Below are 57,325 nucleotides of genomic sequence, written 5' to 3'. Positions count from 1 at the left end.
GCGGGCCGAGGTGGAGGAGCACACCGACCGGATGGACGCCGCCCCCTACGAGCACCTGGGAGCGGCCGGCGTCGAGCGGCTGGCCGAGCTGGGGCGCGGCTTCCTGGAGGCGGCGGTGATGGCGGGGGCCTTCCCGGAGGGCCTGGTCGCCAGGGGCTGAGGCGGCGGGGGCCGGAGGCGCGAGGTCCGGAGGGCCGGGCTTCCGGGGACCCGGCATCCGGGGACGGGCCGGAGGGCCGGACAGGCGGGCTCCCAGCGGGCCTCCCGGAGCGTGGGGACGTTTGGCGGGGGCGGTGCGGGCAACGCGGAGGGACCACACCCCGATGTCACCGGAGGTACCCCATGCGTACGATCGCGGACTTCTTCCGCATGATCGGCTCGGCCGTCGCCACCGTGGTCACCCTGCCGTTCCGGCTGCTCGCCCGGCTCTTCGGCGGGGCCTCGCGGGGCGGCGGCCGCGCCCGCCGGGCCTGAGGACGGCGCGGCCCGGCCCCGTACCGGATCACCCGCTCAACGGAGCCGGAAATCCACCCAGGGGACGGTCTCGCCCGGCAGTACATAGCGCTCCGTCTCGGCGAAGCCGTGCTTCCGGGCGAACCGCAGCCCGTCCTCGTTGCTCGACAGCACCACCGTCTCCACCGTCTCCGCGCCGAGCCGCCGCGCCCGGTCCAGACCCCGGGCGTAGAGCCGCCCGCCGAAGCCCCGGCCGCGGTGACCGGGGAGCACCCGGGCGATCACCGTCGCCGTGCGCGTACCGTCGGCCGGCGGCCGCACGGTGCTGGAGCCCACCGCGGTGTCCCCGAGGTAGGCGACCTCCAGCCGGTGCCGCCCGGCCCGGTCCCACGCCTCGTCCAGCGTCAGCCGATGGGTGGGGATGACCGTGTTGTGGACGTGCAGCCAGTCCCGGAGGGCGGTCTCGTCCTCGGGAGTCAGGATGCGGAGTCCCGCCGTACCGGTGTCCTCTGATCCGACCATGGGGACATCCGATCGTGCCCCACCCCCCGCGTCAAACGCCTTTCGGCCGGGCCCGGTCACGGAGGCCTCCCCCCTCCTGTCGTACCGCTGCGGCAGAATGCAAAGGCAAGCTGGAGGCACGAGGAAGCGGGTCGGACATCGTGACGACGTCCATCGAAGGCAGGATCGCCGAGGAACTCGGCGTACGGGAGCGGCAGGTGAAGGCGGCCGTGGAGCTGCTGGACGGCGGCTCGACCGTGCCGTTCATCGCGCGCTACCGCAAGGAAGCCACCGAGATGCTGGACGACGCGCAGCTGCGCTCCCTGGAGGAGCGGCTGCGCTATCTGCGGGAGCTGGAGGAGCGGCGGACCGCGGTCCTGGAGTCCGTACGCGAGCAGGGCAGGCTCACCGCGGAGGTGGAGGCGAGCATCCGCGCCGCCGACACCAAGGCGCGGTTGGAGGACGTGTATCTGCCGTTCAAGCCCAAGCGGCGCACCAAGGCGCAGATCGCCCGGGAGGCGGGCCTGGAGCCGCTGGCGCAGGGGCTGCTCAGCGACCCCTCGGTCGAACCGCTCGCCGCGGCGGCCGCGTTCGCCGACCCGGACAAGGGCGTCGCCGATCCGGCGGCCGCGCTGGAGGGCGCCCGGGCGATCCTGACCGAGCGGTTCTCCGAGGACGCCGACCTGATCGGCGAGCTGCGCGAGACCATGTGGGGCAAGGGCCGGCTGGTGGCCAGGGTCCGGGACGGCAAGGAGGAGGCGGGCGCCAAGTTCGCCGACTACTTCGACTTCGCGGAGGGCTTCACCGAGCTGCCCTCGCACCGGATCCTGGCGATGCTGCGCGGCGAGAAGGAGGACGTCCTCGACCTGGTGCTGGAGCCGGAGGAGCCGCGCGAGGGCCCGTCGAGCTACGAGGGCGCGGTGGCCCACCGGTTCGGCATCGCCCAGGCGGGGCGGCCGGGTGACGCCTGGCTGGCCGAGACGGTCCGCTGGGCGTGGCGCACCCGCATCCTGGTGCACCTGGGCATCGATCTGCGCACCCGGCTGCGCACCGCGGCGGAGGACGAGGCGGTACGGGTCTTCGCCGCGAACCTGCGCGATCTGCTGCTGGCCGCCCCGGCCGGCACCCGCGCCACCCTCGGGCTCGACCCCGGTTTCCGCACCGGGGTGAAGGTCGCCGTGGTCGACGCCACCGGCAAGGTCGTCGCCACCGAGGTCATCCACCCGCACGTCCCCGCCAACCGCTGGGACGAGGCGCTGGCCAAGCTGGCCCGGCTGGCGAAGGAGCACGCGGTCGAGCTGGTCGCCATCGGCAACGGCACCGCCTCCCGCGAGACCGACAAGCTGGCCGGCGAACTGATCGCCAGGCACCCGGAGTTGGACCTCACCAAGGTGATGGTCTCGGAGGCGGGCGCCTCGGTGTACTCGGCCTCGGCGTTCGCCTCCCAGGAACTGCCGGACATGGACGTGTCGCTGCGCGGCGCGGTCTCCATCGCCCGCCGCCTGCAGGACCCGCTGGCCGAGCTGGTGAAGATCGACCCCAAGTCGATCGGCGTGGGGCAGTACCAGCACGACCTGTCCGAGGTGAAGCTGTCGCGTTCGCTGGACGCGGTGGTCGAGGACTGCGTCAACGGCGTGGGCGTGGACGTCAACACCGCCTCCGCGCCCCTGCTGTCCCGGGTCTCCGGCATCAGCTCCGGGCTCGCCGAGAACATCGTGTCCCACCGGGACGCCAACGGCCCGTTCCGCTCCCGCCGCGCCCTGAAGGACGTGGCGCGCCTCGGCCCGAAGGCGTACGAGCAGTGCGCCGGCTTCCTGCGGATCCGCGGCGGCGACGACCCGCTGGACGCGTCCAGTGTGCACCCCGAGGCGTACCCGGTGGTGCGGGCGATGGGGAAGAAGGCGGGCGGTGAGGTGGCCGCGCTGATCGGCAACACCTCGGTGCTGCGGTCGCTGCGGCCGGACGAGTTCGTGGACGAGAAGTTCGGTCTGCCGACCGTCACCGACATCCTGCGCGAGCTGGAGAAGCCGGGCCGCGACCCGCGTCCGGCGTTCCGCACGGCCACCTTCAAGGAGGGCGTGGAGAAGATCGGCGACCTGGCCTCCGGGATGGTGCTGGAGGGCGTGGTCACCAATGTCGCCGCCTTCGGCGCCTTTGTGGACGTCGGTGTCCACCAGGACGGGCTGGTCCATGTGTCGGCGATGTCCCGCACCTTCGTCAAGGACCCGCGCGAGGTGGTGAAGCCGGGTGACGTGGTCAAGGTGAAAGTCCTGGACGTGGACATCCCGCGCAAGCGGATCTCGCTGACGTTCCGGCTGGACGACGAGGCGGCGGCCGGTGCCTCCGGCGGCCAGGGCGGCGGCGCGCGCCGCGAGCGCGGCGGCCGACCGCCGCAGCAGCGCCAGGGCGGCGGCGGTGGTGGTGCGGACCGCGGCGGACGCGGTGGAGCCGGTGGCCGGGACCGCCGCGGCGGTACGGGCGGTGGCGCCGGTACGGCCGGGGGCGGCCGCCCGTCGGGAGCCCCCGCCCCGGCCAACAGCGCCATGGCCGACGCCCTGCGCAAGGCGGGCCTGCTCGAAGGCGGCGGCAGCGGTTCCGGCGGCGGCCGGGGCAAGGGCCGCCGCTGACCGGCAGGCGGTGACCGGCAGGCGGTGACCGGCCGGCGGTGACCGGCAGGCGATGTCCGGCTGATGGCCGGGGCGGGCGCATGGGTGCCGGCCCCGGCCATCGGTGCGTGCCGGGGGGCCGTCAGGTGAGTTCGGTGGCCTTGCCTCCGGCGACCTCGATGCGGCGGGTGGTGCGGACGGCTTCGAGCATCCGGCGGTCGTGGGTGACCAGCAGCAGGGTGCCGGAGTAGGCGTCCAGGGCGGACTCCAGCTGCTCGATGGCGGGCAGGTCCAGGTGGTTGGTGGGCTCGTCGAGGACGAGCAGGTTGACGCCGCGGCCCTGGAGGAGGGCGAGCGCGGCGCGGGTGCGCTCGCCCGGGGAGAGGGTGGTGGCCGGACGCAGCACATGGTCCGCCTTGAGGCCGAACTTGGCCAGCAGGGTGCGCACCTCGGCGGGCTCGGTCTCGGGGACGGCGGCCCGGAAGGCGTCGAGCAGGGTCTCCAGGCCGTGGAAGAGCGCGCGGGCCTGGTCGACCTCGCCGACCACCACCCCGGGGCCGAGCGCCGCGTGCCCGGCCTCCAGCGGCAGCCGGCCGAGGAGCGCGGCCAGCAGGGTGGACTTGCCGGCCCCGTTGGCGCCGGTGACGGCGACCCGGTCGGCCCAGTCGATCTGGAGGGTGACCGGGCCGAAGCGGAAGCCGCCGCGGACCGCCTCGGCCTCGCGCAGCACCGCCACCACGGAGGCGGAGCGCGGGGCGGGGGCGATCTCCATCCGCAGCTCCCACTCCTTGCGGGGCTCCTCCACCACCTCCAGGCGCTCGATCATGCGCTGGGTCTGGCGGGCCTTGGCGGCCTGCTTCTCGCTGGCCTCGCTGCGGAACTTGCGGCCGATCTTGTCGTTGTCACCGGCCTTGCGGCGGGCGTTCTTCACGCCCTTGTCCATCCAGGACCGCTGGGTCTGCGCCCGGTCCTCCAGGGCGGACCGGCGGTCGGCGTACTCCTCGTAGTCCTCGCGGGCGTGCCGGCGGGCCGTCTCACGCTCCTCCAGATAGGCGTCGTAGCCGCCGCCGTAGAGGGTGATCCTCTGCTGGGCCAGGTCGAGTTCCAGGACCTTGGTGACGGTACGGGCCAGGAACTCGCGGTCGTGGCTGATGACGACGGTCCCGGCGCGCAGCCCCTGGACGAACCGCTCCAGCCGCTCCAGGCCGTCCAGATCGAGGTCGTTGGTGGGCTCGTCCAGCAGGAAGACGTCATAGCGGGAGAGCAGCAGCGAGGCGAGCCCGGCGCGGGCCGCCTGGCCGCCGGAGAGGGAGGTCATCGGCGCGTCGAGGCCGACGGTGAGCCCGAGGGAGTCGGCGGTCTCCTCGGCCCGCTCGTCCAGGTCGGCGCCGCCGAGGTGCAGCCAGCGCTCCAGACTCGCCGCGTAGGCGTCGTCCGCGCCGGGCTCCCCCGCGACCAGCGCCTCGGTGGCCGTGTCCATGGCGGCCTGGGCCTCGGCGACCCCGGTGCGCCGGGCGAGGAACGCCCGTACCGTCTCCCCCGCCCGGCGCTCCGGCTCCTGCGGGAGGTGGCCGACGGCGGCGGTGGCCGGGGACAGCCTCAGCTCCCCGTGCTCGGGGGCGTCCAGCCCGGCGAGCAGCCGGAGCAGGGTGGACTTGCCGGCGCCGTTGACGCCGACGAGGCCGATCACGTCGCCGGGTGCGACGACGAGGTCGAGTCCGGAGAAGAGGGTGCGCTCACCGTGCGCGGCGGCGAGGTCCTTGGCTACGAGGGTGGCAGTCATCAGGGAGCCGATCCTAGTCAGCGGGCCCGGAGCGACTCGTGGGGGTCGGTCGGCGTCGACCGGCATCGGCCGTAGGAGATGAGACGGCGGCGGGGTGGTCGGGCTGAGCACGGCGGCGGTCCTCGCCGGGTCGGGCCGCCGGGTGCGGGCGCGGGAGGCGGGCCGGTCTGGGGCCGTACGTGTGCAGGGGCCCCGTCCGGGAGTCGGACGGGGCCGCTGCGCGTACCGGCGGCTCGGGAGCCTCAGGAGGCGCCCGGGTCGTCCTTGCGGGGCTCCTCGACCTGCTTCGGCGCGGGGGCGGCACCGCTGGCGGGGGCGTCGTCGCCCGGACCGATGCGGATCTCGAAGTCGCCGGAGTACTTCTCGTGGCCCGCGATGACGGCCTCCTCGACCGCCTCCTCGGCGATCTCGCCGCGCACGATCAGCGGGTCGCGGCGCAGGTCGCGCATGAGCGCCCAGCACATCCCGATCATGACCAGCACAAAGGGCGCGGCCACCAGGATGGTGAGTTGCTGGAGTCCGGCGAGCGCGTCGCCCTGGCCCTGGCCGACCAGCAGCATGATGGCGGCCACGGCGCCGGTGACCACACCCCAGAAGACGACCACGAACCGGGCCGGTTCGAAGCTGCCCTTCTGGGAGAGGGTGCCCATGACGATGGAGGCGGCGTCGGCGCCGGAGACGAAGAAGATGCCGACCAGGATCATCACCACCAGGCTGGTGACCCCGGCGATCGGGTACTCCTTCAGCACACCGAAGAGCTGGGCCTCCTGCGACATGTCGCCGCTCAGCCGGCCCTCGTCCGCCAGGTGCATCGAGGTCCCGCCGAAGATGGCGAACCAGATCAGGCTGACGGTGCTGGGGACGAGGATCACACCGCCGACGAACTGGCGGATGGTGCGGCCCCGGCTGATCCGGGCGATGAACATGCCGACGAACGGCGTCCAGGAGATCCACCAGGCCCAGTAGAAGACCGTCCAGCTGCTCAGCCAGTCGGCCACGTCACCGCCGCCGGTGGAGGCCTCGGTGCGGCCCGCGAGCTGCGGCAGCTCCTCCAGGTAGGCGGCGAGCGAGGTCGGCACCAGGTCCAGGATCATGATGGTCGGTCCGGCGATGAAGACGAACAGCGCCAGCAGCAGCGCGAGCACCATGTTGGTGTTCGACAGCCACTGGATGCCCTTCTCCACCCCGGAGACCGCGGAGAGCACGAAGCAGACGGTGAGCACCGCGATCACGGCGACCAGCAGCCCGGTGCCGGCCTTGCTGAGCCAGCCGACCTCCTGCATACCGCTGCCGATCTGGAGCGCGCCCAGGCCGAGCGAGGTCGCGGAGCCGAACAGGGTGGCGAAGATGGCGAGGATGTCGATGACCCGGCCGGGCGCGCCCTCGGCGTGCTTCTTGCCGATCAGCGGGGTGAAGACGGCGCTGATGTTCTGCCGCCGGCGCCGCCGGAAGGTGCTGTAGGCGATGGCCAGGCCGACCACCGCGTAGATCGCCCAGGGGTGCAGGGTCCAGTGGAAGAGGGTGGTGGCGAGCGCGGTCTGCATGGCGTCGGCCGCGTCGGCGGGGTCGGTGCCCGGCGGCGGGTCGGTGAAGTGCGCGAGCGGCTCGCTGACGCCGTAGAACATCAGGCCGATGCCCATGCCGGCGCTGAACATCATGGCGACCCAGGAGATCGTGGAGAACTCGGGCTTCTCGTGCTCCTGGCCCAGCTCGATGCGGCCGTAGCGGCTGACGGCCAGCCAGAGCGCGAAGACCACGAAACCCGAGGCGGCCAGGACGAACGCCCAGCCGCCGTTGTGCATCAGCCCGTCGAGCAGGGTGGACGACACGCTCTCCAGCGCGTCGGTGGCGGTGGCGCCCCACACCACGAAGGCGAGGGTGAGCACCGCGGTCACCCCGAAGACGATCCGGTCGGTGACCGGAGGCTTGTCCTCGTGCGGATGGCGTCCCGGTAGGGCCGCCTTCACCGGCAGCCGCATCCGCTGCGCCGGTTTGCGTTCATCCTGCTGCACGGGCGGCACCTTTCGCGATCATGGCCTGATTTCGCTGCTGCTACCCCTTACTCCACAGTTCACACATTTTTTATCTCCGCAAGCGGGGCGGGGCCGACGGGGGTGCTGGAGGCGCCCGATGGACCCGTTCGGGTGACAGTGCTTTCGGCCTCGCGGTCGGCCGGTCCCGTCGTCCCCGGCCGGTGCGGAAGGGCACCGGCCGGGGGCGGGGGCTGTCAGCGGCCGGCGTCCGGGATCGCCGGGCCGTCGCGGCGCGGCGCCGCCGGAAGCCCGGGCGGCGGGGTGGACGACGGTGCCGAGCGGTGCGCGTCCGGCGGGGGCGGTACGGCGGTGGCGCGCAGGAAGGCGGCGGGGCCGCCGACCAGCGGCAGCCGGGCCGAGGTGCGGGCCAGGTCCAGGGTGAGGGACGGGGTGGTGTCGGGCGGGTCGATCAGCCCCCGGTCGGTGCCGGCCACGATCAGGGCGAGCCGGTGGCCGGCCGGGACGACATGGTCGGCGTGGGCCAGGTCGATGGTGATCCGGCGGGCCTTGCCGGGGGTGAGGGGGCGGCCCCTGTCCGGGTCGGCCCAGGTGCCGAGGTCGGCCCAGCCGCGGCTGAAGACGGTGTGGCCGACCTCGGCGGTCTTCGGCTCGGTCTCCTTGTAGCAGGCGCTGTCCCCCGGGGTGCTCGCGCCCCAGCAGGTGCGGTGCGCCAGGGTGGTGATGCCCTCGCCGGCGGCGGTGTAGTCCCGGATGGTGGCGGGGCCGAGGTCCACCAGGACGGCGCTCAGATGGGCGCTGGTGGTGCTGGGCGCGGCGGTGACGGTGACGCTGCCGGATCCGGCCAGCCGCAGGTCCCGGCCGAGCGGGCGGGAGACGAAGGCGGCCTTCTCCGGGGTGGCGGCGTCCACGTGGGCGGCCCAGTCGGCCTCGCTCAGCGCAGGGTCGTCGGTGAAGGCGGCGGTGGCGCCGGGGCGGGCCGGGAGCAGTCCGAGGCCGCCGGGGCCCTGGCCGGTCGCGGGCCGGGGGCGCAGGGTGGTGGTGGCGGTGGTGCGGGGCGGCCACACCTTGTCGGTGGACCACCGGCCCGGGGCGCGTTCGACGTCGGCCATGGGTTCGCGGTCGACGCCGTTGTCGTAGCCGAGGAGGTAGTGGTCGAACCAGCGGTGCAGGGTGGGCACCCAGTCGGCGCGGCGGAAGTCGAAGGGGTCGACATGGCCGGTCTGGGACAGCCACAGCTTGCGCTCGACGCCCGCCTCGGCGAGCGCGTTCCACCAGGGGCCGAGGTGGTTGGTGCGGACGTTCAGGTCCTGCTGGCCGTGGACGGCGAAGACGCTGGCCCGGACCTTGCGGGCGTCGGGCACGTAGTCGCGCTCGTCCCACAGCGGGGTGCGGTCGCCGCTGCGCGGGGCGCCGTCCACCAGGGCCTGCTGGACATGGCCGCAACGGGCCCGGGCGGCCGGGCTGTTGACGTAGTCGGACAGCCACTCGGGGCCGGAGTCGTAGAGCGGGGCGCCCTGCGAGAAGTAGTAGTCGTACCAGGAGGAGATGGCCCCGATCGGGACGATGGTCTTCAGTCCGCGGACGCCGGTGGCGGCGACGCCGTTGGCGACGGTGCCGTCCCAGCTCTTGCCGATCATGCCGGTGGCCCCGGTGGACCAGCCGGTGGCGCGGGCGGGGGTGGAGCCGGTACGGGTGGTGTAGCCGCGGGCGCGTCCGTTCAGCCAGTCGACGACGGCCTTGGCGGAGAGGACGTCGGAGCGGCCGCCGACGTCCACACAGCCGTCGGAACGACTGGTTCCGGCCAGGTCCACGGCGGCGAAGGCGTAGCCGCGGGGCACGAAGTAGTTGTCGTAGTAGAGCGGCAGGCCGACCGGGGCGCCGTTGGCGTCATAGGTCTTCTTCTGGCTCTCGTTGCCCCGTCCGCAGCAGGAGTAGTACGGACTGGCGTCCATGATCACGGGGACCTTGCGGCCGGCCGCCGCGGGTTCGCGGGGCCGCACGATGTCCACGGCCACCCGGTCGGCGCGGCCGTCGCGGTCGCCGTCCAGCCCGGTGTCCACCCACACCGACTCCCGGACGGCACCGGCGTAGTCGTACACCGGCTGGGACACCTTCGGCGGGGCGGGGCGCGCCGTGGCGCCGGCGGCGGGGAGGAGGACGGAGAGCAGGGCGGCCGCGGCGGTCAGCGCGAGGGTTCTCCCCGGCCTCGGCCAACGGGCTCTTCCCGGGGTCTTGTTGACGTGCACATGTGGGCGCATGGGAGGGCAAGCTACCGGGGCGCGGGCGGCCGCGACAGGGGGGCGCGCCCCCGGGCCGGAGCCGCACCGGCCCCTGCGCGGACCCATGCCGACGTGCGCCGGTCGCGGTGCCCGCGCCCGCCGGCGGGATCGCTCAGCCCACCACCGCCCGGGTGAAGCGGCGCAGGGCGAGGCGGCCGAGGGCGCCGTACCGGCGGTCAGGGCCGTGAGCTCCGGACCCCGGCGGCAGACCACATGTCGGCCGGATGGCGATCTTGTGTCGAGGGTGGCCATGTGCATGACTGGGCCATCAAATCCCGCATAGCCTGCGGATGTTCCTCACCGAACACGACCTTCGTTCCACCCGACCCTCCGTCCCCACGACTTGGAGAGTTTGACGTGCACCGCAGACTGATCGTCCCGAGCGCACTCGCTGCGTCGCTGCTGCTGGCGATCCCGGCATCGGCGGCCGACTACGTTCCCGGCGCGGCGGGCATCGGCGATGCCTACTACCCGGCGAGCGGCAACGGCGGCTACGACGTGTCGCACTACGACCTGCGACTCACCTACCAGCCGAAGACCGACCTGCTGGAGGGCACGGCGACCATCGTCGCCACCACCACGCAGAAGCTGTCCCGCTTCAACCTCGACCTCGGCCTGAAGGTCAGCGAGGTCCGGGTCAACGGCCGCAAGGCCGCCTTCGCCACCTCCGGCGACCACGAGCTGGAGGTCACCCCGGCCGCCCCGCTGGACAAGGGCAAGGAGATCTCGGTCGTCGTCCGGTACGCGGGCAAGCCCTCCGAGCTGAAGATCGGCGGCTGGAGCGCCTGGCACCGCACCCCCGACGGCGGCGTGGCCGCGCAGGAGCCGGACTCCGCGGTGTGGTGGTTCCCGTCCAACGACCACCCGCTCGACAAGGCGACCTACGACGTCTCGATCTCCGTGCCGGACGGCACCCAGGCGATCAGCAACGGCGTGCTCCAGTCGCAGTCCTCCAAGCTGGGCTGGACCCGCTACAACTGGCGCTCCAACAAGCCGCAGGCCTCCTACCTGGCCACCCTCGCCATCGGCAAGTTCGACATCACCACCGACAAGACGGCCAAGGGCCTGCCGGTCCTCAACGCCTACAGCAGGGACCTCGGCGACAACGCGGGCGCCGCCCGGGCCAGCATCGAGCGCACCACCGAGGTCGCCGAGTGGCTGGAGGAGGTCTTCGGCCCCTACCCGTTCAACGCGCTGGGCGGCTACGTCCCCAACGTCACCAGCGGCTACGCCCTGGAGACCCAGACCCGCCCGTTCTACAGCCCGCGCCAGTTCGCAGGCGGCTCCAACGTCTCCGTGGTGGTGCACGAGCTGGCCCACCAGTGGTACGGCGACAGCGTCTCGGTCAAGGGCTGGAAGGACATCTGGGTCAACGAGGGCTTCGCCCGCTACAGCCAGTGGCTGTGGTCGGAGAAGGAGGGTGAGGGCACCGCGCAGGAACTGGCGGACTACGTCTACGCGCTCCACCCGGCCGACGACCCGTTCTGGACCGTCAAGCCGGGCGACCCGGGCCCGGACAACCAGTTCGACATCGCGGTCTACGACCGGGGCGCGCTCGCCCTGCAGGCGCTGCGCAACGCTGTCGGGGACCAGCACTTCTTCGCCATTCTCCAGGGCTGGCCGCAGAAGTTCGCGCACGGCAACGCCTCGGTGGGCGACTTCGTGAAGTACGCCGAGCAGGTCTCCGGCAAGCCGCTGGCCGGCCTCTTCGACACCTGGTTGTACCAGCCGTCCAAGCCGGCCGCCTCCGCGGCGGCCGGGAAGCGCTCGGCCCGCAAGGCGGTCGTCGGCGCGCCCGGCCAGGCCCGTACGAAGTCCCAGGCCACCCCGGCCAAGCCGGCCCAGCCGAAGTCCTGGAAGAAGATCGCCGCCACCAACTCGGTCCACGACCACGACCACTGAGGAGTACGGGGGTCCGGCACCCCCGCGCCTCGCTCCGCCCCGGCCCGAATCGGCCGGGGCGGCCACCGTCCGGATCTCGCAATCCCGCCGCCCCACTGACCGAGAGAGCGCTCTCAGCTGTCTGTGCGACCGGCTACCCTGCTGGGGTAGCCGTTCCGCCCGCCCCGCAGCCGAGGAGCCGTCCCGTGTCCACCATGTCCGACCCGACCGCAGCCGGCGCCCGCCCCACCCTGGAGGCCGTCGCCGCGCACGCGGGCGTCTCCCGGGCGACGGTGTCCCGCGTGGTCAACGGCGGGGCGGGGGTGCGCCAGCCGCTGGCGGAGAAGGTGCGCCGGGCGGTCGAGGAGCTGGGCTACGTCCCCAACCACGCGGCCCGCACCCTGGTGACCCGGCGCAACGGGGCGGTGGCGGTGATCATCGCCGAGCCGGAGTTCCGTATCTTCTCCGACCCCTTCTTCGAGCAGCAGGTGCGCGGCATCAGCCGGGAGCTGACCGCGCACGACTCCCAGCTGGTGCTGCTCTGGGTGGAGGGCCCGGGCGACTACGACCGGATCGCCCGGTACCTGGGCGGCGGGCATGTGGACGGGGCGCTAGCCTTCTCGGTGCACAACGACGACGAGCTGCCCTCGATCATCCGGCGCACCGGGGTGCCGGCGGTCTTCGGCGGGCGGCCGGGCTGGCCGGGCGCCACGGCCGACCAGGCGGTGCCGTATGTGGACTGCGACAACCGGGGCGGGGGGCGGCTGGCCGTACGCCATCTGCTGGACCTCGGCCGCGAGCGGATCGCGCATATCGCCGGGCCGCGCGATCAAACCTCGGCCCTGGACCGGGGCGACGGCTACCGGGACGTGCTGCTGGGCGCCGATCCCGGGCTGACCGCCCAGGGCGACTTCACCGCGGCCAGCGGGGCCCGGGCGATGGCGGAGCTGCTGGAGCGGCGGCCGCGGCTGGACGCGGTGTTCGCGGCGAACGACCTGATGGCCTCCGGCGCGCTCGGGGTGCTGCGGGAGCGCGGTCTGCGGGTGCCGGAGGACGTGGCGCTGGTCGGCTTCGACGACGTGGTGTCGGTCGCCGAGTCCACCGACCCGCCGCTGACCACGGTGCGGCAGGACATCGAGGGCATGGGGCGGCTGATGGTCCGGCTGCTGATGCGGGTGCTCCACCAGGTCGAGCCCGAGCCCGGGGCGGACACCCCGGGCTCGGTGATCATGCCGGTGGAGCTGGTGCGGAGGGCCTCCGCCTGAGCCGGGCCGGGGTGCCCGGGTTCGCCGTCCGCCGCCACCGTCTCCCCGTGGACCGTTGGGCCGGTCCACGGAGGCGGGCCCCCGGCGGTACTCCTACTGGTAGGGGATGACGAGCACCGAGCGGTCGGTGCCGGTCTGCACCCGGGCGGTGCCGTTGCCGATGGCGCTCCACACCTCCAGCCGGACGGTGCCCCCGCGCAGGTCGCCGAGGGTTCCGGTGGCCGACTTCAGCCCGCGGGCCTGGCCGTACTCCTCCCAGCCGGCCACCGGGTCGGTGGCGAAGTAGTGGTACGTCTCACTGCGCTCGAAGGTGCCGTCGCCGGTCAGGTCGTAGCTGACCCGGGCCTGCTGGCCCAGCCCGACCGCGGTGCCGGCGTCCACCTGGAGGCGGAAGGCGGTGGTGGCGCCGGACCGCAGGGTGCCGTTGACCCCGCGGGCCTCGTAGACCAGCGGCTGGTGCGGGGTGCCGTCGTGGTTGCCGCCGCCCGCCGAGGCGAGGGTGTCGCTGCCGGCGGTGCCTCCGGTGGCGGTGGTCAGCGCCCCGCCGGTGCGCAGCTGGAAGGTGTTGCCGGTCGGCGGGTCGGGATCCGGGTCCGGGTCGCCGCCGGTGCCGGTCCCGGTGGCGGTGGAGCGGGCCGGGACGGTCAGCGTGGCGCCGTCGGAGAAGGTGACGGTACGGGCGGTCGAACCGTAATTGTGGGCGGCGTAGGTGCGGGTGGTGCCCTTGCTGAAGACCGCCGAGGTCGGCAGGTCACCGGTGACCGCGGTGTCCGGGGCGCCGAGCGAGTCCAGGGTGGTCAGCCAGTGGTACGTATGGGCCCTGGACTCCCCCGCCTCCGGGGTGTAGCCGCCGCCCGAGGCGTCCCACTTCGCCTTGGCCGCGGCCGGGTCGGCGAGTGACTGGAACTCCCAGAGGATGTCCCGCCATTCGACCGCCGGGCCGCCGTTCTCCCGTTCCATCTCGGCGATGTTGCGGCGGACGGCCGCCTTGTCGCCGGCCAGGTGGAGCGAACCGCCCGTCACCGGCAGGACGTTGATCCCGTGGATCTCTTCCGGGTTGGCGGTCCACCAGGTGGCGTAGGCGCCGCCGCTGCCCCAGACCATGCCGACCGTGTCATGGCCGAAGGAGCCGGGGAAGACCTGCTGGTCGGCGTCGAACCAGTACTGGGCGACGGCCTCGGACTCGGTGGTCAGCAGATAGACGCCGAGGTCGCGCAGCGCGGTGTCACCGGTGGCGGCGCCGTACAGCACCAGCCCGGCGCTGAGGTTGGTGGACTCCGAGGAGGACTCCTGGTTGTTGCCGGCGGCGAAGCCCTGGTGGCCGGAGGCCCAGCTGTGCCCGGCGTAGACGTCGAAGCCGCGCAGGAAGGGGAAGGCGGAGTCGGTGCGGCTGGGGTTGGCCGCGTCGCGCACCAGGGTCCTCACCATGCCGCCCCAGGCGGAGTCGGCGGCCCAGCCCGGGTCGTACTGGGCGACGATCGCCGCCGCGTAGACGTAGTACGAGTAGTGGAAGTGGTGGTCGTTGAGCTCGGTGTCGCTGCCGTACGAGGCCGGGTAGCCGATCAGCGTCTTCCAGTCCCGGTCGTAGGCGAAGCCACTGGCGCCCCCGGCCGTGAACCACTCTTGCAGCCGCCCCTTGAGCAGCCCGAGCAGCTTGTCCCGGGTGGCCGTCTCACCGATCTGCTCGGCGATCGGCACCAGTTGGGCGAGCCGGCCGAGCGCCTTGCCGGTCCAGTAGGTGTCCACCGCGCCGGAGAACGGGTCGGCCGCGTTCGCCGCCTCGTTCAGATAGCCGCGCAGCCGGGCCGCGTCGGTGCCGCCCGCCTTGGGCAGCGCGGGCAGGGCGCTCGCCGCGCGCTGGCTGGTGGTGAAGGAGGCGGCCTCGCGGACCTTCATGGTGCCCCGGGGCGAGACATAGGTGTACGGGGTCAGCGGGTCGGCCGTGTGCAGCCACTGGTGGCGGTAGAGGGCCTGGAGGGTGCCGCGCTCGGTGCCCTCCTGCGGCTGGGTGGTGACGCCGTAGGTGGCCCGGACCGTGCCGCCGCCGTAGCTCCAGGTCGCCTTGGAGTCGGTGACGAAGCTGAACGCGTACTTCCGGTAGGTGGCCAGCGCGTCGGTGGACGGCAGTACGGCGAGCGAGAAGTAGTCCTTGCCGGCCAGGCCCGCGGTGATCTCGGTGCCGGAGACGTTCCAGTCGGCACCCGTGGGGGCGAACAGCGCGTAGTGGTGGCCGCCGACGGTGATGCCGAGGACGTTGCCCTGGTCGGCGAAGACGGTGGGCGCGGAGGCGGTGCTGATCCGCGCGTTGCCGCCGCCGCCCTTGGCGTAGACGTACGGGGAGCCGTGGCCGATCGTGGTGCGCAGGGTGCGGGCGCCGTCCGACCAGTACGGCGTCACCGTCCAGTCCGACCAGGCGTCGGCCCTGGTGTCGGGGGAGTTGAGGCCGGTGAGCCCCAGGGTGAGGTCGCGCTTGTGGGCGTACTCGTACTGCCGTCCGTCGCCGACGATCGCGGGCGAGGTCGGGTAGCCGATGTCCAGCCCGGCGGAGGTGGCCTGGTAGGTCAGCGGATGCCCGTACATGGGCGCGCCCCAGGGGTTGTCGCCGTAGCGCTGGAAGGCCAGCGAGGACCACCAGTCGTTGGTGGGCACCGGCTTGCCCTGGGCGCTGGGGCCGAGCTTGGGGGTGACCGGGGCGCCGGTGTCGGTGGTGGGCCCCGAGGTGCCGGCGGGCCGGGTGTCGGAGTAACTCCCCGCCCCCACCGGGATGGTGGCCGCGGCGGCGGGGGACGCGGTGACGGCGGTGAGACCGGAGGCCGCGAGCGCGGCGGCCAGCAGCATGGCGGAGGGTCTGGAGAGGAGTGCGGCTCGGCTGCGGGGGGATGGCATGGGCAGCACCTCGGGGGTGGCGGGAGAGCGTTTCGAGAGCGCTCTCAGGTGCCCAGGAACGTAAAACTCCTGAAACAGGACTGTCAATACATCGGAAACACAGCACACTTGTTGACGTGTCACAGCCGTTACGCGTTCGAGGCTTGACGGAGGCGGGCCCTGCGCGGGACGCTCCAGACGCAGATTCTGAGAGCGCTCTCAGGCTGTGCTGCTCGCAGCATGCCGTTCCGAGCGTCCCCGTGCCTAGGAGGCCCGCCCATGCCCATCCCCCGAGCCACCGTGCGCAGGACGGCCGCCCGTCTCGGCGCGGTCGCCCTCACCGGCGCCCTGCTCGCCGCCTGCGGATCCGGCGGCTCCGACAACGCGGGCGGCGACGGCAGGACCACCCTGACCGTCGACCTGTTCGGGTCGTTCGGCTACAAGGAGGCCGGGCTCTACGCCGAGTACCAGAAGCTCCATCCGAACATCACGATCAAGCAGACCGACACCCAGGACGAGCAGGACTACTGGAAGTCCCTCCAGACCAGGCTCGCCGGGGGCGGCGGCCTCGCCGACGTCCAGGGCATCGAGGTGGGCCGGATCGCCTCCGTCACCCAGCAGCAGTCCGACAAGTTCGAGGACCTCGGCCGGTTCGGGGCGGGCGACCTGAAGAAGGAGTTCGCCGACTTCAAGTGGTCCGCGGCGACCACCAAGGACGGCAAGGTCCTGGGCCTCGGCACCGACACCGGCCCCGAGGCGATGTGCTACCGCACCGACCTCTTCCAGCAGGCCGGGCTGCCCACCGACCGCGAGGAGCTCGCCGCCAAGTGGTCCAGCTGGGACGGCTACCTCGACCTCGGCAAGCAGTACAAGGCCAAGGCCCCGAAGAACAGCGCCTGGCTGGACAGCGTCGGCAGCCTCTTCACCATCATGATCGGCCAGGAGGAGGAGCGGTACTACAACGCCTCCGGTGAGCTGGTCTACGAGGACAACCCGGCCGTCCAGACCGCCTGGGACGCCGCCACCAAGGCCGCCGACGCCGGGCTGAGCGCCAAGCTCGACCAGTGGTCGCCCCAGTGGAACCAGGCCTTCTCCGCGGGCTCCTTCGCCACGATCCCCTGCCCGGCGTGGATGCTCGGCTACATCAAGGGCCAGGCCGGGGACGCCGGCAAGGGCAAGTGGGACATCGCCAAGCTGCCGGGTGGCGCGGGGAACTGGGGCGGCTCCTATCTGAGCGTCCCGCGCGCCGCCAAGCACAAGAAGGAGGCGTACGAGCTGGTCAAGTGGCTCACCGCGCCCGAGCAGCAGGCCAAGCTGTTCCGCAAGGTCGGCAACTTCCCGTCCTCCACGGGCGCCATCGCCAAGGTCGCCGACGCGAGTGACCCCTACTTCTCGGGGGCCCCGATCGGCCGCATCTTCGGCGACGCGGCCAAGGCGGCCCCAGTGCAGGTGCTGGGCGTGCACGACAAGAACGTGGCCGACCAGATCACCAACGCGCTGAGCGAGGTCGAGCGCAAGGGGACGGCGCCGGAGAAGGCGTGGTCCAACGCCAGGAAGGGCGTCGCCAACGTCACGGGGTGACGGTGGGGCTGGGTGGGAGGTGGAGGGTTCCGTGGGGAGGTGCCCCGCCCCTTCCCACACCCCTCCCCGGCCCGCCAACGGGCCGCCACGCTGTGCAGATCCACCCGCGGCAGCGCGGCCACCGGCCCGCAGCCGAAGACCCGACCAACGAAGGACCGCACCGTGTCCATAGTCGCCCCCGAAGAGCCCCCGGCCACCACCGCGGTGGCCGGCGCCGTGAGACGGCCGCCGCGTGCGCCCGCCGTGCGGCGGTTCGCCAAGAGCGCCGGGCCGTACGCCTACATCGCCCCGTTCTTCACGCTGTTCGCCGCCTTCGGGCTGTTCCCGCTGGTGTACACCGCGTTCGTCTCGCTGTACCGGGTGGAGTTGCAGACGCCCGGGCAGATGGAGTGGCGCGGGTTCGGGAACTACGCCGCGCTGTTCACGGACGAGTTCTTCTGGCTCTCGCTGCGGAACACGTTCACCATCGGGGTGCTCTCGACGGTGCCGCAGCTGGTGATGGCGCTGGGGCTGGCGCATCTGCTCAACTACAAGCTGCGCGGGCGGACGTTCTTCCGGACGGCGATGCTGCTGCCGTACGCCACCTCGGTGGCCGCGGCCACGCTGGTGTTCGCGCAGCTCTTCGGGCGGGACTTCGGGCTGATCAACTACGTGCTCAGGCTGGTCGGTTTCGGGCCGGTGGACTGGCAGACCGGGACGGTCGCCTCGCAGATCGCGGTGTCGACCATCGTGATCTGGCGGTGGACGGGGTACAACGCGCTGATCTACCTGGCCGGCATGCAGTCGATCCCGACCGAGCTGTACGAGGCCGCGGAGATGGACGGGGCCTCGCGCTGGCGGCAGTTCCTGCATGTGACGCTGCCGGGGCTGCGGCCGACAATCGTGTTCACGGCAGTCGTGTCGACCATCGGGGCCACGCAGTTGTTCGGTGAGCCGCTGCTGTTCGAGGGCAGCGTCTCCGGCGGTATCTCGCACCAGTACCAGACGCTCGGGCTGTACATGTACGAGCAGGGCTGGGGCTTCTTCCACCTGGGGCGCGCCGCGGCGATCGCCTGGGTGATGTTCCTGCTCATCGTGGTGCTGGTCGGGGCCAATGCCCTGGTCGCGCGCCGCCGTCTGCGTAAGGAGGCCGGGCGATGACCACGCTGGTCGAGCCGCCGGTCAAGGAGGCACCGGTGGAGAAGCCGCCGCGACGGCGGCCCTCGCGGGGGGCCGGGAAGACCATGCGGGCGGGGTGGCTGACGTACGCGATCATGGTCGTCGCGGTGCTGGTGTCCGCGTTCCCGTTCTACTGGACGATCGTCGCGGCGAGCCGGTCCAACGCCGATCTGGCGCAGGTGCCGCCGTCGTTGCTGCCCGGGCCGAATCTGATGGCCAACTTCGAGGCGGTGATGGAGGAGGCCGACATCGGGCTGGCGCTGCTGAACTCGCTGATCGTGTCGGGTTCGATCACCGTGGGGACGGTGCTGTGCTGCACGCTGGCCGGGTTCGCCTTCGCCAAGCTGCGGTTCCGGGGGCGGGGCGCGCTGCTGGCGCTGACGGTGGGGACCATGATGATCCCGCCGCAGCTGGGGGTGATCCCGCTGTTCATGGTGATCGCGAAGCTGGAGTGGGTGAACCAGCTCCAGTCGGTGATCCTGCCGGGGCTGGTGTCGGCGTTCGGGGTGTTCTTCATGCGGCAGTTCCTGGTGCAGACGCTGCCGGACGAGCTGATCGAGGCGGCGCGGGTGGACGGGGCATCCTCGGCGCGGATCTTCTGGTCGATCGTGGTGCCGATCGCCCGGCCGGGGATGGCGGTGCTGGGGCTGCTGACCTTCATGGCCGCCTGGAACGACTTCTTCTGGCCGATCGTGGCGCTCTCCTCGCAGAACCCGACGGTGCAGGTGGCCCTGCGCCAGTTGGGCGGCGGGTACGTCCAGGACCAGTCCGTGATCATGGCCGGCACGCTGCTGGGCACGCTGCCGGTGCTGCTGGTGTTCGGGCTGCTGGGACGGCAGATCGTCGGCGGCATCATGCAGGGCGCCGTCAAGGGCTGAGTGCGTTTTCCTTCCTCTTCTTACGACCGTTGGGAGCCATGTACCGATGACCGCCGTCGACGCACGCCCGCAGGGCCAGGTGGAGTCCGGGCTGCTGTTTCCCGCCGGGTTCCGGTGGGGTACCGCCACCGCCGCGTACCAGATCGAGGGGGCGGCGGCCGAGGACGGCCGTACGCCGTCGATCTGGGACGTCTTCAGCCGTACGCCGGGCAAGGTCCGCAACGGCGACACCGGGGACATCGCGGCCGACCACTACCACCGGATGCGCGAGGACGTGGCGCTGATGCGGGAGCTGGGGGTGAGCGACTACCGGTTCTCGGTGTCCTGGTCGCGGGTGCAGCCGACCGGGCGGGGGCCGGCCGTGCGGAAGGGGCTGGACTTCTACCGGCGGCTCACCGACGAGTTGCGGGAGGCGGGGATCCGGCCGGTGGCGACGCTGTACCACTGGGATCTGCCGCAGGAGCTGGAGGCGGCGGGCGGCTGGCCGCACCGGGAGACGGCGGAGCGGTTCGCCGAGTACGCGGGGCTGGTGGCGGGGGCGCTGGGTGACCGGGTGGCCACCTGGACGACCCTGAACGAGCCGTGGTGCGCGGCGTTCCTGGGCTACGGGTCCGGGGTGCACGCCCCGGGTCGTACGGAGCCGGCGGCGGCGCTGCGGGCGGCGCACCACTTCAATCTGGGGCACGGGCTGGCGGTGCGGGCGCTGCGGGCGGCGCTGCCCGGGGCGGCGGAGGTGTCGCTGACGCTGAACCTGCACGCGATCCGGCCGCTGAGCGGGGCGGAGGCGGACCGGGACGCGGCGCGGCGGATCGACGCGCTGGGGAACCGGGTGTTCCTGGACCCGGTGTTCCACGGCCGGCTGCCGAAGGACCTGGTGGCGGACACGGCGGGGCTGACGGACTGGTCGTTCGTCCGGGACGGGGACCTGGCGGTGGCTTCGGAGCCGATCGACTCGCTGGGCATCAACTACTACTCCCCCACGGTGGTGGGGGCGGGGACGTCGGAGTCGCCGTCGCCGTGGCCGGGTGCGGAGGACCGGGTGCGGTTCGTGCCGGCGCCGGGGCCGCGTACCGCGATGGACTGGCCGGTGGACGCGGACGGGCTGTACGAGCTGCTGACCCGGCTGCGGGACGAGCTGCCCGAGGTGCCGCTGGTGATCACCGAGAACGGGGCGGCGTACGACGACTACGCGGACCCGTCGGGCGCGGTGCACGATCCGGAGCGGGTGGCCTATCTGCACGCCCATCTGGCGGCGGTGCACCGGGCGTTGGTGGACGGGGTGGACGTACGCGGGTACTTCCTCTGGTCGTTGCTGGACAACTTCGAGTGGGCGTACGGCTACGGGAAGCGGTTCGGCATCGTGCACGTGGACTTCGCCACCCAGCGGCGTACGCCGAAGGACAGTGCCCGGTGGTACGCGGAGGTGGTGGCCCGGGGCGGGCTGGCCGGGCCGTCGGAGGGGTGAGCGGGCGGGTCAGCGGCCGGGGGCCGGGGGGCTGCGCCGGGCCTCCTGCCGGGCCTCGTCCCGGGCCTGGCGCCTGGCTTCGCGGGCCATCGGGAGGTAGCGGAGCCGCTCGGGGAGGGCGGGGACGGTGAGGCGGACGATCCGGCAGAAGCGGCGCAGCCGCCGTTCCTGGGCGTCGGTCCAGTCGAGGCCGAGCGCGGCGCGGGCCTCGGGCGGCATCAGCCCGGCGGTGAGGAAGGCCCGGCCGCGGACCAGGGGTGGGGACAGGACCGGCCAGAGGGCACGCAGGGCGAGGCGGAGCGCCCGGGGGCCGCGGTCGGGCGGCGGGACGCGGGCGCCGGGGTCGAGGAGTTCGCGGACGACGGGGGTGGCCTCGATCTCCTCGGCGAGCATGCGGTGGAAGTAGGGGCGGAACTCCTCGATGGTCCGCGGCATGTCCCGGTCGTGGATGCCGAGGATCCGGCCGACCTGGAGCCACTCGGCGTACAGCGCCCGCTGCTGGGCGCCGGTGAGCGGGCGGAAGAGGTAGCGGAAGGCGTGCTCCTGGACCGGGAAACCCGTGGCGTGCACCCAGGCGTAGGTGCCGGGGCGCAGGGCGTGGTAGCGGCGGCCGCGGGTGTCGGTGCCCTGGATGGCGCGGTGCAGTACGCGCAGCCGGCGGCCCTCGCGCGCGGCCTCGGCTCCGCCGTAGACCCACAGCTGGAGTGAGCGCAGGGAGCGTTCGCCGCGGCCCCAGGGGTCGGTGCGGAAGACCGAGTGGGTGTCCACTCCGGCGCCGACGGCGGGGTGGGCCACCTGGAGGGTGAGGGCGGCGGGGAGCATCAGCAGGCTGCGGATGTCGCCGACCAGGCTCCAGAGCACCCCGCCCGAAGGCGGCGGCTCGGGGTCGGGGTGCCGGTCCGCGCGGGGTGTGGCCGGGTGCGGTGAGGAGGCTTCCGGGGTGGTGGTCATCTGCGCCGCTCCGCGCCTTCCGGTGCTGGTGGGGTGGGTGGTGTCCCGCTGTCCAGTATGCGCCGGTGGTGCGGGGTGTTGGCGGAGTGGACCGGTGGGCGCAAGGTCGGGGGCACCGGATGGCTACCGGAAGGTAACCGCGGCTGCTTGGATATGGCCCGCCAGGTCCGACATCCCGCTCCCGTCTGGAGTCTCCGTGCCGCGATCCGTCCAGCCCCGCTCCGTCCGCCGCGCCTTCGGGGCGGTGCTCGCCGCCGCGCTCACCGCCGCCGCCGTGGCGTCCGCACCGGCGGCGAGTGCCGCGCCCGCCGCTCCCCCGGCGGTGGACGTCCTCACGTACAACACCTTCCTGTTCAGCCGGACGCTCTACCCGAACTGGGGCCAGGAGCACCGGGCGAAGGCGATTCCGGCGGCGCCGTTCTTCCAGGGGCACGATGTGGTGGTGCTCCAGGAGGCCTTCGACAACGGCACCTCGGACGCGCTGCTGCGCAACGCGGCCGGCAGGTACCCGTACCAGACGCCGGTGATGGGGCGGAGCAGGAGCGGCTGGGACGCCACCGGCGGCTCGTACTCGGCGACCACGCCGGAGGACGGCGGGGTGAGTGTGCTCAGCAAGTGGCCGATCGTCCGCAAGGAGCAGTACGTCTACAAGGACGCCTGCGGCGCCGACTGGTACTCCAACAAGGGCTTCGTGTACGCGGTGCTGGACGTGAACGGCAGCCGGGTTCATGTGGTGGGCACCCACGCCCAGTCCACCGACCCGGGCTGTGCGGCGGGTGAGGCGGCGGCGGTGCGGAGCCGGCAGTTCAAGGCGGTGGACGCCTTCCTGGACGCCAAGCGGATCCCGGCCTCCGAGCAGGTGCTGGTGGCCGGGGACTACAACGTGGACCGGCACAGCGCCGAGTACGCCTCGATGCTCGCCGACGCGGGCCTGGTGGGCGAGGACAGCCGTACCGGGCACCCGTACTCCTTCGACACCCGGGACAACTCGATCGCCTCCGAGCGCTACCCGGACGACCCCCGTGAGGACCTGGACCACGTGCTGCACCGCGCGGGCCACGCCCGTCCGGCGACATGGGCCAACGAGGTGGTGAAGGAGTCCACGGCGCCCTGGACGGTGTCGAGTTGGGGCACCTCGTACACGTACACCAATCTGTCCGACCACTACCCGGTGGTGGGCTCGGCCCGCTAGCGGCCGGGGGTGTGGACGTACGGGGTGGTGGTGGCGAGCCGGACGAAGCCGAGGCGTTCGAGGATCGGGCGGCTCATCCCGGTGGCGTCGACCTGGAGGTAGCGGTAGCCCTGCTCGGCGGCGATCCGCGCCCGGTGGGCGACCAGCGCCCGGTAGACGCCCCTGCCCCGCCACCCCGGGACGGTGCCGCCGCCCCAGAGTCCGGCGAACGCGGTCCCGGGGGTCAGCTCCAGCCGGGCCGAGGAGACCGGGCGCCCGCCGGCGAGGGCGACCACCGCGGCGGTGGTGCCCGGGTGGGCGGCGAGCCGGTCCAGCATCCGGCGGCGCAGGTCGGAGGCGTCGGTGCCGAACGCCTCCGCGTGGACCCGGGCCACCAGCTCCACCCCGGCCGGGTCGGTGACCGGGTGGAGCTCCACGCCCTCGGGCGGACGGGCGGCGGTGCCGACGCCTCCGGTCTCGGCGACCAGCAGGGTCTCCGGCTCCTCGGCGGTCAGCCCGGCGGCGGCCAGCCGGGCGGCGAGGTCGGCGGGCCCGTCGTGGTCGTAGTGCTTCCACTCGAAGCCGAGGCCGAGGGCGGTGTAGTGCTCCAGCTGCTCGCGGATGGCGCGGTCGGCGGTGTGCGCCTCCAGCCGGGACCAGAGCACCCCGTTCCACGCGTGCGCCGGCCCGGTCTGGCGCACCACGTCCCCGACCCGCTCCACGGTCGCGCCGGGTCCGTCCGGCCGGGCCTCGCGGCGCAGCTGCTCGTCGTACAGGGCTCGTACGGCGTCCTGGTCCATCGTCCGGCTCCCCCGTTCGCCGCGGCCCGCGCCGGCGGCAGGGCCTGCTCGGTGACCACGGGGACGGTAGCCGATGGCGGTGCGGTGCGTCGCGGGGTTTCCCGCGCAGAGGCGGCCGCCGAACCCGGCCGGTCGGCACCGTTCGAAGAGCCCGGCCTTCTGCTATAGCGTCGTGGCAGGCACTGCCGGGCGACGACGGAGCGGTTCATGGACGACGCACGCGATCGGATCGACACCACCACCGCGCACTCCGCACGGGTGTACGACTACATCCTGGGCGGCAAGGACCACTACCTCGTGGACGCCGAGGCGGGCGACGCGATGTGCCGGCACTGGCCGGCGCTGCCGGTGCACATGCGGGAGAACCGGCGGTTCATGCACCGCGCCGTGCGCTACCTCGCCCGGGAGCAGGGCGTCCGCCAGTTCCTGGACATCGGCACCGGTCTGCCCACCGCGCCCAATCTGCACGAGGTGGTGCAGGAGGTGGCGCCGGAGTCCCATGTGGTCTACGTGGACAACGACCCCATCGTGCTGGCGCACGCCCGGGCGCTGCTGCTGAGCTCGCCGCAGGGGGCGACCGCCTACGTCGACGCCGACATGAACGACCCGGACGCGATCCTGGACAGCCCGCAGTTCCGCTCCCTGCTGGACCTGGACGAGCCGGTCGGCCTGACGATCATCGGCATGCTGCACTTCATCGCCCCGCCGGGCGACCAGGACCTGGTACGGCGGCTGCTGGACCCCCTGCCCTCGGGCAGCTTCCTGGCGCTGACCATCGGCACCGCCGACTTCGCGCCCGAGGAGGTCGGGCGGGTGGCCGAGGAGTACGCCCAGCAGAACATGCCCATGACCCTGCGGGACCTGCCGACCGCGACCTCCTTCTTCGACGGGCTGGAACTGGTCGAGCCCGGTGTCGTCCAGGTCCACAAGTGGCGGCCCGGGCCCGAGCAGGACGGTGTGGACGACCGGGCCATCGCCATGTACGGAGCGGTGGCGCGCAAGCCCTGAAGCGGCCGCGGGTCACCTCACAGGAACCGCAGCCGCGGGAGCGGGGTGCCGGGCTCGTGGGCCCGCTGGGCGGCGACGTCCATCGCCGTCGCGTAGGCGTCGACCCGCTCCGGGGTGTCGGTCACCGTCACCGCGTCCAGGACACGCAGCACCAGATGGTCGGGGACGAGCCGGTGCGGGTGGCGCACCAGGTCCACCTGGCCGTTCAGCAGCAGGGGATGCGGTGCGGCGTCGGCGCCGATCCACTGGAGGGTCACCCCGTCCAGGCCGGGCTCGGCGGCGTAGCGGGCCAGCGCCCGGCGCTGCTCGTCCACGGCCTCGCTGTGCGCGGAGGCGCGGTCCAGGACGGCCTCCTCCAGCAGCACCCACAGCCGCCCGCCGCGGTGCCGCTGCCGGGCCAGCAGCAGCTCCAGGCGGCGGTCCAGCTCGGCCTCGTCCGCCGTGGGATGGCGCAGGGCCAGCAGCTGGCGCGCGTAGCCCGGGGTGCGCAGCGGCTCGGGCACCAGGGCGGGGGCGTAGACGCGGCTGAGCGCGGCCTCGCTCTCCAGGCGCAGCAGGCCCTCCAGACGGCGGGGCACCAGATCTCCGTACCCCTTCCACCAGCCGGGCCGCCGCGCCCGCTCCAGCTGCTCCAGCAGCCCGGCGGTCTGCCGCGGTTCGGCCCCGTACACCTTCATCAGGCGTTCCAGCAGGTCGGCCCGGGGAACGGCGCGGCCGCGCTCCAGCCGCAGGACGGTCACCGTGTGCACACCGAGGCGCCGAGCCGCGTCGGCGGCGGTCATCCCCGCCCGTTCCCGATGGGCCCTGGCCTCCTGCGCCACCACCCGCAACGCGAGCACCGGGCCGTCGGGTGACCTGCTCATAGCTGCCAGGATGGCCCAGCCACCCGCCCTCCGCACGGCGGCGGCGCCCGCGGCCTATGCGGGCGAGGGCATGTCCTTGATGAAGACCAGGCCGTCGTACGCGGTGAGCCGGGCCGGGTCGAGCGGGGCGTAGCCGTAGTAGGGGGAGACGCGGGCGGCAGGCCGCTCCTCGCCGAGGAGGGCGGCGAGGCGGGCGGTGTCCACCAGGCAGCGGTCCTCGGGGAGGGCGTGCAGCATGCCCTGGAGCGTGTCCGGCGGCGGGGCGTCCACTCCCCGGTGCCGGATGGTGCCGAGGTCGGTGGCCAGGAAGGCGTACGCCTCACCCAGCCGGGCGCTCACCAGCGCGCCGGCGCTCCACCACTCCAGGCGCAGCTCGCCCAGACGCATCGAGCTCCTGTCCCGCTGGAGGTGGGCGTTGTGGGCGTGCACCAGTACCGGCCCGCGTTCGGCGAGGGCGAGGAGGTTGTCGGCCATCATCTGGTCCCGCAGGCCGACCAGCCGCGTGAGGCGGGCGGGTGAGGTGTCGGCCATCCAGAAGTGGTAGCGGAGCAGGCCGAGGGCGGTACGCCCGTACAGGCGGGCCCGGTCCCACTCCTCGCGCGAGGTCGCCGCGATCAGCCGGGGCGTCTCCGCGTCGAGCAGCGCCACCAGGTCGTCGGCGAGCAGCCGCAGCTCCCGGGCCTCGGCGGACCGCCCCGTGGAGCGGGCGGGGTCCATCATGGCGGCGGGCTCGGTCCACCGGTCGTCGGCGCCGAGCAGCCGGTCGAGCGTCTCCGCGGTGCAGGGCAGCAGGCCGTCCGGCTCCACCCGGGCCGCCAGGTAGCCGTGCAGCGCGGTGAGGGCCGCTCGGGGGCTCTGGGCCCCGGTCATCTCCAGCGGACCGTCGAAGCCGGCGAAGCGGACCTGCTCGGCGGCGGGCCGGTCGGCGTTGTCCTCCCGGAGCCGGCGCACCAGTTCGCGGTTGGCGGCGGAGGCGCCGAAGCCATGGCTGAAACCGCGCTCCATGACCTCGTCCAGGCCGCCCGCGCCGGAGGTGACGTACTCGTCGACGACCAGGCCCGCCAGGCAGTCGCTCTCGATCGCGATGGTGCGGTAGCCCTCCCGCTCCACGAGTTGGTGGAAGAGCGCGTTGCGCACGTCGAGCAGCAGGTCCTCGCCATGGGTGGGCTCCCCCAGGGCGAGCAGCCGGGGGCGGGCGGGGAGCAGCCCCAGGACGGCGGCGGCGTCGAGGGCATGGACGGTCGGTGCGATGTCGAGGGCCATGCCCTCAACGCTATCGTTGAACTCACGGTGGAGACTTCCGCGTCGAAATGGGCAGGTAATGGGGGCACTGGCGAAGCGAAAGCCTCAAACACGTGAGCGACTGAGGCCGGTCGATCTGGCGCGCGGGCACGGTCTGTCCACCCAGGCCGTCCGGAACTACGAGGAGGCCGGGATTCTGCCGGTCGCCGAGCGCACGGAGCACGGCTACCGCACCTACACGCCGTTGCACGACCGGGCGCTGGGCACCTTCCTCGCCCTGGTGCCGGGCCATGGGCACCCGGGGGCGACGTCGATCATGCGGGCGGTGCACTCGGGTCCGGAGGGCGAGGTGTTCCACCTGCTGGACGAGAGCCACGCGCAGCTGCGCGACGACCGGCGGACCCTCCAGGCGGTGGAGCGGGCGTTGCGCGAGCTGGAGGCCGCCCCGGTGGCGCCCCGGCCCGACACCTGGCCTGATCCCGGCGGCATGTTCATCGGGCCGCTGGCCGAACGGCTCGGGATCGTGCCGGCGACGCTGCGCATGTGGGAGCGTGCCGGGCTGGTGCGGCCGAGGCGCGACCCGCGGACCGGGTACCGCGTCTACGACGAGGCCGATGTGCGGGACGCCCGGCTGGTGCACCAGCTCCGACGGGGCGGCCATCTGCTGGAGCAGATCGCCCCGCTGATCGCCCAGGTACGGGCGGCCGGCGGGCTCGCTCCGCTGGAGGGCGCCCTGCGCGACTGGCACGGCCGGCTGTCCGCCCGGGGCCGGGCGATGCTGACCGGGGCCGCCGAGCTGGACGCGTACCTCCGGGAGCGCGAGCGCGGGTGACCTGGCAGCGTCCCGCTCACTCCGGCCCTGCGGACCGGGGACGTGCCAGTACCAGCAGGCTCAGGCCGAAGGTCAGGACGCCGAGCGGGACATGGACCGACGGTATGTGGGCGATGCCCAGCACCACCTGCGCCGAGGAGAGGACCAGGAACCCCGTGGCGTAGGCGATGGGCCGGGGCGAGCCCCCGCCCGGCTTCCAGGCCAGGACCGCGGCGAGCACGTACAGCATCGTCGCCGCGTACGTCACCCGCGCGCCGACGCTGTGCAGCACCTCGCCGTGGTGCGCGGTCAGCAGCAGCCCGGCGCTGACGGCCTGGAGGAAGAGGGTGCCGGTCTGGAGCGCGACCGCGACCCTGAGGAAGGTGATGGGGGTCGTGGGCGTCGTGGGTGTCGTGGTGCGGGGGGTCTGCGTCGTCTGGACGGCCATGGTGTGTGCCCCTCTCTGCTGCCTCGTGTCAGCGGATCGCGGATACGGTTGCGCTACTCCGACGACACGGGTCGGGAAAACGTCAGGGGGGCGGTCATCGTGACCACGGAGGCGAGCGCGGTCCTCGGCGAACGGCGGCATCTGACCAACCTCGCCTACCGGTTGCTCGGGTCGCTGGCCGAGGCCGAGGACGCCGTGCAGGAGACCTACGCCCGCTGGTACGGCTTGCCGGCGCGGCAGCGCGAGGCCATCGCCTCGCCGGGCGGCTGGCTGACGACGGTGGCCACCCGGATCTGCCTGGACGTGCTCGGCTCGGCGCGCGTCCGGCGCGAGCGCTACGTCGGCGCCTGGGTGCCCGAGCCGCTGCCCGACCGCACGGAGTGGACGAGGCGGGTGGTCGATCCCGCCGACCAGGTCACCCTGGACGAGTCGGTGCACATGGCCTTCCTGGTGGTCCTGGAGTCGATGACCCCGGCCGAGCGGGTGGCGCTGGTGCTGCACGACGTCTTCCGCTACCCCTTCGCCGAGGTGGCCGGGATCCTCGACCGGTCGCCGGGAGCCTGCCGCGAGCTGGCGTCGTCGGCACGGCGCCGGGTGCGCGCCGCGCGGACCCCGTCGTCCGGACAGGACGCCGACCTGGTGCGGGACTTCCGGCAGGCCTGGGAGGCCCGGGACATCGAGGCCCTGGTCTCCCTCCTCGCTCCCGACGCCACGATGACCGCCGACGGTGGCGGTGTGGTCGGCGCCGCGCTCCGCCCGGTGGAGGGCGGCGAGCGGATCGCCCGGTACATGGTCCACTTCGCCGAGAAGACCGCCGGGCTGACCCTGCTGGAGCGCACGGTCAACGGTCAGCCGGGGCTGGTGGCCCAGCGCGACGGGGTGACGGTGACGGTGGCGGCCTTCTCCGGCTCCGGCGGCCGGGTCACCCGGATCTGGGCGGTGCGCAACCCCGAGAAGCTGGGGTCGTGGGTCTGAGCACCCCCGTGCGATGGATGGAGCACCCGTCTTTCACACTCCTGGTGAGACAGCAATAATGTTCCACCCGTAGAGCCCTAGAGCCGCAGTGCCGCAGTGCCGTTATTGCCGTAGAGCCGGAAGAGAGGCCCGACCATGGCGACCGAAACCGAGGGACAGCCGACGCAGCCGATGCTGACCGTCGACGAGCTGGCCGCTCGGGCCGGGATCACGGTACGGACCATCCGCTTCTACAGCACCCGGGGGCTGCTCCCGCCGCCGGTGATCGGGCCGCGCCGGGTGGGCAGGTACGGGCCCGAGCACCTGGCCCGGCTGGCGCTCATCGAGGAGTTGCAGCAGCAGGGTATGACGCTGTCGGCGATCGAACGGTATCTGGAGCAGCTGCCGCCGGACCTCAGCGCCGACGATCTGGCCATCCACCGGGCCCTGGTGGCCACCTGGGCGCCGGACGCGGCAGAGGACGCCGGCCGGACGGAGCTGGAGCGGCGACTCGGGCGCGAACTGTCGGCGGAGGACGTGGACCGGCTGGTCGCCATGGAGGTGCTGGCCCGGACCGAGGAGACGGACGTGTTCCGGGTCGACCTGGGGCTGCTGCGGCTGGGGGCGCGGCTGCTGGATGTGCCGATAGCGCACGAGACCATTCTCGCCGCCCGTACCGTGCTGGTGGAGCACACCCGCTCGGCCGCCCAGGAGCTGACCCGGCTGTTCCGCGACGAGGTGTGGGGCCCCTACCGGGAGCGGGAGGGCGACCCGGAGCATCTGGCCGCGATGAAGTCACTGTCCGCCCATATGCAGCCCCTGGTGGTGCAGGCCCTGGTCACCGCCTTCCAACGCTCCCTCAAGGACGAGCTGCGGTCGGCCTTCCGGGACGAGTGACGATGCGGCCACCTCCGCCCACACGGTCTTGGTGAGGCGGTCGCGCACCTCCCACCCCCAGTCCTCGGCGTAGGCGGCGACCATGAGCAGCCCCCGGCCGCCCTCCTCCAGGCCGGCCGCGACCGGCCTGCGCGGCGCCCGCTCCGGCCGGGCGTCCGTCACCTCGATCCGCAGACGCCGCTGAGCGAGGGACAGACGGAGCCGGAAGTCCCGCCCCGGCAGCCGCCCGTGGGTGACTGCGTTGGACGCCAACTCGCCCGTGATCTGGGCGACGGCCCGTGCGGCGTCCGACCCGTGCGGCAGCCCGGTCCACTCGGTGAACTGCTGCACGGCCAGCCGCCGGGCCAGCCGTGCCCCGCGCCGGGTGCTGCTGAACAGCATGGTCAGATGGCGGCCCGGCGCCGCCGGCTGCGGCACGGGCCGCTGATCGATGCTCTGGTGTGAGGTCACAACGCCGAGCCTGCCCCCGTCACCCTGCCTCTGACCAGGTCTTATGCCCGTACACCAGGGCCGGTGTACGCCTCCGGGGGCCTCCCCGGACGCGGTTGTACGGGTCTTGTACGGGTCCCTCGCCGTACCGCTTTCCGGGGCGCGGCCGTTGACCATGGGCGAGCGAGCGGACGGGTTGGCCCGGTGCGGGCCGGCCAGGGACCGAAAGGGGTGAGTGCGGTGGCGAATGCCAGGAACGGCCGTACGGCGAAGGGAAAGACGGCCACGTCGGGGGCGGGAGCAACGGAGGTGCCGGGGGCCTGGTCGTCCTACGGCAAGCTGCTGCAGCACCTGCGCAAGCTGGCGGGCTTGAGCCAGCCGCGGCTCGGGGACGCCATCGGCTACTCCGTGGACCTGGTGGCCTCGGTCGAGCAGGGCCGGCGCCCGGCCAAGGAGGCGTTCACCATCGCGGCGGACCGGACGCTGAAGGCGCGGGGCGTGCTGCTGGTCCTCCAGGACGAGGTGGACCGCGCCAAGCTGCCGAAGTTCTTCCGCAACTTCGCGCTCATCGAGGCCGAGGCGCTGAGCCGCTTCTCGTACGACCCGCTGCTGGTGCCCGGACTGCTACAGACGGAGGCGTACGCGCGGGCGGTCTTCGCGGGCCACTGCCCGCCGCTGGACGAGGAGATCATCGACCAGCACACCGAGGGGCGGTTGAGCCGGCAGAAGCTGCTGACCCGGGCGCCGATGGCGGAACTGTCCTTCATCATCGCCGAGGAGGCGCTCCGCGACCCGGTCGCCGACATGGACGTCATGCGCGACCAGTGGCGGCACCTCCTCCAGGTGGGCAGGCGCCGGAACGTAGAGGTGCAGGTCATGCCGGCCGCGAGTGGATTTCACTGCGGGAAGAACGGCGCGTTCGTGGTGATGGAGTCGAAGGCCCACCAGCACCTCGGGTACATCGAGTCGCAGGACATCGGGTTCGTGATCCAAGATCCCTCAGAGGTCAGCGCCTTCGGAATGCGGTATGGCAAGCTGCGTTCGAAGGCGCTGAACGTCGTGGAGTCAGCCCGGCTCATCGAACGGATGGTGGGAGAGACATGAGCATGGAGCAGGTGGCCGACAACATGGACGGACTGAGCTGGTTCAAGAGCAGCTACAGCGGATCAGGCGGCGGCGACTGCGTCGAGATCGCCACCAGCTCCACCACCGTCCACGTCCGCGACTCCAAGACCACCGGAAACGGACCGGTGCTGCGGGTCGGCCACGACCAGTGGAGCGCGTTCCTGGCGCTGGCGGCCGGGTAGGCGGGGCCACCTTCCCGTGGGCGGGGCCGACCGGATCGTACGATGACCGGTCGGCCCTCACTCACCTCGCGGGAAGACCGCACCCTATGCAAGTGGCCGCACCGGGCTGCCGATTCACAGGGTGATCACGATCTTGCCGTGAACATGCCTCTCGGCTTGGGTCGTCACGGCTTCGCGAATCCGCTCGACCGGGAGGGTCGCCGCGATCGGCACCTCGATCGCGCCGGAGCTGATCGCGTCGGCGATCCGTTCCAGGGCGTCCGGGCCCGCGTCGAGGGCGCCCGCCCTGCGCACCCCGGGCGGTGGGGCGGGGCCGTCGGCCACGACGGAGATCCGCTCGGGTGCCACGCCGAGGCCGAGAGCGGTCTCGGCGGCCTCCCTTCCGTACAGGTCGGTCGCGGCGGTGATCCCCTGGGGGGCCAGGGCCCGCACCCGGTCCGCCAGGCCGGGGCCGTACGCCACGGGTTCGGCGCCGAGCCCGCGCAGGAATCCGAATGTGCCCTCGGAGGCGGTGCCGAGCACCCGGGCGCCCGCGAGCTTCGCCAACTGCACGGCGTAGATGCCCACGCCGCCCGCCGCTCCGCCGATCAGGACGGTGTCCCCGGTACGCAGTCCGATCGCGGCGAGCGCGGCGGAGGCCGTCAGACCGGACACCGGAAGCGTGGCCGCCACCTTGTCGCCGATGCCCTCCGGGGTGTGCCACAGGTGTGCCGCAGGGGTCTTGACCAGCACGAAATCGGCGATGGACCGGCCGATCGCGGCCCCGTACACCCGGTCGCCGGCCGCGAACCCGGTGGCTTCGGCGCCCACCTCGTCCACCACTCCGGCGAAGTCGCTGCCGAACCCGGCGGGCAGGGTGATGCCGAACCGCGCCGCCATGTCGGGCTGGGTGGTGATCTGCCAATCCATCGGGTTCAGCCCGGCGGCCGTGACCCGGACGCGGACCTCGTCCGGCGCGGCGTGCGGCTCGGGTATCTCCTGCAGTTCGAGGACTTCGGGCCCGCCGAATCACCCATAACGGACAGCTCTACTCATCGATGACCTCTCTTGGCCAGTGATGGGACTTGGTCTCATGGACCGTACACCAGTGATGGGACCAAGTCCCGTACACTGCTCCCATGGTTCGCTGGCAACCGGACGCACCCGGACGACTCGCCGCCGCCGCCCTCGACCTCTTCGAGGAGCGCGGCTACGAGAACACGACCGTGATCGAGATCGCGGAACGCGCGGGGCTCACCAAGAGCACCTTCTTCCGCCACTTCCCGGACAAGCGCGAGGTGTTGTTCGACAAGGGCACGGTGACCGGTCTGCTTGCCGAGGGAATCGCCTCGGCGCCGCCGGACGCCGGGCCGCTCGACACGGTGGCGGACGCCCTCGACGCGCTCGGCCGGACGTTCTTCACCGCCGACCGCCGCGAGTTCAGCGGCCGGCGCCAGGCCGTACTGAACGCCCATCCGGAACTGCGGGAACGCGAAGCCCTGAAGAGGCTCGACCTCACCGCCTCGATGGCCGAGGCCCTCCACCGCCGCGGAGTGCCGACCCTGAACGCGCGCGTGGCCGCCCAACTGGGCACCCTCGTCTGGGAGGTGGCCTACGACCAGTGGATCGGCACCGGCAACGGCGAGGACTTCGGCCCGCTGGTACGGCAGGCGCTCGCCGCCGTACGCGCAGCCGAGGCCGGAGGCTAGGGCATCAAGCCGTTGACGCCTTCGGCAAGGACGACCGGGGTGGAGCCGCCGCCTACAGGACGTCGGCTCGTGTGGTGCCCAGCTTCAGTCCGGCGATCCAGTTGATGGACGCCTTGGTGTTGTCGGTTCCGAAGTAGGTGCCCCATCGAGGCTTGTTGCCCAGGTTGTCCCAGGTGCGGGCGTTGGAGCGGGAGGCGAACCTGACGCCGTCCTTATAGATGTCCAGAGTCCCGCCGCCGGAGGAGCTGGTGGTGATGCCGAGCTGGATGGAGTGCCACTCCCCTGCGATCCACGGGGTGCTGCCGATGGGGATCCACTCTTCGCCGGTGGCCACGTACCAGGCCTTGAGCGTGCCGCCCTCGACCTTCATCAGCACGGGGTAGTTCTGACTGTGCTGGTCGTTGGTCCCGTTGGACTTCCACTGGAAGACGCAGCCGGTGTCCTCAGTCTTGGTCATCGAGTCCCAGCCGAACCAGTACGTCTTGTTGTTCTGCCAGGCGTACTCCGCGCCGCTGGGCATACGGACGTTGTGCCCCTTGCAGCGCGAAGTCGAGCCCGCGGGCTTGTTGAACTTGAAGAAGCTGCCGTGGCCGTCGTTCCAGTTGCCGACCGTGACGCTGCCTGGGGAGTCGCACAGCGTGGTGCCGAAGACCTTGGTGCCGAGGGCCGCGTCACCATTCCAGATCACGGAGGCATGGGCGGGCGAGGCGGTGGCCAGCAGTGCGGCTGCTGCTGACGCCGCGAGGAGGGACTGTGTTTTCACGTTGAGCCGAGGCATGTTGACCTAGCTCCTGGCGCGTGGGGGGAGAGCCGGCGGGGCTCCAGCGCGGTCGTTTCTAGTACGTTCGATCGAACGCGTCAATCGTTCACGTAATTTCGCCCTTTCGATCAGCTATTGATCGAAAAGACACTGGCGCGGTCTCCTGCGACGAGTACGCCTCGGCCGCGCAGTCGTCGGTGCCGGCTCCGGAGCGGGTACGGGCCCTGCTCCACCCGCAACCGTCCTCCTTGCATCTCTCTCATCGGCGACACCTCCCAGCATTGGGTAGCCACTACTCAACTAATGCGGCGAGCACGGTGGGGGTGTACTGCAAGCACGCGCGAGGTCGCCACGCGTCGGGGTGCGACCGCACTGGTCGGCCGGGGTGGGGAGGGTGCCGCACCCTCTTTCTGATCGAAATGCGATCAGGAAGAGGGTGAAGGTCATGTCGATCGAAGTATTGAGCGATCGGTCGATCACTGCTAGAAACTCGGCTGGGCTGGGAAGCACATCCCGCTTACCCCCGGCCCTCCCCCACAAGGAGGCCCCCATGCCGACGCATGGTCGCACAACGCGCCGCCGCACTCCCCTGCTGATCGGCGCTTCCGCCGCCGCGGCGGGCGTGGTGGCGTTGGTCAACCCGCTGTCCGCGCAGGCCGCCATGGTCTGGGACGGTGATGCCGCCAAGGGCACCGGGGTCTTCGGCAACGTCGAGTGCTCGTCGCCGGGCAGTCTGGTCACCGCCGCCCAGACGGACGGGCACGGCACGGTGTTCCGGTACAGCAAGTCGGTCGGCACCTATCGGTGCGAGTCACGTGGGATCAAGGTGGGCGGTTCTCGCTACGCCTTCGCCAACAACCAGACGTACTGGCTCGGTTGGGAGCAGAAGTTCTCGGTGGTGCCGAGCAGTACGGACTGGGTGCCCTGGCAGTGGAAGTCGTATCCGAACGCCCAGCAGAACTACCCGCTGCTGATGACCGTGGGCAAGGGCAAGGTCAACCTCGTCTACGCCGGGCCGGGGCAGGACTGGAAGTACATCTGGTCCAAGCCGGTGACCGCCTTCGACTGGAACCGGGTGGCCATCGGCATCCACACCTCCAGCTCCGCTTCCTCCGGGTGGGTGGAGCTGTACTACAACGGTGCCAAGCAGACGTTCAGCAACGGCTCCACCCGCTTCAGCGGACGCACCTGGGACTCGGCCAACGAGCCCAAGTGGGGCGCCTACGACCGCGGGAACACCACGAGCGAGATCGTCAACCGGGTCGACTCGCTGAAGGTCGGCACGGCCTACGGAGACGTGGACTGACGGACGGGCCACTCCTCACCCCCCACTGCGCGGCCCCGGCCACACGAGGTGGCCGGGGCCGTGCGCCTCAGTCGTGGTAGGTCTCGCCGCGCTCGGCCTTCTCGACGAGGGACGCCGGGGGCTGGAAGCGCTCGCCGTAGAGGGCGGCCAGCTCGCGGGCGCGGGCGACGAAGCCGGGCAGGCCGCCGTCGTAGCCGTTGATGTACTGGAGGACGCCGCCGGTCCAGGCGGGGAAGCCGATGCCCATGATGGAGCCGATGTTGGCGTCGGCGACCGAGGTGAGGACGTTCTCGTCCAGGCAGCGGACGCTGTCGACGGCCTCGGCGAAGAGCATGCGCTCCTGCATGTCCTCGAAGGGGATGGAGACGTCCGGCTTGGTGAAGTGCTCGCGCAGTCCGGGCCAGAGGCGGGTGCGGCGGCCGTCCTCGCCGTACTCGTAGAAGCCGCCGCCTCCACTGCGGCCGGGGCGGCCGAACTCGTCGACCATCCGATCGATGACCTCGTCCGCCGGGTGGCCGGGCCAGACGCCGCCGGACTCCTCGATGGCGCGCCGGGTCTCGTCGCGGATCTTGCGCGGGAGGGTGAGGGTCAGCTCGTCCATCAGGGAGAGGACCTTCGCCGGGTAGCCGGCCTGCGCGGCGGCCTGTTCGACGGAGGCGGGCTCCACGCCCTCGCCGACCATGGCGACACCCTCGTTGATGAACTGGCCGATCACCCGGGAGGTGAAGAAGCCCCGGGAGTCGTTGACCACGATGGGGGTCTTGCGGATCTGGCGGACCAGGTCGAAGGCGCGGGCCAGGGCCTCGTCGCCGGTGCGCTCGCCGCGGATGATCTCGACCAGCGGCATCTTGTCGACGGGTGAGAAGAAGTGGAGGCCGACGAAGTCGGCGGGGCGCTCGACGCCTTCGGCGAGGAGGGTGATGGGGAGGGTGGAGGTGTTGGAGCAGAGGAGCGCGTCGGGGGCGACGACGTCCTGGATCTCCTGGAACACCTTGTGCTTGAGGGCGGTGTCCTCGAAGACCGCCTCGATCACGGCGTCGCAGCCGGCCAGGTCGGCCGGGTCGGCGGTGGGGGTGATCCGGGCCAGCAGCTCGTCGCGGGCGGCCTCGGTGGTGCGGCCCCGGGAGAGGGCCTTGTCCAGGAGGCGGGTGGAGTAGGCCTTGCCCTTCTCGGCGGCCTCGGCGGAGACGTCCTTGAGGACGACCTCGATGCCGGCCTTGGCGCAGGAGTAGGCGATCCCGGCGCCCATCATCCCGGCGCCGAGGACCGCGACCTTGGTGACCTTGCGGGGTTCGGTGCCCTGGGGGCGGCTGCGGCCGGCGTTGACGGCCTGGAGGTCGAAGAAGAACGCCTGGGTCATGTTCTTCGCGGTCTGGCCGGTGACCAGCTCGGTGAAGTACCGGGACTCGATGGTCTGGGCGGTGGCGAAGTCGACCTGGGAGCCCTCGACGGCGGCGGCCAGGATGTTGCGCGGGGCCGGGTAGGGGGCGCCGCCGGTCTGCTTGAGCAGATTGGCCGGGAAGGCGGGGAGGTTGGCGGCGAACTTGGGATGCGAGGGGGTGCCGCCGGGGATCTTGTAGCCGGGGACGTCCCAGGGCTGCCGGGACTCGGGGTGGGCGTCGATGAAGGCGCGCGCCTGGGCGAGCATCTCCTCGGGAGTGGCGGCCAGCTCGTGGACCAGACCGTTGTCCAGGGCGCGCCGGGGGGTGTACTGGGTGCCCTGGAGGAGGACCTTCAGCAGGGCGTCGGCGATGCCCATCAGGCGTACCGTGCGGGTCACGCCGCCTCCGCCGGGCAGCAGGCCGAGGGTGACCTCGGGCAGGCCGATCTTGGAGCCGGGGGCGTCCAGGGCGATCCGGTGGTGGCTGGCGAGGGCGATCTCGTAACCGCCGCCGAGGGCCGCGCCGTTGATCGCGGCGACGACGGGCTTGCCGAGGGTCTCGATACGGCGCAGGGCGTCCTTGATCGCCATACCGCCGTCGAAGACGCGCCGGGCGTCGGCTGGGCCGGCCTTGATCATGTCCTTGAGGTCGCCGCCGGCGAAGAAGGTCTTCTTGGCGGAGGTGTAGACGATGCCGCGGATGGAGTCCCGCTCGGCCTCGGCGCGGTCGGCGACGGCGGTGAGGGAGTCGCGGAACGCCTGGTTCATGGTGTTCGCGGACTGGGCGGGGTCGTCCAGGACGAGGGTGACGACGCCGGTCTCGTCCTGCTCCCAGCGGATGGTGGTGCTCTCGGTCATGGCTGCTTCTCCGTGAGGGGTGCGGACGGGGCGGTCAGAGGCGCTCGACGACGGTGGCGATGCCCATACCGCCGCCGACGCAGAGGGTGGCGAGGCCGTACCGCTTGTCCTGGCGCTCCAGCTCGTCCACGAGGGTGCCGAGGATCATCGCGCCGGTGGCGCCGAGGGGGTGGCCGAGGGCGATCGCGCCGCCGTTGACGTTGATCTTGTCGAGGGAGAGGCCCATGTCCTTGGCGAAGCGCAGCACCACGGCGGCGAAGGCCTCGTTGATCTCGACCAGGTCGATGTCGTCGATGGTCAGCCCGGCCTTGGCGAGCGCCTTGCGGGTGGCGGGGGCGGGGCCGGTGAGCATGATGGTCGGCTCGGAGCCGGAGACCGCGGCGGAGACGATCCGGGCGCGCGGGGTGAGTCCGTAGCGCTCGCCGACCTCCCGGGAGCCGACGGCGACGAGCGCGGCGCCGTCCACGATGCCGGAGGAGTTCCCGGCGTGGTGGACGTGGTCGATCCTCTCGACCCAGTGGTAGCGCTGGAGGGCGACCGCGTCGAAGCCGCCGAGGTCGCCGATGTCGGCGAAGGAGGGCTTGAGCCCGGCCAGGGAGTCGGCGGTGGTACCGGGGCGCAGGTGCTCGTCGCGGTCCAGGACGGTGAGTCCGGAGCGGTCGCGGACCGGGACCACGGAGCGGTCGAAGCGGCCGTCCTTCCAGGCGGCGGCGGCCCGCTCCTGGGAGAGCGCGGCGTACTCGTCGACATCGCGGCGGCTGAAGCCCTCGATGGTGGCGATCAGGTCGGCGCCGATGCCCTGGGGGACGAAGTGGGTGTCGAGGTTGGTCATCGGGTCGTTGAACCAGGCGCCGCCGTCGGAGGCCATCGGCACCCGGGACATGGACTCCACGCCGCCGGCCAGGACCAGGTCCTCCCAGCCGGAGCGGACCTTCATCGCGGCCATGTTGACCGCCTCCAGGCCGGAGGCACAGAAGCGGTTCTCCTGGACGCCGGCGACGGTGTCGGGCAGTCCGGCGGCGATGGCGGCGATCCGGGCGATGTCGGAGCCCTGGTCGCCGACCGGGCCGACCACCCCGAGGACGATGTCGTCCACGGCGGCCGGGTCGAGCCCGGGGAAGCGGTCGCGGAGCTCGCGGATGAGGCCGACGACCAGGTCGATCGGCTTGGTGCCGTGCAGGGAGCCGTTGGCCTTGCCGCGTCCGCGCGGGGTGCGGACCGCGTCGTAGACGTACGCTTCGGTGCTCACGGGGGTCACGCCTTTCGGGAGGGGTTGTCCAGCAGGGAACGGCCGATGATCTCCTTCATGATCTCGGTCGTGCCGCCGTAGATGGTCTGGATGCGGCCGTCGGTGAAGGCCCGGGCGACCGGGTACTCGGCCATGTAGCCGTATCCGCCGTGCAGCTGGAGGCAGCGGTCGGCGGTGCGCTTCTGCAGTTCGGTGGACCACCACTTGGCCATCGAGGCGTGCACCGCGTCCAGTGTCCCCTGGGCGTGCTCGGTGATGCAGCGGTCCAGGAACGCGCGGGTGACGGCGCACTCGGTGGCCATCTCGGCGATCTCGAAGCGGATGTGCTGGAGCTTGGCCAGCGGCCGGCCGAAGGCCTCGCGGCCCAGCACGTACTCCTTGGTGATCTCCAGCAGGTGCTCGGCGCCGGCGATGGCGGCGACGGCGATGGCCATCCGCTCCTGGGCGAGGTTGGTCATCAGATGGATGAAGGCGCCGTTCAGCTCGCCGAGCAGGTTGTCCTTGGGGACGCGGACGTCATGGAAGAAGAGCTCGGCGGTGTCCTGCGACTTCTGGCCGATCTTGTCGAGGTTGCGGCCGCGTTCGAAGCCGGCCATGCCGCGCTCCACGACGAGCAGCGACAGTCCGTGCGCGCCGCCCTCGGGGGTGGTCCTGGCGACGACGATCACCAGGTCGGCGAGGATGCCGTTGGAGATGAAGGTCTTGGAACCGTTGAGCAGCCAGTGGTCGCCGCGGTCCTCGGCGGTGGTGCGGATGGCCTGGAGGTCGGAGCCCGCGCCGGGCTCGGTCATGGCGATGGCGGTGATGATCTCGCCGGTGCAGAAGCCGGGCAGCCAGCGGCGCTTCTGCTCCTCGGTGGCGAGACCGGTCAGATAGGGGCCGATGATGTCGTTGTGCAGGCCGAGGGCGAGGCCGGGCGCGCCGGCGCGGGTGAACTCCTCGGCGAGGACGGCGCTGTAGCGGAAGTCCGGGATGCCGCCGCCTCCGTACTCCTCGGGGACGGCCATGCCCAGCAGGCCCTGCCGGCCGGCCGCGAGCCAGGCCTCCCGGGGGACGATGCCGTCCTTCTCCCAGCTCTCGTAGTGGGGTGCGACCTCCTTGGCGAGGAAGGTGCGGACCGTCTCGCGGAACGCGTCGTGCTCGGGGGTGAACAACTGGCGCTTCACCGGGGCCTCCTGTCGGGAGCGGTGTCGGGGAGGGGGGACGCGGCCCCGTGGGTGGCTGCGGTGCCGGGGACGGATTCGGTGGGCTGGGGGCGGGCGGGCAGATCCCAGTCGCGGGCCACCTCGGCGGTGTGGGCGCCGGGCACGGCGGGTGGGCGGGTGACGGCCCCTGGGGTGGCGGAGAAGCGGGGCGCCGGGGCGGGCTGGGTGATACCGGAGTGCTCCAGATAGGTGCCGCGGGCCGCCAGGTGGGGGTGGGCGGGGGCCTCGGTCATCGACAGGACGGGGGCCACGCAGGCGTCGGTGGACTCGAAGACGGCCGTCCACTCGGCGCGGCTGCGGGTGCGGAAGCGGGCGGCGACGGCCTCGCGCAGCTCGTCCCAGCGACCGAGGTCGTCCCGCAGGGCGGCGGCCTCGCCGAGGCCGAGGAGCCGGGCGAACTCCTCGTAGAACCGCTGCTCCAGGGCGCCGACGGCCATGTACCGCCCGTCGGAGGTCTCATAGGCGCCGTAGAACGGGCAGCCGCCGTCGAGGAGGTTGGCCCCGCGCCGGTCCTGCCAGGCGCCGGCGGCGAGCATGCCGTGCAGCATGGTGGCGAGGTGGGCGGCCCCGTCGGCGACCGCGGCGTCCACCACCTGGCCGGTGCCGTGCTCGGTGCGGGCGTGGTGCAGGGCGGCGAGGACGCCGGCGACCAGGTAGAGCGAGCCGCCCGCGTAGTCGCCGAGGAGGTTGACCGGGACGGTCGGCGGCTGGTCGGCGCGGCCGACCATGGAGAGGGTGCCGCTGACCGCGATGTACCCGATGTCGTGGCCGGCGCGCGGGGCGAGCGGGCCGTCCTGCCCCCAGCCGGTCATCCGCCCGTACACCAGCCGGGGGTTGCGGGCCAGGCAGGGCTCGGGGCCGACGCCCAGGCGCTCGGCGACGCCCGGCCGGTACCCCTCGATGAGGATGTCCGCGCGCTCGGCCAGGTCCAGCACCCGGGCCGGGCCGTCGGGCGCCTTGAGGTCGACCAACACCGAGCGCTTGTTGCGGTTGGTGAGGTCCCGGGCCGGGTCGATGCCGATCCCGGCCCCGCCGGGGCGGTCCACCCGCACCACGTCGGCACCGAGGTCGGCCAGCAGCATCGCCGCGAACGGACCGGGGCCGATGCCGGCCAGCTCGACCACCCGCACTCCGCCGAGCGGGCCGTTGGATTGCGTCGTCGCGGATTCGGCTGTCATCGGGCTGCGGTCACCTGCCTCTGTTCGCGGCCCGTCGCGGCGCCGACTGATGTGACACAACTGCTGTAACAGTGAAGATGTTAAGAACAGGTTCCACCCGGCACAAGCCCTTGGCCGGTACGTGGCGCAACCACGCCACACACGGGGGTGTCGCGTTAGCCTCGGCGTGCCCGCGCCGGGCGGTCGACGGCCGGCGCGGCGCCCGGGGCCCGCGCGGCGCGGACCCGCACCATCCACGTACGGAGGGCTGATGGACTCAACGCACGGCACGGAACGGGCGTATGACCTGGTGCTGTTCGGCGCGACCGGCTTCGTCGGCGAGCTGACCGCCCGCTATCTCGCCGCGCACGCCCCGGCGGACTGCCGCTGGGCGCTCGCCGGACGGAGCACCGGCAAGCTGGAGCGGCTGCGGGAGCGGCTGGCCGCCGACCACCCCGGCTGCGCGGAGCTGCCGCTGCTGCGGGCGGACTCCGCCGACGACGCGACCCTGCGCGAACTGGCGCGTTCGGCGCGGGTGGTGGCGACGACCGTCGGGCCGTACGTCTGGTACGGGGAAGGCCTGGTCGCGGCCTGCGCGGAGGCGGGCACCGACTATGTGGACCTCACCGGCGAGCCGGAGTTCGTGGACCGGACCTACGTCCGCCACCACGAGCGGGCCCGGGAGAGCGGGGCGCGGCTGATCCACGCCTGCGGCTTCGACTCGGTGCCGCACGACCTGGGCGCCTACCACACGGTGAAGCAGCTGCCGGAGGGCGTACCGCTGCGGGTGGACGGCTTCGTGCGGGCGAACGCGGCGTTCTCCGGTGGCACGTTGGCCTCCGCGCTCACCGCGATGGGCCGCGGCGGGCACACCCTGCGGGCGGCCCGGGAGCGCAGGTCGGTGGAGCCGCCGCCGGTGGGGCGCCGGGCCCGCGGTCCGCTGGGGCCGCCGCGGTTCAGCCGGGAGACGGGACTGTGGGCGCTGCCGCTGCCGACGCTGGACGCGGCGGTGGTGGCCCGGTCGGCGGCCGCGCTGCCGCGCTACGGCCCGGACTTCCGCTACCGGCACTACGCGGGGGTGGCCTCGCTGCCGGTGGCCCTCGGCTCGACGGTGGCGGCCGGAGCGCTGCTGGCGCTCGTCCAGGTCCCCCAGGCGCGCAGGTGGCTGATGGACCGCTACCAGGCGGGCAGCGGCCCGGACGAGGAGCGCCGGGGCCGGAGCTGGTTCTCGGTGCGGTTCGTCGGGCAGGGCGGTGGGCACCGGGTGTTCACCGAGGTGTCGGGCGGCGACCCGGGCTATGACGAGACGGCGAAGATGCTCGCCGAGTCGGCGCTCTGCCTCGCCTTCGACCCGCTGCCGGAGACCGCCGGGCAGACCACCTCGGCCGCCGCGATGGGTGACGCGCTGATCGACCGGCTGGTCAAGGCGGGGGTGCGGTTCCGCACGGTGGACGTGCGCTGAGACGTCGCCGAAGGACGGGGTCGGCTCGGCTATCGGTCCGGCGGGCGGCGCGTTCGGCGGCGGCGTGCCACCAGCCGGGCGGGGTCGGAGCGGTGACTTCGGCGGTGGGCTGACCGGGATGGAGCCCGAGCCGCCGCAGCGCGCCGATCCGGACGCGGCCCCGGAACCAGCCGTGCCAGTGGCCGTCGGGGCCGGTACCGCAGGAGTGGTCCCAGCCGATCTCGTCCGGCCCGAACGGCATCCGGTCGATGCCGCGGTCACGCAGTCAGGCGCGGGCGGCCGCCATCGGGTGGAGGCGGCCCCGGTTCCCGTGGGCGGCGATGACGATCCAGCCCGCGGCGGGCGTGTCCATGGCGGTCATGGTGCACGAGCGCCGCCCGGCTGTCACGGGCCCGCCCTGCCCCTTCCGTCAGCCGGCCACCGCCTCCTTCAGGGCGCGGCGGCACAGCGCGTCGGCGTGCCGGGTGGTCTCCGGCAGCCGGAAGCGCGGCGCCAGGTGCAGCACCTGGGCGCAGGCCTGCCCCAGGCCGACCCGGTGGCCCACCGAGACGAAGACCGGCTTCACCCCGGGCTGGGTGCGCAGGGCGCGGCCCACCTCCTCGTCCTCCGCCAGGAGCGAGCTCGCGGCACCGCGCTCCTGGCCCGGCTGCTCGTAGCGGAAGGTGAACGGGTTCTTCGCCACGCCGATCACCGGCAGGTCGGTGAGCACGCCGAGGTGGCTGGCGAGGCCGAAGCGGCGCGGATGGGCCTGCCCGTACCCGTCGCACACCACCAGGCCCGGTCCGGACTCCAGACGGCCCAGCGCGGCGAGCACCGCGGGTATCTCGCGGAAGGCGAGCAGCCCGGGTATGTACGGGAAGGCGACCCGGCCGATCGCGGTCGCCTCCTCCACCACGGTGAGCGTCGCGGCGTCGAGCACCACCGCGGCGGCGGCGACCAGGTCCCGGTCGTCGTCGTAGGCCACGTCCACCCCGGTGACCAGGCCGGTGCCCGGCGGCGGGCCCACTTCGCCGAGCACGACCCGGTCGCGCAGCGCGTTCTGCACGGCCAGGGCCTCGGCCTCGCTGCGGGGCCAGTCGGCGGGCTTCTCGATGATCGTCATGATGGCGCCACCCTACGGCCCGCCTCTGACAACCGGCCCCGGACGGCTGCACCCGGGCCGCGCGACCGCCGTAGCCGCCGTGACCGCGATTGCCGGGAAAGACCTCGGCCGCACCCGTGACGCGGAGGCCAGTGACACAGTTCACAGCGGGGAAGAGTGCACGTGCCGCTCGCGTTCGTCGTCCTTCCCTTTGTCAGGGAGGCGTAACGCCGCACCAGCGCGCACGAGGGAGCCGGCTGTGTCCACCGTCATCGAGCAGGCCGTCCAGGCGCGACTCGTCGCCCCCGCACCGCGTATGGACACCGTCCCCGCGACACTGCGCTACGACTCCGAGGACCCGTTCGCGGTGCGGATGGCCTTCCCCGCGCCGGCCACCCTGGAGGGTGTGGAGGCGGTCTGGGCGTTCGGCCGGGAGCTGCTGGCCGACGGGGTGGACCAGCCGGCCGGCCTCGGTGACGTGCGGGTGGCGCCCTTCGGCTACGACCGTACGGTGGTGGAGCTGCACGCCCCCGAGGGCGTCGCCGTCCTCCATGTCCGCACCGCGGAGCTGCGGCGCTTCCTGCGGCGCACCCGGCATCTGGTCCCGGCCGGCGACGAGCACCGCTTCCTGGACCTGGAGCACGATCTGCGTCAGCTGCTGCGCGACGCCTGCTGAGGGCGGTCCGCCTCCCGAGCGGGACGCACTGCCACCCGCCGCACGATCAAATCGATTGCCGCGTTCCCGGGACACGCGTAACTTCTTCCTCGGTCCTGTTGTCGCCGATTGGAGAAGGACGTTGCTCGTCTGAGGTCCGAGACACCGTGTCGCACACCCGCGTCAGGCGGAGTGCGCACTGTTGCAGCGACCTCGGCGTATCCGCCGTCCTCCGCTCTCCCTTCCGCGCACTCCCCCGCGGTGTCTCACCCGTTGCCTTTTTCTCATCTCACGCAACCGGGAGACCCGTATGTCTACTTCCCCCACCTTCATCACCTGCACCGACCTGTCGTTCTCCTGGGCCGACGGCACCGAGGTGCTGGACGGCTTCCAGCTGGCGGTCGGCCCCGGCCGCACCGGACTGATCGGGGTCAACGGCTCCGGCAAGTCGACCCTGCTGAGGCTGATCGCCGGTGAGCTGACGCCCGGCGGCGGCACCGTCCGTATCGCGGGCGAGGTCGGCTATCTGCCGCAGAACGCCACGCTGGACACCGGGCTCCGGGTCGACCGGGCGCTCGGCATCGAGGCCACCCGGGCCGCGCTGCACGCCATCGAGGGAGGTGACGTCCGCGAGGAACACTTCGCCGCGGTCGGTGACGACTGGGACGTCGAGGAGCGGGCGCTGGCCGTGCTCGACCAGCTCGGGCTGGGCCGCGTCGGGCTGGACCGCACGGTCGGCGAGATGTCCGGTGGTGAGTGCGTCCTGCTGCGGCTGGCCGCGCTGCTGCTGGCCCGGCCCGACGTACTGCTGCTGGACGAGCCGACCAACAACCTCGACCTGTACGCCCGGCGGCGGCTGCACGCGGCCGTCGAGGCGTGGTCCGGGGTGCTCGTGGTGGTCAGCCACGACCGTGAACTGCTGGAGCTGGTCGACCGGATCGCCGATCTGCGCGACGGGGAGGTGGCCTGGTACGGAGGCGGCTACTCCGACTACGAGGAGGCCGTCGCCGCCGAGCAGGAGGCGGCGACCCGTATGGTGCGGGTCGCCGAGGCCGACGTCCAGCGGCAGAAGCGCGAACTGAGCGACGCCCGGGTGAAACTGGCCCGCCGCAAGCGGTACGGGCAGAAGATGTTCGACACCAAGCGCGAGCCGAAGATCGTCATGAACGCGCGCAAGCGGGCCGCCCAGGAGTCGGCCGGCAAGCACCGGATCATGCACCAGCAGAAGCTGGCCGAGGCCCGTGAACGACTGGACGAGGCGGTGGAGGCGGTACGCGACGACGACGAGATCCGTGTCGAGCTGCCGTACACCGCGGTCCCGCCGGGGCGCGAGGTGCTGCTGCTGCGCGAGCTGGAGCTGCGCCACGGGGCCCGGGTGCGGGGTGGGCTGGAGCTGCGCGGCCCGGAGCGGATCGCCCTGATCGGGCGGAACGGCTCGGGCAAGACCACGCTGCTGCGAACCGTCGCGGGCGAGCTGGAGCCGGTGTCCGGGGAGGCGGTGGCGCACGTTCCACTGCGCTATCTGCCGCAGCGGCTCGATGTGCTGGACGACTCGCTGAGCGTGGTCGAGAACGTGGCACGGTACGCACCCGAGGCGGGCAACAACCGGATCCGGGCCCGGCTGGCGCGCTTCCTGTTCCGGGGCGCGCGGGCCGACCAGCCGGCCGGCACCCTGTCCGGCGGCGAGCGGTTCCGGGCGGCCCTGGCGGCCCTGCTGCTCGCCGAGCCGGCACCGCAGCTGCTGATGCTGGACGAGCCGACGAACAACCTGGACCTCGCGAGCGTCCGGGCGCTGACGGCGGCGCTGGAGGCGTACGAGGGCGCGCTGATCGTGGCCGGTCATGACGTGCCGTTCCTGGAGTCGATCGGGGTGACCCGCTGGCTGCTCATGGAGGACGGCGAACTGCGGCCGACCAGCGCGGAGGAGGTGGCGGAGATGATGGACGGCTCATGAACCCGGTGGCGGTGCGAGGGCGCTGCCGCGAACAGGTGGCGGCGGGCCGGGACCGCCCGTACCGCGGTGGCGGTCGGGTCGTATGACATCCCGGCCGCCGCGGCGCGCGCGTGGTTCGCCCTGGCGCGGCGGGTTCCATCACCGCAGGTGACAGGCCATGCGCGGAGCCGGACTTGGGGGAGGTGCTTACGGGCCCTTAACCTACGGTCTCGTAACCTACGAGCCCGTAGGTAATTCTCCCGTCCCCAGGAGCACCCGCATGACCCTCACCACTCCCCACCTCGGCAGCTCGGAAGGGTGGACCGACGCCCGGCTGCTGTACGCCCTGGAGGAGGTGGTCGAGAAGGAACTCAACCGCCATCTGAAGGTCGCCAAGGACTGGATGCCCCACGAGTACGTCCCCTGGTCGGACGGGCGGAACTTCCCCGGCTTCTTCGAGGACGGAGAGGCGTGGGAGAAGGGCCAGTCGAAGGTGACGGACGTGGGGCGAATAGCTCTGGTGGTCAATCTGCTCACCGAGGACAACCTCCCCAGCTACCACCATGAGATCGCCAGCCTCTTCGGCCGGGACGGCGCCTGGGGCACCTGGGTGCACCGCTGGACCGCCGAGGAGGGCCGGCACGGCATCGTGATGCGGGACTACCTGCTCGCCTCGCGCGCCGTCGATCCGGACGAGCTGGAGCGGTTCCGGATGGCGCACATGAGCGAGGGCTTCGAGTCGGACAACCGGCACTCGATGCTCCACTCGGTCGCCTATGTGGCGTTCCAGGAGCTGGCCACCCGTATCTCGCACCGCAACACCGGCCACCAGTCGGGCGATCCGGTGTGCGACCGGATGCTGGCGCGGATCGCCACCGACGAGAACCTGCACATGGTCTTCTACCGGAACCTGCTCTCCGCGGCCTTCCAGATCGCCCCGGACCTGACCATGCAGGCGGTGCGGGACGTGGTGGTGCACTTCCGGATGCCGGGGCACGGCATGCCCGGCTTCGAGCGCGCCGCCGCGCAGATGGCCATCGGCGAGATCTACAACCTGCGCATCCACCACGACGATGTGCTGCAGCCGGTGCTGCGCTTCCTGAAGGTGCTGGACATCGACGGGCTGGGCCCGGAGGGGCTGAAGGCGCAGGAGGAGCTCGGGCTGTACATGGGCGGGCTGGACGCGGAGGCGGCCAAGTTCGACGAGCGGCTGGCCGCGCGCAAGGCGCGGATGGCCGCCCGGGCCGGCAGCTGAGGCAGGTGGCCGTCCCGCCACGGCGAGCGGGGCGGCCCTCACTCGTACGAGTGAGGGCCGTACGCTGTGCGACGTGAAGCCTGTGACCCGCTTTGTGTTGATCGGCGCCCCGATCGCCCTTGTCGTCTCCGTCGTCCTCGGCGGCGGCGACGGTGACGAGCGCCCCATCGAGGATCTCGCGCAGTCCGAGGTGGAGAATCCGCTGAAGACGGGCGACCGGAAGAAGGAGAAGGCGCTCAAGGACGAGATCGCCTCGATGCCGGCCGGGCTCGCCGCGCCGGACAAGAAGGAGCTCGCCGCCCGGCTGATCGCCAGTGCCGACAACTCCACCCTGGACTGGCGGGGGCAGTACGACGACATCGAGGATCTCGGCGACGGCAACGGCTACACCGCGGGGGTCATCGGCTTCTGCTCCGGCACCAACGACATGCTCCAGCTGGTCGAGCACTACACCGCGGAGCACCCGGGCAATCCGCTCGCCCCGTTCCTGCCCGCCCTGCGGGAGGTGGACGGCTCCGACTCGCACGAGGGTCTGGACCCGGGCTTCACGGAGGCCTGGAAGAAGGCCTCGAAACTGCCCGAGTTCCGCGCGGCGCAGGACGAGATACGCGACCGCATCTACTTCGACCCGGCCGTCGACCTCGCCAAGATGGACGGGCTGTCCACGCTCGGGCAGTTCGTCTACTACGACGCGATGGTGCTGCACGGTCCCGGGCTGAGCTCCGACGGCTTCTACGGCATCCGCCACGCCGCGCTGAAGGCGGTGAAGACGCCTTCGGAGGGCGGCGACGAGAAGAAGTACCTGGACGCCTTCCTGGACGCGAGCCGCGAGATCATGAAGAACGCCCGGTCGGAGCGCGAGCGGGACACCTCGCGGATCGACACCGCCCAGCGGGAGTTCCTCCGGGCCGGCAACACCGAACTGAGGCTGCCGCTGGTGTGGCGGACCTACGGGGAGTCCTTCCGCGTCGAGCGCCTCTGATCCGGCGCCGCTCCGGGCGATTCAGCCCTGGCGGCGCAGCCGGTGGCGCTCCTGCTCGGACAGGCCGCCCCAGACGCCGAAACGCTCATCGTTGGCGAGGGCGTACTCCAGGCAGGCGTCGCGTCCCTCGCAGGCCGCGCAGAGCCGCTTGGCGTCCCGGGTGGAGGAGCCGGGCTCCGGGAAGAACAGCTCCGGGCCGGTCTGCGCGCACAGGGCGGTCTCCCGCCAGGAGGGCTCGCCGCCGTCCGTGAGGGCGGTCGGTTCGGGGTGGATACGGATGTGGGTGTACATACGGAAGAGGTTGCCGGGCCCGGCTAAACGGCCTGTCAACGGCCGATCAACGCGGTGGGCGGCGGCGTCGCGCGGACACCCGCGGTGGAGCCGGCGCGGGCTCGGGTCAGTGGCCGGTGTGGCCTTGGGCCGCGGGGCGGTCCGGGGAGGGCTCGGCGGTCGCGGCCGAGTGGTGCGGGTCGTAGCCGGGGATGGTGCCGTCGGGCTTGGCGATGAGCAGCAGTCCGGCCATGCCCATGTCGGAGTGGGACTGGACGTGGCAGTGGTACATCCACGCCCCGGCGCCCACGTGCTCTCCGGCGATGACCTGGAAGCCGAAGGAGTCGGCGGGTCCGGTGATCTTGTTGTCGACGACCCGGCTGGGGTCGTCGGGGCCGGTGAGCAGTCCGGTGCGGTTGTCCGCCCAGCGGTGACCGTGGACATGGAACGTGTGGTAGAACTCGCCGTGGGTGATGGAGATGATCTCGATCCGCTCCCCCACGGTGCAGCGGAAGTCGGGACTCTGGTGGCCGGGGCGGTTGTTGATGGTCATGTCGTTGAAGACGATGGTGAACTGCCTGTCCGGCAGGATGTCGCCCGCCCGCCGGACCACCAGCGGCCCGTAGAGGCCCTTGCGGATGCCCCCGGTGCCGTGGTCGGTGCCCACCACGTGGTCGTGGTAGTGCCAGTAGCCCGCGCTGCCCGCCTGCCAGGTGCCGTCCTTGCGGCGGCCGGGGGCGTGGGTGCGCCAGGTGTAGGTGCGGGTGCCGCCGGGCTCGACATGGCTGCGGTTCATCCGGGTCCCGTCGCTGGCCACGTCGTAGTCCACCCCGTGGACGTGCAGGCTGGCGGGCACGTCCAGGGTGTTCTCGAACTCGATGTGCAGGGTGTCGCCCTCGGTGATCTCGATCAGCGGCCCAGGGATGGAGGCCTTGCCCTTCTCCAGGCCGTAGCCCAGCTGACCGTCCGGCAGCTTCTCGGCGTACATCCGCAGGTGGCGCACCTGGCCGCCCGCCGGGGCGGTACGGGGCGGGGTGGCGGCGGCGGGCGCCGCGGCGGCCTGCCCGGTACCCGCGGCCCCGGACAGCGACAACGATGTCAGCCCGGCCGCCGCCACCGCTCCCCCGGTCAGCAGGCGGCGGCTGAAGCTCCGTCTGCCCATACCGCCGGCCATGCCGCTGTTCTCGCCGTCCATGCCGAACTCCCCTGTGCGGTGCGGAGGATGACGGGGTAATGAGCCCCCGGGCCGGGCACACCGTAGCGCTAGCAGAACCGTTTTTCCACAGCCAGGACAAAGTTCGCCGAATTACTGCGAAGCTCTTGGCCTGTCCGAAGAAGAGGTCTAGCTTCATCGGCGTTTGCTGTGACCCCTGAGGGTGTGACCTACGAAGGTGGGTGAGCAATGCGCAGAGCACCACATCGCCGGTCGGGATCCCGCCGGGCGCTGACCGCGGCGGTCGCCGCGGGTGTGCTGGCGGCGTCCCTGCTCGGCGGTACGGCCGCCACGGCCGAGCCGAGGCAGGGACCCGAGCCACAGGATCCACCGTCCTGGACAACGTTGTCCCTGCCGTCTCCGCCGGGCGGGGACAACGTCCGGGTGCTGGTCTTCCATGCCTCGGCGACCGCCGAGGCACCGACCGTGGACGCGGGCATCGCCGCGGTCGAGGCGATCGGGCGGACCGGTCCGGCGGCTCAGCGGTTCGCCACCGAGGCGACCGACGACGCCTCCGTCTTCACCGACGCCCGCAAGCTCGGGAAGTACAACGCCGTGGTCTTCCTGACCGGGGGCGGGGATGTGCTCGACCCCGCGCAGGAGGCCGGGTTGGAGGCGTATCTGGAGGCCGGCGGCGGCTTCCTCGGCGTGCACGACGCCGCGCGCACCGAGCCCTATTCGGACTGGTTCACCGGACTGGTGGGGGCCCGTCCGGCCGCCGGCAGCCCGACGGCGGTGCAGCGCGCCACCGTCGAGGTCGGCGACCGTACGCATCCGGCCACCCGGGGGCTGCCGCTGAACTGGAAGCGCGCCGACACGTGGTTCAACTGGCAGACCAACCCGTCCGGCGCGGTGCACACCGTGGCCCGGGTGCGGGAGAGCAGCTACGCACCGGGCGCGAGCGCCAACGGCTGGGACCACCCGGTCTCCTGGTGCCGGGACTACGACGGGGGCCGCTCCTTCTACACCGCGATGGGCGGCACCGCCGACGCCTACGCGGAGACCGACTTCCGCGAGCATCTGCGCGGGGCGCTGCTGTGGACGACCCGGCTCTCCCGCGCCGACTGCAAGGCGACGATCAACGCCCACTACCAGGCCGAGCGGGTCACCAAGCCCAACCAGCCCGGGCAGAACGACCAGATCGGCGAGCCGCACGGCCTGGTCGCCGCGCCGGACGGGCGGCTGCTGTACATCGGGCGGGGCGGCGCGGACTCCTCCCGGCCGGTGGTGACCGACTGGAGCAACCCGGACATCGGCAAAGGCCGGGGCGAGATCCATGTCTACGACCCGAGGACCGGGCAGGTCACCCTCGCCGGGGCGCTGACCGTCTTCGGCAACAAGGGCGGCGGCGACGAACTGGTGAAGAACGAGGAGGGGCTGCTCGGCATCGAGCTGGACCCGGGCTTCCTCTCCAACGGCTGGGTGTATCTGCACTACACCCCGCATGCCCGGATCAACCGGGACACCCATATGGGTGAGCGGTATGTCTCCCGCTTCACCCTGGACCTCGCCACCAACAAGCTGGACCCGGCCAGCGAGAAGGTGCTGCTGAAGTGGCCGGTGCAGATCCACAGCTGCTGCCACGCGGGCGGCGGGATGGCCTGGGACGCCCAGGGCAACCTCTACATCGCCACCGGTGATAACAACTCCAGCGGCTTCAGCGGCGGTTACTCGGGCAACAACCCGCAGCCGAACTTCAAGGGCGTCTCCTTCGCCGACGCCCGCCGCACCTCGGGCAACACCCACAACCTCAACGGCAAGATCCTGCGCATCCACCCCGAGGACGACGGCACCTACACCATCCCGGCCGGAAACCTCTTCACCGGCCGGGAGCCGGACGAGGGCGGGGGCAAGACCCGGGGCGAGATCTATGTGATGGGGGTGCGCAACCCGGCACGGATCTTTGTCGACAAGACGACGAACATCCTCTACGCGGGATGGGTCGGCCCGGACGCCGGGGCGCCGTCCACCACCTGGGGCCCGGCGAAGTACGACACCTTCGCGGCGATCACCAGGGCGGGCAACCACGGCTGGCCGTACTGCATGGGCAACAACCAGCCCTACCGGGACCGCAATCTCCCCGACCCGGCCCAGCCGCTGGGCTGGTACGACTGCGCCAAGCCCAAGAACGAGTCGCCCAACAACGACGGCCTGGTCAACCTGCCGCCGATCACCCCCAACACCATCTGGTACTCCCCCCAGGGCGGCGGCGTGGACTACCCGCGCGACGCGGCCGGGGTGCCCAGCTACAAGACGGAGGAGCAGAAGCTGCTGCTGCCCTGGCTGAAGGGCGGCGGGCAGGCGACGATGAACGGCCCGGTCTACCGGTACGACACCGCGAGCACCAGCACGGTGAAGTGGCCGGCCTACTGGGACGGCAAGTGGTTCGTCGGCGACTTCTACGACGGCGACCAGCCGCGCCACGCGGTGCTCACTGATCCCAAGACGGTCGGCAAGGGCGGGCTGCCGGTGCACGCCGAGTCCCTGCGGAAGATCATTCCGGTGGGCGCGGGCGGCATCCGCAACCTGATGGACTGGAAGTTCGCCCCGGACGGTTCACTCTACGTCCTGGACTATGGCCGCGGCTTCTTCACCTCCGACGCCAACTCCGCGCTGTGGCGCGTGACCTACACCGGAGGCGAGCCCACACCGGCCGCCGGACAGCTCGTGAGGGGGGCGAAGCAGTGAGACAAGAGCAGAGGAGGACCCCGGTGAGGCGGGAGCGGAGGCACCGCTCGCGGCTGTGGACGGCGGTGCTGGGATCACTGCTGCTGGTGGTGGGGCTGACCGCCGGCTCGGCCTACGGCCGGGACGCGGAGCGCGAGGGCCCCGCCGCCGCGGCCGAGCAGGTGCTGACCTGGACGGCCGGGGACCCGGTCGACCACTACCTGACGATGCCGCAGACGGCGGTGGCCGGCCCGGCGACCATCGTCTTCGAGAACAGCACGGCCACCGGCAACACCACCGGGATGCCGCACACCCTGACCTTCGATGTCTCCGACTCCCAGTACAACAACGACGTCCAGCTGAACATCCTGGCCAACCCCGGTGACGCCGAGGGCGGCAAGCACACCGCCCAGGTGGTGCTGACCCCGGGGAAGTACCGCTTCTACTGCACCATCCCGGGCCACGGCCAGATGCAGGGCGTGCTGACGGTCACCGACGGCGGTGGCGGTGAGGACACCACCGCGCCGGAGACCTCGGCGGCCGTGCAGGGCGAGCAGAACGCGGACGGCGACTACATAGGCCATGCCACGGTGGCGGTCACCGCCACCGACGCCGGCTCGGGGGTGCAGCGGATCGAGTACGCGGTCGGGGCCGACGGGCCCTGGCAGACCTACGCGGCCCCGGTGATGGTGCACGAGGTCGGCGACCACCGGATCCGCTACCGGGCCACCGACAAGGCGGGCAATGTGGCGGCCGAGAAGTCCGTCGAGTTCACCGTCGCCGCGCCGCCGACGGACGACACCACCCCGCCGGAGACCTCGGCCACGGTGACCGGCGAGAAGGACGCCGAGGGCCGGTACGTGGGGATGGCCACGGTCACCGTCACCGCCTCCGACACCGGCTCCGGGGTCAACACCGTCCAGTACGCGCTGGGCGCCTCCGGTGCCTGGCAGACCTACACCGCCCCGGTGATGGTCCACGCGGCCGGTGCGCACACCGTCCGCTACCGGGCCACCGACAAGGCGGGGAACGCGGCGGCGGAGAAGGACGTCCGCTTCACCGTGGTCGCCCCGCCGGTGGAGGACCGCGAACCGCCGCAGTCCCTGGCCGCGCTCACCGGGACGGTCAACTCGGACGGGGCGTATGTGGGGCGGGCCACCGTGACGGTGTCCGCCACGGACACCGGCTCCGGGGTGGACCGGGTCGAGTTCTCCCTCGACGGCGGCCCGTATCTGGCGTACACCGCGCCGCTGGTGGTGGACCGGACCGGCTACCACACGGTGCGGCACCGGGCGACCGACAAGGCCGGCAACACCTCGGCGGCCAAGCAGCTCTCCTTCCATGTGGCCGAGGGCGGCGGGGTGCCCGCGCCGAACTGCCCGGAGCTGGACGAGCGGGCGACCGTCTTCGTCGGCACGGTGGACAGCGGAGTGCCCAACCGGATGACCCGCTCCCGGTGCACCGTCGGCGAGCTGATCGAGGACGAGAAGGACTGGTCCTCGCAGGCGCTGTTCCTGAAGCATGTGGACGGCGTCCTGGACCGGCTGCTGACCGAGGGCGTGATCGACGCCCGCGAGCACAAGGCGGTGTACCAGGCGGCGAAGCAGTCCGGTATCGGCACCCCCGGCCAGACCGAGGGCTACCGGCCGCTGTTCGACGGGACGGCGAAGTCCTTCGCGAAGTGGCAGCAGGTCGGCGGCGGCGCCTTCGCGCTGAACGGCGACGGGTCGATGACCAGCAGCAGCACCGTGCCCGGCATGGGCATGCTGTGGCTGCCGCAGCGGAAGTACGGCGACTTCTCGCTGAAGCTGCAGTGGCGGGACGACGCACCGGGCACCGGCAACGCCAACGCCGGGGTCTTCGTCCGCTTCCCCTACGTCCACGACCACCCGGAGGAGCCGCGCCCCGAGTGGGTGGCCATCAAGTACGGGCACGAGCTCCAGATCCTGGACCGGCCGGACGGCGACATGTACAAGTCCGGCTCGGTGTACGGCTTCGACCGGGTCGGGCTCGGCGGCGCCGGGGTCACGCCCAAGGGCACCTGGAACGAGTACGAGATACGGGTGGAGGGCCAGCACTACTCGGTCTCCCGCAACGGCGTACTGATCAACGAGTTCGAGAACAACGGCGGGCAGGACTTCTCTCCGCCGCGCGCGGACGACCCGGGCACCGACGGCCGGCGGTACGCCACCGGCCACATCGGGCTCCAGGTCCACGGCACCACCGATGTGATCTCCTACCGGGACATCCGCATCAAGGAGCTGTGAACGCCGGGAGGCTGTGAACCCAGGGAGTTGGTGAACCACGGGGAGCCGTGAACCCCGGGGAGCTAGGACTCCTTGCGGGCGCGGCTCGGCTGTACCCGCTTGGGCTCTCCCGGCATCTTGGGGTAGTCCGGCGGGTACGGCAGGTCCGCCAGTCCATGATCCCGCTCGTCCCGGGCGGCCAGCTCCAGTAGGCCGTCCAGCGAGAAGGCGTGGTCGTCCATGTCGGCGTGGATGTCGCCCAGTTCGGCGTACCGCACCGGCATGGTGACCAGGTCGAAGTCGCGCGGGTCGGCGTCGTCCAGCTCCTCCCAGCGCAGCGGCGCGGACACCGGGGCGTGCGGGCGGGGCCGGATCGAATAGGCGGAGGCGATGGTGCGGTCCCGGGCGGTCTGGTTGTAGTCCACGAAGATCCGCTCGCCGCGCTCCTCCTTCCACCAGGCGGTGGTGACCCGGCCCGGCATCCGGCGCTCCAGCTCCCGGCCCACCGCGATAGCGCAGCGCCGCACCCGGGTGAAGTCCCAGCGCGGCTCGATCGGGACGTAGACATGGACGCCCCGGCCGCCGGAGGTCTTGGGCCAGCCGCGCAGCCCGTACTCGTCCAGCAGCCCGCGCAGCTCATGGGCGGCGCGGACGGCGTCGGCGAAGCCGGTGCCGGGCTGGGGGTCCAGGTCGATGCGCAGCTCGTCGGGGTGGTCGGTGGCGTCGCCCCGTACCGGCCAGGGGTGGAAGGTGAGGGTGCCTAGGTTGGCGGCCCACAGCACGGCGGCCGGCTCGGTGGGGCGGATCTCGTCGGCGTACCGTCCGCTGGGGAAGGTGATGTGCGCGGTGGGGATCCAGTCGGGGAGGTTCTTGGGGGCCCGCTTCTGGAAGAACGACTCGCCGTCGACCCCGTCCACGAACCGCTCCAGGGTGGTAGGGCGGTCCCGCAGGGCGCGGGTGATGCCGGGGCCCACGGCCAGGAAGTAGCGCGCGACGTCCAGCTTGGTGAAGCCGCGCTCTGGAAAGTAAATCTTGTCGGGGTTGGACAGCCGCACGGTCCGCCCGCCGGCTTGCAGCTCCACCGCGTTTCCCTTGGCCGCCATGGTCGCCACGGTAGGGCGACTCCAGTGCCTTCGCACATTGAGCGCATAGACATACCCAGCGGGCATAACGGACTGACCTCCGGCAGAATCGGCGCATGGATCTGCCGGTGATGCCGCCTGTGAAGCCGATGCTGGCCAAGTCGGTGAAGACCATCCCGCCCGGGATGCAGTACGAGGCGAAGTGGGACGGCTTCCGCGCCATCGTGCACCGGGACGGGCGGGAGCTGGTGATCGGCAGCCGCACCGGCAAGCCGCTGACCCGGTACTTCCCCGAGCTGGTGGACGCGCTCCTGGAGCGGCTGCCGACGCGCTGCGTGGTGGACGGGGAGATCGTGATCGCCCATGACGGGCGGCTGGACTTCGACCGGCTCTCCGAGCGTATCCACCCCGCAGCCTCCCGGGTGCGGATGCTGTCCGAGCGCACCCCCGCCCGGTTCATCGCCTTCGACGTCCTGGCGGACGGTGACGCCTCGCTGATGGACACCCCGCTGACCGAGCGGCGGACGGCACTGGAGCGGATGCTGACGGGCGTCACTCCCCCGGTGCACCTGGCGCCGTGCACCACGGACGCCGGGACGGCCCGGGACTGGTTCGAGCGGTACGAGGGCGCCGGGCTCGACGGGGTGGTGGCCAAGCCGCTCGACCTGCTCTACCGACCGGACGCCCGGCTGATGTACAAGGTCAAGCACGAGCGGACGGCGGATGTGGTGGTGGCCGGCTACCGCTTCCACAAGAGCGGTCCGGTGGTGGGCTCGCTGCTGCTCGGCCTCCACGACCGGGCCGGAGTCCTCCAGCATGTGGGGGTGTGCGCGGCGTTCACGGCGCAGCGGCGGGCGGAGCTGGTGGAGGAGCTGGAACCCCTGCGGCTGGAGCACCCCGGGGACCATCCCTGGGCGGCCTGGGCCGAGGAGGCCGCCCATGAGTCGGCCCGGCTGCCGGGAGCGCCGAGCCGCTGGACCGGCCGCAAGGACCTGTCCTGGGTGGCGCTGCGGCCGGAGCGGGTCTGCGAGGTCGGTTACGACCATATGGAGGGCACCCGGTTCCGGCACACGGCCCAGTTCCGCCGGTGGCGGCCGGACCGTGCGCCGGAGAGCTGCGGCTACGACCAACTGGAGGAGCCGGTCTCCTACGACCTGGACGCGGTGCTCTCGGGGGCGGACTCCTAGGGACCTTCCGTGCCGGTCCGGGTCGGGTCGGGGCTGGGTTCGGTGGGGGTCGGGGACGGGGCGCTGGGCGAGGCGGTGGGTGTGGGGGTGGGGGTCGG

Annotated in this window: 47 protein-coding genes (1 of these 47 cut by a window edge); 26 read left to right on the top strand and 21 right to left on the bottom strand. The window is 72.3% G+C overall.

Annotated features, from left to right (window positions below):
* A protein-coding gene (locus M1O15_RS11710) for an SCO6745 family protein (RefSeq protein ID WP_248633575.1) crosses the window boundary here: on the top strand, positions 1–160 show its 3' portion. It extends 704 nt beyond the left edge of the window; only the last 160 of its 864 coding nucleotides appear in the window; its start codon lies off the left edge, out of view; the stop codon is at positions 158–160.
* 182 nt (positions 161–342) lie between these two features.
* The gene (locus M1O15_RS31355) at positions 343–474 is read left to right on the top strand and encodes an LPFR motif small protein (RefSeq protein ID WP_260604312.1); all 132 of its coding nucleotides are present in this window, start codon (positions 343–345) and stop codon (positions 472–474) included.
* 36 nt (positions 475–510) lie between these two features.
* Here M1O15_RS31355 and M1O15_RS11705 read toward each other — a convergent pair whose 3' ends face one another.
* Positions 511–975 carry a GNAT family N-acetyltransferase gene (locus M1O15_RS11705; protein WP_248633573.1) on the bottom strand — a complete coding sequence of 155 codons (465 nt, stop codon included), beginning with the start codon at positions 973–975 and terminating at the stop codon, positions 511–513.
* A 140-nt stretch (positions 976–1,115) separates the two neighbouring features.
* Here M1O15_RS11705 and M1O15_RS11700 point away from each other — a divergent pair, with 140 nt between their 5' ends.
* Positions 1,116–3,581, top strand: a complete 2,466-nt coding sequence (locus M1O15_RS11700) for a Tex family protein (protein WP_248633572.1) — start codon at positions 1,116–1,118, stop codon at positions 3,579–3,581.
* Positions 3,582–3,702: 121 nt separating this feature from the next.
* Here the strand turns inward: M1O15_RS11700 and M1O15_RS11695 are convergent, their stop codons facing one another.
* The 3 genes from M1O15_RS11695 to M1O15_RS11685 all read right to left on the bottom strand — a co-directional run bounded on the left by M1O15_RS11695 (position 3,703) and on the right by M1O15_RS11685 (position 9,595).
* Complete coding sequence (locus M1O15_RS11695) at positions 3,703–5,343, bottom strand: ABC-F family ATP-binding cassette domain-containing protein (RefSeq protein ID WP_248633569.1); 1,641 nt, start codon at positions 5,341–5,343, stop codon at positions 3,703–3,705.
* A 242-nt stretch (positions 5,344–5,585) separates the two neighbouring features.
* Positions 5,586–7,322, bottom strand: coding sequence for a BCCT family transporter (locus tag M1O15_RS11690; RefSeq protein WP_248633752.1), 1,737 nt, complete (start codon positions 7,320–7,322; stop codon positions 5,586–5,588).
* A gap of 248 nt (positions 7,323–7,570) precedes the next feature.
* Positions 7,571–9,595: a Xaa-Pro dipeptidyl-peptidase gene (locus tag M1O15_RS11685; protein WP_248633567.1), complete on the bottom strand. Its 2,025-nt coding sequence runs from the start codon at positions 9,593–9,595 to the stop codon at positions 7,571–7,573.
* Positions 9,596–9,973: 378 nt separating this feature from the next.
* Here M1O15_RS11685 and M1O15_RS11680 point away from each other — a divergent pair, with 378 nt between their 5' ends.
* Together M1O15_RS11680 and M1O15_RS11675 are read left to right on the top strand one after the other, a co-directional pair.
* Complete coding sequence (locus M1O15_RS11680; RefSeq protein ID WP_248633565.1) at positions 9,974–11,518, top strand: M1 family metallopeptidase; 1,545 nt, start codon at positions 9,974–9,976, stop codon at positions 11,516–11,518.
* 194 nt (positions 11,519–11,712) lie between these two features.
* The gene (locus tag M1O15_RS11675; RefSeq protein ID WP_248633751.1) at positions 11,713–12,762 is read left to right on the top strand and encodes a LacI family DNA-binding transcriptional regulator; all 1,050 of its coding nucleotides are present in this window, start codon (positions 11,713–11,715) and stop codon (positions 12,760–12,762) included.
* Between the two features lie 93 nt (positions 12,763–12,855).
* On the opposite strand, the gene M1O15_RS11670 is transcribed toward M1O15_RS11675, so the two are convergent.
* Entirely contained in the window at positions 12,856–15,648 is a 2,793-nt protein-coding gene (locus M1O15_RS11670) for a glycosyl hydrolase (RefSeq protein WP_248633563.1), read from the bottom strand.
* A 258-nt stretch (positions 15,649–15,906) separates the two neighbouring features.
* On the opposite strand from M1O15_RS11670, the gene M1O15_RS11665 reads away from it, so the two are divergent.
* The 4 genes from M1O15_RS11665 to M1O15_RS11650 all read left to right on the top strand — a co-directional run bounded on the left by M1O15_RS11665 (position 15,907) and on the right by M1O15_RS11650 (position 20,709).
* On the top strand, positions 15,907–17,208 hold the full coding sequence (locus M1O15_RS11665; protein ID WP_248633561.1) for an ABC transporter substrate-binding protein: 1,302 nt from the start codon (positions 15,907–15,909) through the stop codon (positions 17,206–17,208).
* 216 nt (positions 17,209–17,424) lie between these two features.
* Positions 17,425–18,348, top strand: a complete 924-nt coding sequence (locus M1O15_RS11660; RefSeq protein WP_248633750.1) for a carbohydrate ABC transporter permease — start codon at positions 17,425–17,427, stop codon at positions 18,346–18,348.
* Positions 18,345–19,244 carry a carbohydrate ABC transporter permease gene (locus M1O15_RS11655; protein WP_248633559.1) on the top strand — a complete coding sequence of 300 codons (900 nt, stop codon included), beginning with the start codon at positions 18,345–18,347 and terminating at the stop codon, positions 19,242–19,244. Before M1O15_RS11660 ends, M1O15_RS11655 begins: the two co-directional genes overlap by 4 nt.
* Positions 19,245–19,290: 46 nt before the next feature.
* Positions 19,291–20,709: a GH1 family beta-glucosidase gene (locus tag M1O15_RS11650; protein ID WP_248633557.1), complete on the top strand. Its 1,419-nt coding sequence runs from the start codon at positions 19,291–19,293 to the stop codon at positions 20,707–20,709.
* A gap of 9 nt (positions 20,710–20,718) precedes the next feature.
* Here the strand turns inward: M1O15_RS11650 and M1O15_RS11645 are convergent, their stop codons facing one another.
* A complete protein-coding gene (locus tag M1O15_RS11645; RefSeq protein ID WP_248633553.1) occupies positions 20,719–21,660 on the bottom strand; it encodes an oxygenase MpaB family protein in 942 nt (313 codons plus the stop codon).
* Positions 21,661–21,856: 196 nt separating this feature from the next.
* On the opposite strand from M1O15_RS11645, the gene sph reads away from it, so the two are divergent.
* Positions 21,857–22,852, top strand: a complete 996-nt coding sequence (sph, locus tag M1O15_RS11640; protein WP_248633551.1) for a sphingomyelin phosphodiesterase — start codon at positions 21,857–21,859, stop codon at positions 22,850–22,852.
* Here the strand turns inward: sph and M1O15_RS11635 are convergent.
* Entirely contained in the window at positions 22,849–23,631 is a 783-nt protein-coding gene (locus M1O15_RS11635; RefSeq protein ID WP_248633550.1) for a GNAT family N-acetyltransferase, read from the bottom strand. The genes sph and M1O15_RS11635 overlap by 4 nt on opposite strands.
* Before the next feature lie 207 nt (positions 23,632–23,838).
* Here M1O15_RS11635 and M1O15_RS11630 point away from each other — a divergent pair, with 207 nt between their 5' ends.
* Entirely contained in the window at positions 23,839–24,639 is an 801-nt protein-coding gene (locus M1O15_RS11630; RefSeq protein ID WP_248633549.1) for an SAM-dependent methyltransferase, read from the top strand.
* A 17-nt stretch (positions 24,640–24,656) separates the two neighbouring features.
* On the opposite strand, the gene M1O15_RS11625 is transcribed toward M1O15_RS11630, so the two are convergent.
* Positions 24,657–25,502, bottom strand: a complete 846-nt coding sequence (locus tag M1O15_RS11625) for a Scr1 family TA system antitoxin-like transcriptional regulator (protein WP_248633546.1) — start codon at positions 25,500–25,502, stop codon at positions 24,657–24,659.
* Positions 25,503–25,556: 54 nt separating this feature from the next.
* Positions 25,557–26,765 carry an erythromycin esterase family protein gene (locus M1O15_RS11620; protein ID WP_248633544.1) on the bottom strand — a complete coding sequence of 403 codons (1,209 nt, stop codon included), beginning with the start codon at positions 26,763–26,765 and terminating at the stop codon, positions 25,557–25,559.
* Between the two features lie 58 nt (positions 26,766–26,823).
* Here M1O15_RS11620 and M1O15_RS11615 point away from each other — a divergent pair, with 58 nt between their 5' ends.
* The gene (locus M1O15_RS11615; RefSeq protein WP_248633542.1) at positions 26,824–27,576 is read left to right on the top strand and encodes a TioE family transcriptional regulator; all 753 of its coding nucleotides are present in this window, start codon (positions 26,824–26,826) and stop codon (positions 27,574–27,576) included.
* 16 nt (positions 27,577–27,592) lie between these two features.
* Here M1O15_RS11615 and M1O15_RS11610 read toward each other — a convergent pair whose 3' ends face one another.
* Complete coding sequence (locus M1O15_RS11610; protein WP_248633540.1) at positions 27,593–28,003, bottom strand: hypothetical protein; 411 nt, start codon at positions 28,001–28,003, stop codon at positions 27,593–27,595.
* A 99-nt stretch (positions 28,004–28,102) separates the two neighbouring features.
* On the opposite strand from M1O15_RS11610, the gene sigJ reads away from it, so the two are divergent.
* Positions 28,103–28,978, top strand: coding sequence for an RNA polymerase sigma factor SigJ (gene sigJ, locus M1O15_RS11605; RefSeq protein ID WP_248633539.1), 876 nt, complete (start codon positions 28,103–28,105; stop codon positions 28,976–28,978).
* A 135-nt stretch (positions 28,979–29,113) separates the two neighbouring features.
* Positions 29,114–29,854 (top strand): MerR family transcriptional regulator, encoded by a 741-nt coding sequence (locus tag M1O15_RS11600; protein ID WP_248633538.1) that lies wholly within the window; start codon positions 29,114–29,116, stop codon positions 29,852–29,854.
* Here the strand turns inward: M1O15_RS11600 and M1O15_RS11595 are convergent.
* A complete protein-coding gene (locus M1O15_RS11595) occupies positions 29,753–30,304 on the bottom strand; it encodes an ATP-binding protein (protein ID WP_248633537.1) in 552 nt (183 codons plus the stop codon). The two genes, M1O15_RS11600 and M1O15_RS11595, sit on opposite strands and share 102 nt — an antisense overlap.
* 219 nt (positions 30,305–30,523) lie before the next feature.
* Here M1O15_RS11595 and M1O15_RS11590 point away from each other — a divergent pair, with 219 nt between their 5' ends.
* Together M1O15_RS11590 and M1O15_RS11585 are read left to right on the top strand one after the other, a co-directional pair.
* A complete protein-coding gene (locus M1O15_RS11590) occupies positions 30,524–31,387 on the top strand; it encodes a helix-turn-helix domain-containing protein (protein WP_248633536.1) in 864 nt (287 codons plus the stop codon).
* On the top strand, positions 31,384–31,590 hold the full coding sequence (locus tag M1O15_RS11585) for a DUF397 domain-containing protein (protein ID WP_248633535.1): 207 nt from the start codon (positions 31,384–31,386) through the stop codon (positions 31,588–31,590). The genes M1O15_RS11590 and M1O15_RS11585 overlap by 4 nt, the downstream gene beginning before the upstream one ends.
* A 114-nt stretch (positions 31,591–31,704) precedes the next feature.
* On the opposite strand, the gene M1O15_RS11580 is transcribed toward M1O15_RS11585, so the two are convergent.
* A complete protein-coding gene (locus M1O15_RS11580) occupies positions 31,705–32,574 on the bottom strand; it encodes an NADP-dependent oxidoreductase (protein WP_248633749.1) in 870 nt (289 codons plus the stop codon).
* A 134-nt stretch (positions 32,575–32,708) separates the two neighbouring features.
* Here M1O15_RS11580 and M1O15_RS11575 point away from each other — a divergent pair, with 134 nt between their 5' ends.
* Complete coding sequence (locus M1O15_RS11575) at positions 32,709–33,278, top strand: TetR/AcrR family transcriptional regulator (RefSeq protein WP_248633533.1); 570 nt, start codon at positions 32,709–32,711, stop codon at positions 33,276–33,278.
* A gap of 52 nt (positions 33,279–33,330) precedes the next feature.
* Here the strand turns inward: M1O15_RS11575 and M1O15_RS11570 are convergent, their stop codons facing one another.
* A complete protein-coding gene (locus M1O15_RS11570) occupies positions 33,331–34,041 on the bottom strand; it encodes a hypothetical protein (RefSeq protein WP_248633532.1) in 711 nt (236 codons plus the stop codon).
* 547 nt (positions 34,042–34,588) lie between these two features.
* Here M1O15_RS11570 and M1O15_RS11565 point away from each other — a divergent pair.
* Positions 34,589–35,344: a polysaccharide lyase family protein gene (locus M1O15_RS11565; protein ID WP_248633531.1), complete on the top strand. Its 756-nt coding sequence runs from the start codon at positions 34,589–34,591 to the stop codon at positions 35,342–35,344.
* 67 nt (positions 35,345–35,411) lie between these two features.
* Here M1O15_RS11565 and M1O15_RS11560 read toward each other — a convergent pair whose 3' ends face one another.
* From M1O15_RS11560 to M1O15_RS11545, 4 genes are read right to left on the bottom strand one after another with little or no spacing between them, the layout of a single operon-like run.
* The gene (locus M1O15_RS11560; RefSeq protein WP_248633529.1) at positions 35,412–37,583 is read right to left on the bottom strand and encodes a 3-hydroxyacyl-CoA dehydrogenase NAD-binding domain-containing protein; all 2,172 of its coding nucleotides are present in this window, start codon (positions 37,581–37,583) and stop codon (positions 35,412–35,414) included.
* Positions 37,584–37,617: 34 nt separating this feature from the next.
* Positions 37,618–38,832: an acetyl-CoA C-acetyltransferase gene (locus M1O15_RS11555; protein WP_248633527.1), complete on the bottom strand. Its 1,215-nt coding sequence runs from the start codon at positions 38,830–38,832 to the stop codon at positions 37,618–37,620.
* Positions 38,833–38,837: 5 nt separating this feature from the next.
* Positions 38,838–39,998, bottom strand: coding sequence for an acyl-CoA dehydrogenase family protein (locus M1O15_RS11550; protein ID WP_248633526.1), 1,161 nt, complete (start codon positions 39,996–39,998; stop codon positions 38,838–38,840).
* On the bottom strand, positions 39,995–41,215 hold the full coding sequence (locus M1O15_RS11545) for a CaiB/BaiF CoA transferase family protein (protein ID WP_248633524.1): 1,221 nt from the start codon (positions 41,213–41,215) through the stop codon (positions 39,995–39,997). The genes M1O15_RS11550 and M1O15_RS11545 overlap by 4 nt, the downstream gene beginning before the upstream one ends.
* A 250-nt stretch (positions 41,216–41,465) precedes the next feature.
* On the opposite strand from M1O15_RS11545, the gene M1O15_RS11540 reads away from it, so the two are divergent.
* Positions 41,466–42,656, top strand: coding sequence for a saccharopine dehydrogenase family protein (locus M1O15_RS11540; RefSeq protein ID WP_248633522.1), 1,191 nt, complete (start codon positions 41,466–41,468; stop codon positions 42,654–42,656).
* A gap of 409 nt (positions 42,657–43,065) precedes the next feature.
* On the opposite strand, the gene M1O15_RS11530 is transcribed toward M1O15_RS11540, so the two are convergent.
* Positions 43,066–43,758, bottom strand: coding sequence for an endonuclease V (locus M1O15_RS11530; protein WP_248633520.1), 693 nt, complete (start codon positions 43,756–43,758; stop codon positions 43,066–43,068).
* Positions 43,759–43,996: 238 nt separating this feature from the next.
* Between M1O15_RS11530 and ssgD the strand changes: the two genes are divergently transcribed.
* From ssgD to M1O15_RS11510, 4 genes are all read left to right on the top strand, one after another.
* Entirely contained in the window at positions 43,997–44,413 is a 417-nt protein-coding gene (gene ssgD, locus M1O15_RS11525) for a spore wall synthesis regulator SsgD (protein WP_248633518.1), read from the top strand.
* A gap of 289 nt (positions 44,414–44,702) precedes the next feature.
* On the top strand, positions 44,703–46,346 hold the full coding sequence (locus M1O15_RS11520; protein ID WP_248633516.1) for an ABC-F family ATP-binding cassette domain-containing protein: 1,644 nt from the start codon (positions 44,703–44,705) through the stop codon (positions 46,344–46,346).
* 259 nt (positions 46,347–46,605) lie between these two features.
* Positions 46,606–47,580 (top strand): acyl-ACP desaturase, encoded by a 975-nt coding sequence (locus tag M1O15_RS11515; protein ID WP_248633514.1) that lies wholly within the window; start codon positions 46,606–46,608, stop codon positions 47,578–47,580.
* A gap of 82 nt (positions 47,581–47,662) precedes the next feature.
* Positions 47,663–48,562 carry a chitosanase gene (locus M1O15_RS11510; protein WP_248633748.1) on the top strand — a complete coding sequence of 300 codons (900 nt, stop codon included), beginning with the start codon at positions 47,663–47,665 and terminating at the stop codon, positions 48,560–48,562.
* A 21-nt stretch (positions 48,563–48,583) separates the two neighbouring features.
* On the opposite strand, the gene M1O15_RS11505 is transcribed toward M1O15_RS11510, so the two are convergent.
* Together M1O15_RS11505 and M1O15_RS11500 are read right to left on the bottom strand one after the other, a co-directional pair.
* A complete protein-coding gene (locus M1O15_RS11505; RefSeq protein WP_248633512.1) occupies positions 48,584–48,853 on the bottom strand; it encodes a WhiB family transcriptional regulator in 270 nt (89 codons plus the stop codon).
* Positions 48,854–48,959: 106 nt separating this feature from the next.
* Complete coding sequence (locus M1O15_RS11500; protein WP_248633747.1) at positions 48,960–49,994, bottom strand: multicopper oxidase domain-containing protein; 1,035 nt, start codon at positions 49,992–49,994, stop codon at positions 48,960–48,962.
* A 240-nt stretch (positions 49,995–50,234) separates the two neighbouring features.
* On the opposite strand from M1O15_RS11500, the gene M1O15_RS11495 reads away from it, so the two are divergent.
* Together M1O15_RS11495 and M1O15_RS11490 are read left to right on the top strand one after the other, a co-directional pair.
* Positions 50,235–52,733, top strand: coding sequence for a ThuA domain-containing protein (locus tag M1O15_RS11495; RefSeq protein ID WP_248633510.1), 2,499 nt, complete (start codon positions 50,235–50,237; stop codon positions 52,731–52,733).
* Positions 52,734–52,756: 23 nt separating this feature from the next.
* Positions 52,757–54,979, top strand: a complete 2,223-nt coding sequence (locus tag M1O15_RS11490) for an OmpL47-type beta-barrel domain-containing protein (protein ID WP_248633508.1) — start codon at positions 52,757–52,759, stop codon at positions 54,977–54,979.
* A gap of 62 nt (positions 54,980–55,041) precedes the next feature.
* On the opposite strand, the gene ligD is transcribed toward M1O15_RS11490, so the two are convergent.
* Positions 55,042–56,061, bottom strand: coding sequence for a non-homologous end-joining DNA ligase (gene ligD, locus M1O15_RS11485; RefSeq protein ID WP_248633506.1), 1,020 nt, complete (start codon positions 56,059–56,061; stop codon positions 55,042–55,044).
* A gap of 95 nt (positions 56,062–56,156) precedes the next feature.
* Here ligD and M1O15_RS11480 point away from each other — a divergent pair, with 95 nt between their 5' ends.
* The gene (locus tag M1O15_RS11480) at positions 56,157–57,227 is read left to right on the top strand and encodes an ATP-dependent DNA ligase (protein ID WP_248633504.1); all 1,071 of its coding nucleotides are present in this window, start codon (positions 56,157–56,159) and stop codon (positions 57,225–57,227) included.
* Positions 57,228–57,325 lie beyond the last annotated feature (98 nt).

The organism is Streptomyces lichenis (assembly GCF_023218175.1).
In the GTDB taxonomy this organism is placed as follows: domain Bacteria; phylum Actinomycetota; class Actinomycetes; order Streptomycetales; family Streptomycetaceae; genus Streptomyces; species Streptomyces lichenis.
The sequence above is the reverse complement of the archived record's forward strand: the minus strand, read 5'-3'. Positions and strand labels throughout refer to the sequence as shown.

Coding starts and splice junctions, on each gene's coding strand:
- M1O15_RS11545 (WP_248633524.1), bottom strand. CDS start 41,215: ATGACAGCCGAATCCGCGACGACGCAATCCAACGGCCCGCTCGGCGGA.
- M1O15_RS11620 (WP_248633544.1), bottom strand. CDS start 26,765: ATGGCCCTCGACATCGCACCGACCGTCCATGCCCTCGACGCCGCCGCC.
- M1O15_RS11495 (WP_248633510.1), top strand. CDS start 50,235: ATGCGCAGAGCACCACATCGCCGGTCGGGATCCCGCCGGGCGCTGACC.
- M1O15_RS11690 (WP_248633752.1), bottom strand. CDS start 7,322: ATGCGGCTGCCGGTGAAGGCGGCCCTACCGGGACGCCATCCGCACGAG.
- M1O15_RS11650 (WP_248633557.1), top strand. CDS start 19,291: ATGACCGCCGTCGACGCACGCCCGCAGGGCCAGGTGGAGTCCGGGCTG.
- M1O15_RS11665 (WP_248633561.1), top strand. CDS start 15,907: ATGCCCATCCCCCGAGCCACCGTGCGCAGGACGGCCGCCCGTCTCGGC.
- M1O15_RS11520 (WP_248633516.1), top strand. CDS start 44,703: ATGTCTACTTCCCCCACCTTCATCACCTGCACCGACCTGTCGTTCTCC.
- M1O15_RS11500 (WP_248633747.1), bottom strand. CDS start 49,994: ATGGGCAGACGGAGCTTCAGCCGCCGCCTGCTGACCGGGGGAGCGGTG.
- M1O15_RS11645 (WP_248633553.1), bottom strand. CDS start 21,660: ATGACCACCACCCCGGAAGCCTCCTCACCGCACCCGGCCACACCCCGC.
- ligD (WP_248633506.1), bottom strand. CDS start 56,061: ATGGCGGCCAAGGGAAACGCGGTGGAGCTGCAAGCCGGCGGGCGGACC.
- M1O15_RS11575 (WP_248633533.1), top strand. CDS start 32,709: ATGGTTCGCTGGCAACCGGACGCACCCGGACGACTCGCCGCCGCCGCC.
- M1O15_RS11560 (WP_248633529.1), bottom strand. CDS start 37,583: ATGACCGAGAGCACCACCATCCGCTGGGAGCAGGACGAGACCGGCGTC.
- M1O15_RS11585 (WP_248633535.1), top strand. CDS start 31,384: ATGAGCATGGAGCAGGTGGCCGACAACATGGACGGACTGAGCTGGTTC.
- M1O15_RS11530 (WP_248633520.1), bottom strand. CDS start 43,758: ATGACGATCATCGAGAAGCCCGCCGACTGGCCCCGCAGCGAGGCCGAG.
- M1O15_RS11625 (WP_248633546.1), bottom strand. CDS start 25,502: ATGAGCAGGTCACCCGACGGCCCGGTGCTCGCGTTGCGGGTGGTGGCG.
- M1O15_RS11615 (WP_248633542.1), top strand. CDS start 26,824: ATGGGGGCACTGGCGAAGCGAAAGCCTCAAACACGTGAGCGACTGAGG.
- M1O15_RS11705 (WP_248633573.1), bottom strand. CDS start 975: ATGGTCGGATCAGAGGACACCGGTACGGCGGGACTCCGCATCCTGACT.
- M1O15_RS11675 (WP_248633751.1), top strand. CDS start 11,713: ATGTCCGACCCGACCGCAGCCGGCGCCCGCCCCACCCTGGAGGCCGTC.
- M1O15_RS11600 (WP_248633538.1), top strand. CDS start 29,114: ATGGCGACCGAAACCGAGGGACAGCCGACGCAGCCGATGCTGACCGTC.
- M1O15_RS11610 (WP_248633540.1), bottom strand. CDS start 28,003: ATGGCCGTCCAGACGACGCAGACCCCCCGCACCACGACACCCACGACG.
- M1O15_RS11540 (WP_248633522.1), top strand. CDS start 41,466: ATGGACTCAACGCACGGCACGGAACGGGCGTATGACCTGGTGCTGTTC.
- M1O15_RS11670 (WP_248633563.1), bottom strand. CDS start 15,648: ATGCCATCCCCCCGCAGCCGAGCCGCACTCCTCTCCAGACCCTCCGCC.
- M1O15_RS31355 (WP_260604312.1), top strand. CDS start 343: ATGCGTACGATCGCGGACTTCTTCCGCATGATCGGCTCGGCCGTCGCC.
- M1O15_RS11480 (WP_248633504.1), top strand. CDS start 56,157: ATGGATCTGCCGGTGATGCCGCCTGTGAAGCCGATGCTGGCCAAGTCG.
- M1O15_RS11655 (WP_248633559.1), top strand. CDS start 18,345: ATGACCACGCTGGTCGAGCCGCCGGTCAAGGAGGCACCGGTGGAGAAG.
- M1O15_RS11630 (WP_248633549.1), top strand. CDS start 23,839: ATGGACGACGCACGCGATCGGATCGACACCACCACCGCGCACTCCGCA.
- M1O15_RS11685 (WP_248633567.1), bottom strand. CDS start 9,595: ATGCGCCCACATGTGCACGTCAACAAGACCCCGGGAAGAGCCCGTTGG.
- M1O15_RS11635 (WP_248633550.1), bottom strand. CDS start 23,631: ATGGACCAGGACGCCGTACGAGCCCTGTACGACGAGCAGCTGCGCCGC.
- M1O15_RS11505 (WP_248633512.1), bottom strand. CDS start 48,853: ATGTACACCCACATCCGTATCCACCCCGAACCGACCGCCCTCACGGAC.
- M1O15_RS11565 (WP_248633531.1), top strand. CDS start 34,589: ATGCCGACGCATGGTCGCACAACGCGCCGCCGCACTCCCCTGCTGATC.
- M1O15_RS11515 (WP_248633514.1), top strand. CDS start 46,606: ATGACCCTCACCACTCCCCACCTCGGCAGCTCGGAAGGGTGGACCGAC.
- M1O15_RS11695 (WP_248633569.1), bottom strand. CDS start 5,343: ATGACTGCCACCCTCGTAGCCAAGGACCTCGCCGCCGCGCACGGTGAG.